At 73.7% G+C, this 47790-nt stretch carries 37 protein-coding genes and 1 pseudogene; 33 read left to right on the forward strand and 5 right to left on the reverse strand.

Annotated elements, in window-relative coordinates; all coding sequences use genetic code 11:
- Nucleotides 1–36: 36 nt before the first annotated feature.
- From I6A81_RS35560 to I6A81_RS35575, 4 genes are all read right to left on the reverse strand, one after another.
- Nucleotides 37–477, reverse strand: coding sequence for a hypothetical protein (locus I6A81_RS35560; RefSeq protein WP_203010430.1), 441 nt, complete (start codon nt 475–477; stop codon nt 37–39).
- A gap of 163 nt (nt 478–640) precedes the next feature.
- Nucleotides 641–2413 carry an ABC transporter ATP-binding protein gene (locus tag I6A81_RS35565; protein WP_307875142.1) on the reverse strand — a complete coding sequence of 591 codons (1773 nt, stop codon included), beginning with the start codon at nt 2411–2413 and terminating at the stop codon, nt 641–643.
- A gap of 21 nt (nt 2414–2434) precedes the next feature.
- The gene (locus I6A81_RS35570; protein WP_203005287.1) at nt 2435–3655 is read right to left on the reverse strand and encodes a phytanoyl-CoA dioxygenase family protein; all 1221 of its coding nucleotides are present in this window, start codon (nt 3653–3655) and stop codon (nt 2435–2437) included.
- A gap of 290 nt (nt 3656–3945) precedes the next feature.
- Nucleotides 3946–4533, reverse strand: coding sequence for a TetR/AcrR family transcriptional regulator (locus I6A81_RS35575; RefSeq protein WP_203005288.1), 588 nt, complete (start codon nt 4531–4533; stop codon nt 3946–3948).
- A gap of 204 nt (nt 4534–4737) precedes the next feature.
- Between I6A81_RS35575 and I6A81_RS35580 the strand changes: the two genes are divergently transcribed.
- The 33 genes and pseudogenes from I6A81_RS35580 (at nt 4738) to I6A81_RS35740 (ending at nt 47261) form a co-directional block, all read left to right on the forward strand.
- The gene (locus tag I6A81_RS35580; protein WP_203005289.1) at nt 4738–5736 is read left to right on the forward strand and encodes an LLM class flavin-dependent oxidoreductase; all 999 of its coding nucleotides are present in this window, start codon (nt 4738–4740) and stop codon (nt 5734–5736) included.
- A gap of 169 nt (nt 5737–5905) precedes the next feature.
- Nucleotides 5906–7171: an aromatic ring-hydroxylating oxygenase subunit alpha gene (locus I6A81_RS35585; protein ID WP_203005290.1), complete on the forward strand. Its 1266-nt coding sequence runs from the start codon at nt 5906–5908 to the stop codon at nt 7169–7171.
- The gene (locus I6A81_RS35590; protein ID WP_203005291.1) at nt 7155–7478 is read left to right on the forward strand and encodes a hypothetical protein; all 324 of its coding nucleotides are present in this window, start codon (nt 7155–7157) and stop codon (nt 7476–7478) included. The genes I6A81_RS35585 and I6A81_RS35590 overlap by 17 nt, the downstream gene beginning before the upstream one ends.
- Before the next feature lie 113 nt (nt 7479–7591).
- Entirely contained in the window at nt 7592–8860 is a 1269-nt protein-coding gene (locus I6A81_RS35595; RefSeq protein ID WP_203005292.1) for an aromatic ring-hydroxylating oxygenase subunit alpha, read from the forward strand.
- On the forward strand, nt 8857–9192 hold the full coding sequence (locus tag I6A81_RS35600; protein WP_203005293.1) for a hypothetical protein: 336 nt from the start codon (nt 8857–8859) through the stop codon (nt 9190–9192). Before I6A81_RS35595 ends, I6A81_RS35600 begins: the two co-directional genes overlap by 4 nt.
- 72 nt (nt 9193–9264) lie before the next feature.
- Complete coding sequence (locus tag I6A81_RS35605; protein WP_203005294.1) at nt 9265–9576, forward strand: DUF1330 domain-containing protein; 312 nt, start codon at nt 9265–9267, stop codon at nt 9574–9576.
- Nucleotides 9577–9614: 38 nt separating this feature from the next.
- A complete protein-coding gene (locus tag I6A81_RS35610; protein WP_203005295.1) occupies nt 9615–10676 on the forward strand; it encodes a Gfo/Idh/MocA family protein in 1062 nt (353 codons plus the stop codon).
- A gap of 277 nt (nt 10677–10953) precedes the next feature.
- Nucleotides 10954–12078 (forward strand): CaiB/BaiF CoA transferase family protein, encoded by a 1125-nt coding sequence (locus I6A81_RS35615; RefSeq protein WP_203005296.1) that lies wholly within the window; start codon nt 10954–10956, stop codon nt 12076–12078.
- Nucleotides 12079–12403: 325 nt separating this feature from the next.
- A complete protein-coding gene (locus I6A81_RS35620; RefSeq protein WP_238429854.1) occupies nt 12404–12673 on the forward strand; it encodes a hypothetical protein in 270 nt (89 codons plus the stop codon).
- Between the two features lie 57 nt (nt 12674–12730).
- A complete protein-coding gene (locus I6A81_RS35625) occupies nt 12731–13123 on the forward strand; it encodes an EthD domain-containing protein (RefSeq protein ID WP_203005297.1) in 393 nt (130 codons plus the stop codon).
- A gap of 151 nt (nt 13124–13274) precedes the next feature.
- Nucleotides 13275–13673, forward strand: a pseudogene (locus I6A81_RS35630) (acyl-CoA dehydrogenase family protein); the annotation flags it as partial.
- A gap of 273 nt (nt 13674–13946) precedes the next feature.
- The gene (locus I6A81_RS35635; protein ID WP_203005298.1) at nt 13947–14807 is read left to right on the forward strand and encodes a TIGR03620 family F420-dependent LLM class oxidoreductase; all 861 of its coding nucleotides are present in this window, start codon (nt 13947–13949) and stop codon (nt 14805–14807) included.
- Between the two features lie 1167 nt (nt 14808–15974).
- Nucleotides 15975–16685 (forward strand): LuxR C-terminal-related transcriptional regulator, encoded by a 711-nt coding sequence (locus I6A81_RS35640; protein ID WP_203005299.1) that lies wholly within the window; start codon nt 15975–15977, stop codon nt 16683–16685.
- Between the two features lie 96 nt (nt 16686–16781).
- Nucleotides 16782–17138, forward strand: coding sequence for a hypothetical protein (locus tag I6A81_RS35645; protein WP_203005300.1), 357 nt, complete (start codon nt 16782–16784; stop codon nt 17136–17138).
- Nucleotides 17135–19903: a glycosyltransferase gene (locus I6A81_RS35650; RefSeq protein WP_203005301.1), complete on the forward strand. Its 2769-nt coding sequence runs from the start codon at nt 17135–17137 to the stop codon at nt 19901–19903. The genes I6A81_RS35645 and I6A81_RS35650 overlap by 4 nt, the downstream gene beginning before the upstream one ends.
- A gap of 8 nt (nt 19904–19911) precedes the next feature.
- Complete coding sequence (locus tag I6A81_RS35655) at nt 19912–21549, forward strand: phage tail sheath family protein (RefSeq protein WP_203005302.1); 1638 nt, start codon at nt 19912–19914, stop codon at nt 21547–21549.
- Between the two features lie 27 nt (nt 21550–21576).
- On the forward strand, nt 21577–22092 hold the full coding sequence (locus tag I6A81_RS35660) for a phage tail protein (protein ID WP_203005303.1): 516 nt from the start codon (nt 21577–21579) through the stop codon (nt 22090–22092).
- A gap of 6 nt (nt 22093–22098) precedes the next feature.
- The gene (locus I6A81_RS35665; protein WP_203005304.1) at nt 22099–22887 is read left to right on the forward strand and encodes a hypothetical protein; all 789 of its coding nucleotides are present in this window, start codon (nt 22099–22101) and stop codon (nt 22885–22887) included.
- On the forward strand, nt 22884–23570 hold the full coding sequence (locus I6A81_RS35670) for a hypothetical protein (RefSeq protein WP_203010431.1): 687 nt from the start codon (nt 22884–22886) through the stop codon (nt 23568–23570). The genes I6A81_RS35665 and I6A81_RS35670 overlap by 4 nt, the downstream gene beginning before the upstream one ends.
- On the forward strand, nt 23567–24862 hold the full coding sequence (locus I6A81_RS35675; protein WP_203008217.1) for a DUF4255 domain-containing protein: 1296 nt from the start codon (nt 23567–23569) through the stop codon (nt 24860–24862). The genes I6A81_RS35670 and I6A81_RS35675 overlap by 4 nt, the downstream gene beginning before the upstream one ends.
- The gene (locus I6A81_RS35680; protein WP_203010432.1) at nt 24859–27168 is read left to right on the forward strand and encodes an AAA family ATPase; all 2310 of its coding nucleotides are present in this window, start codon (nt 24859–24861) and stop codon (nt 27166–27168) included. Before I6A81_RS35675 ends, I6A81_RS35680 begins: the two co-directional genes overlap by 4 nt.
- Complete coding sequence (locus I6A81_RS35685) at nt 27165–27449, forward strand: hypothetical protein (RefSeq protein ID WP_203008393.1); 285 nt, start codon at nt 27165–27167, stop codon at nt 27447–27449. Before I6A81_RS35680 ends, I6A81_RS35685 begins: the two co-directional genes overlap by 4 nt.
- Nucleotides 27442–32892 carry a hypothetical protein gene (locus I6A81_RS35690; protein WP_203010433.1) on the forward strand — a complete coding sequence of 1817 codons (5451 nt, stop codon included), beginning with the start codon at nt 27442–27444 and terminating at the stop codon, nt 32890–32892. The genes I6A81_RS35685 and I6A81_RS35690 overlap by 8 nt, the downstream gene beginning before the upstream one ends.
- Entirely contained in the window at nt 32889–33545 is a 657-nt protein-coding gene (locus I6A81_RS35695) for a hypothetical protein (protein WP_203005902.1), read from the forward strand. Before I6A81_RS35690 ends, I6A81_RS35695 begins: the two co-directional genes overlap by 4 nt.
- Nucleotides 33546–33707: 162 nt before the next feature.
- On the forward strand, nt 33708–34085 hold the full coding sequence (locus I6A81_RS35700) for a LysM peptidoglycan-binding domain-containing protein (RefSeq protein WP_203005903.1): 378 nt from the start codon (nt 33708–33710) through the stop codon (nt 34083–34085).
- Nucleotides 34082–35206 (forward strand): hypothetical protein, encoded by a 1125-nt coding sequence (locus tag I6A81_RS35705; protein ID WP_203005904.1) that lies wholly within the window; start codon nt 34082–34084, stop codon nt 35204–35206. The genes I6A81_RS35700 and I6A81_RS35705 overlap by 4 nt, the downstream gene beginning before the upstream one ends.
- A 13-nt stretch (nt 35207–35219) precedes the next feature.
- Complete coding sequence (locus tag I6A81_RS35710; protein ID WP_203005905.1) at nt 35220–35735, forward strand: phage baseplate assembly protein V; 516 nt, start codon at nt 35220–35222, stop codon at nt 35733–35735.
- Nucleotides 35735–36067 carry a hypothetical protein gene (locus I6A81_RS35715; protein ID WP_203005906.1) on the forward strand — a complete coding sequence of 111 codons (333 nt, stop codon included), beginning with the start codon at nt 35735–35737 and terminating at the stop codon, nt 36065–36067. Before I6A81_RS35710 ends, I6A81_RS35715 begins: the two co-directional genes overlap by 1 nt.
- Nucleotides 36064–36453, forward strand: a complete 390-nt coding sequence (locus I6A81_RS35720; RefSeq protein ID WP_203005907.1) for a GPW/gp25 family protein — start codon at nt 36064–36066, stop codon at nt 36451–36453. Before I6A81_RS35715 ends, I6A81_RS35720 begins: the two co-directional genes overlap by 4 nt.
- Entirely contained in the window at nt 36450–38993 is a 2544-nt protein-coding gene (locus tag I6A81_RS45885) for a putative baseplate assembly protein (RefSeq protein WP_203005908.1), read from the forward strand. Before I6A81_RS35720 ends, I6A81_RS45885 begins: the two co-directional genes overlap by 4 nt.
- Entirely contained in the window at nt 38990–41845 is a 2856-nt protein-coding gene (locus tag I6A81_RS35730; protein WP_203010434.1) for a putative baseplate assembly protein, read from the forward strand. The genes I6A81_RS45885 and I6A81_RS35730 overlap by 4 nt, the downstream gene beginning before the upstream one ends.
- Nucleotides 41842–44235 (forward strand): phage tail protein, encoded by a 2394-nt coding sequence (locus I6A81_RS35735; protein WP_203005910.1) that lies wholly within the window; start codon nt 41842–41844, stop codon nt 44233–44235. The genes I6A81_RS35730 and I6A81_RS35735 overlap by 4 nt, the downstream gene beginning before the upstream one ends.
- On the forward strand, nt 44232–47261 hold the full coding sequence (locus I6A81_RS35740) for a DUF6519 domain-containing protein (protein ID WP_203005911.1): 3030 nt from the start codon (nt 44232–44234) through the stop codon (nt 47259–47261). The genes I6A81_RS35735 and I6A81_RS35740 overlap by 4 nt, the downstream gene beginning before the upstream one ends.
- Nucleotides 47262–47560: 299 nt before the next feature.
- Here the strand turns inward: I6A81_RS35740 and I6A81_RS44330 are convergent.
- Nucleotides 47561–47790: hypothetical protein (locus tag I6A81_RS44330; protein WP_238430285.1), on the reverse strand; the 230-nt coding region annotated here is incomplete at its 5' end.

Raw genomic sequence — 47790 nt, forward strand, 5'->3', positions numbered from 1 at the left:
CCACACCCACGTCCGAGCGGGCAAGGGCCACTGGGGTCATTCTGGCGCGCCCATAGTTACGTTCATTTCCGTTCCAGGGTCTGGTGCGTTGTGCGGAGCCGGGGCGTGCGGAGCTGCCGCGCTGGCATCGCGAGCTGGTCCAGCGCCGGTGGACCTATCCACGGCCGCGTCGTGATGGCTGGCTCGAGGAGCCGTCAGCTCCCGCCGTCGCAGCTTGTCGGCCAGCGCCAGCTGGCGGTGGGCCGCGGTGTGGTCACCGGCCATCGTGAAGGCGCGCGCGAGTAGTTCGTGGTTGTGTTCGATGAACGGGTTGCGCGATACGGCGTAGGCGGCGTACCGGACGGCGTCGTCTGCCTGTCCGGCGGCCAGCCGTGCCGCCGCCGCGTCGCGTAGTCGGGCCTCGTGCGCGGCGGCGACCTGATGGCGGGCTACCAGCAGCCAGGAGTCGAATCCGGGCGCGGCCGCGGGTTCCACCACGCGATCCGCACCGGCACCCTCTGCCGCTACGATCCGTGAGACCCGCCGACCGCCGGGGCCAGCGACCCGATCCGGTTCGTACTCGTGCGGGGCGCCACCGACCGCGCGTCGCCGGTGGGAGACGAGTTTCATCTGCCCGGCGGGCATCTCCGCGAAGGTGAGGTCATGCCACCGCCTGCTCGCGGTAGTAGGAGCGGTACGTCGCCGACGACTGGAGCAGCGAGGCGTGGGTGCCGATGTCGCCGACCCGTCCCCGCTCGACGACGACGATCTGGTCGGCGTCGCGGATGGTGGTGACGCGGTGGGCGATGACGAGGGACGTCCTGCCGGCGAGGAGCCGGTCGAGGGCGCCGAGCACGAGGCGTTCGCTGGCGGCGTCGAGCGCGCTCGTCGCCTCGTCGAGGACGACGATCGCGGGGTCCTTCAGCATTACCCGGGCGATGGCGAGGCGTTGTCGCTGGCCGCCGGAGAGCGTGACGCCGCGTTCGCCGAGCTCGGTGTGGATCCCGTCGTCCCAGGTTCGCACGAACTCCCAGGCGTTCGCCTCGTGGAGCGCGTGTTCGATCTCCTCGTCGGTGGCGGTCGGTCTGGCGAGTCGCAGGTTGCGGGCCAGTGAGCCGCTGAGCAGGACGGAGTCCTGGAAGACGACGCCGACTGCGGCGCGTACCGAGGCCTGTGTGACGTCGCGCAGGTCGTGGCCGTCGATCGTCACGCGGCCGTCGACCGGGTCGAAGAATCGGAGCAGCAGCTGGGCGACGGTGGACTTCCCCGCGCCGGAGGGGCCGACGAGCGCGGTCGTCTGGCCGGGCCGGATCGTCAGGTCGAAGCCGTCGAGGACCGGGCGCGAGGCGCGGCCCGGATAGGCGAACGAGACGTGTTCGAACGCGACGCGACCGTCGGTGACGGCGAGGGCGGGGGCGTGGGGACCGTCGGCCACGGCGGGCCGTTCCTCGAGCAGCTCGGCGGCGCGTTCACTGGCGGCCAGCCCGGTGATGACCTCTGGCAGGGTGGTGATGACCTGCGTGAGCGCGCTCGACCCGCGCAGCCAGAACCCCCAGATGGCGACGACGTCGCCGATGCTGAGCGTTCCTGACGCCGTGCGCCAGGAACCGATGAACAGGAGCAGGAACGGCGCGACGAACGCGAGGTGGAAGCCGAGGGGGTCGGCGTAGCGGTGCTGGAGCCGCGCGAGGGCCTCGGAGCCGGCCCGGACCCGTTCGGTGCCGCGGCGGACCTGGCCGAGAGCGTCGTCCTCGGCGTTGAACGCCTTGAGAAGGGCGTTCACGCCGAGCATTTCGGCGAGCGTCCCGGAGGTCCTGCCGAGCTCGTCTCTGATGTCGCGGCCGCGGCGGCGAAGCCGCGGGAGGACCAGCAGCGTCCACACCACGGCCACGGCGAGCAGCCCGAGCGCGAGCAGCGCCATCCACAGGTCCACCCACGCGATGAGCCCCACCGAGATGACCAGCAGCGCCACCGCCCACCACAGCACCATGCCCTGCCAGACCGCGAGTTCCAGGCGCTCGATGTCCTGGTTGATCAGGGCGGCGATGTCGCCGACGCGCGAGCGGTGGAAGAAGTCCATCGACAGGCGCTGCACGTGCTCGTACAGGGTGCGCCGCAGGTTGGTGGCCCAGCGCGCCGCGCCGCGGCGCGTCCAGGTGTGCGCGAGGTACGCCGCGGTGAGGAAGGTCGCCGCCATGGCGGCCGCGGCCACCACCGGTCCCTGCCAACCGGAGCGGACGAACTGGTGCGGGTCGTGCTGGATGCGGTTGAGCGCGACCCGGAAGACGGCCGGCGTGAGACTCTGCGCGACGGCGTCGACGAGGATGAGCGCGTAGCCGCCGACGAGTAGCCGCCCACCGTCGCCGGCGTGCGCGAACAACGTGCGCAGCGCGCGTGGCGAGTGCCGCGCCAGCACGCGGGGGTTACCTGTCACCGGCTTGTTCGCGGCCAGTCCTCATGCGCGGGCGCCTTGATCGAGCAGAATCCTGGATACCCGCTCGCGCAGCTCGGCGAGAGCCTGGCCGCCCGTGGCACCCGCGTCGCGTGGAGCGAGACCGAATCCCGTGTACATGACGCGGCGTTCCTGGACGAGCGGCGGAGTCGACTCGTGCAGGGTGCAGCTCAGGTGCACGGTGAGGTCGCCCGGTTCGGTCGGGACGGCGACGACCGGCAGGTAGGGCCGGGATTTGGCGATCTCCACCGGCATGAGAACCCGGTGGGAGCCTGCGACGACGCGCAGCTGCCCGTTCGCGGCGCCGCTCGCCGTGACCGCGATCCCCACGACCGTGCCCGAACACTGATACGCGTGCCGGCCGAAGTGGCAGTCGCGGTGGAAACTGACGTCCGACGCGCCGCTCACGACCCCCTTGGGCTTGATGAGCGCTTCCAGACCCTTGCCCCCGACGGGGCGCTGAACGAGATCGTCGTTTCCGGCCAGGGTTTGACGTAGTCGGTCCCAGAGATCGCTGCCCACGATGGCCGCGGTCCGCGGAGACCGGGCGACGAAGTCCTGGAGCCGGACGCACCGGCGGGTTCCGTCGGCCAGGGTCGCCCACCAGGACCGGCCATCGCCCTCGTGATAGTCCGGGAGCGCGCGGTCGATGTCCTGCGAGACCTCCCGCATGGCGACCGGGTCCACCCAGCCCCGCAGGTGGAGGAAGCCGGCCTCGCGCAGGAAGTGCGCGACGTCCGCGGGATCGTCGTCTGGGGTGAGAACGCGGCCGAGGTCGAGCGGCGCCCCATGGCGGTCGAGGAACTCGATCCCGTCGTCCACGACCGGCCAGCCTTCGAGCAGTGTCAGCCATAACGAGTCCCAGACAGAGACGTCTCGCTCGTCGCCGCCCCGGTACCGCAGCTCGCGCACGGTGATCATGGCGTTGAACGACCGCTGGTTCTGCACCCAGTCGGAGAACTGGTCCGCGTCGAACGTCACGACGAGCGCGCCGTCGGCGACGCCCGGCGAGACGGCTAGGCCGCCGTCGGCGGCCGAGAAGGACCAGGAACGGTCACCGATCTCGATCGCCAGCGGCGCCGCGCCGAGCCGCTCGACCCCCTGCGCGACGAGCGCGCCGTGACGGGCGGCGAGATCAGGGAACGCGCTCGCCAGGAAGTCCTCCATCGTGACCTTGCGCAGGTCGGCGTCGAGACGGGTACGGCGGTCCAGGGCGACGGGCATACGTTTCCCTCTCGCGATGTCCAGCCCGGCCACCAACGAGGCGAGGCGGTCGGGAATCGTGGTCGTGAGCGGAGCACGGGAGCGAGGAGGAGCGGCCCGACACCGGGATCAGCGTTCGCTCCGTGGCAGGGTCCGCCCGGTCACTAGCGCGCGTTAGTCCGGTGGCAAACTATCATCGCGCTACTAGCGCGGGCAAGCTGTCACCGGTGCCGCGACGACTGCTGATCACCGAAGCGCCACGTCGCCGCCTCGCCGTGGTTGTGATCAGCCGCGAGCCCTTCGGGGCCGGGTCAGGCGATGGCCGGGTGTTCGGCGAGGGCTGGCATGGCGAGGGCGTGCAGGCCGGCGCGGATTCGGTCGAGTGACATGCCGCGGGCGGTGTGAAGGTAGTCGACCGCGTCGGCGCGTACGGCGGTGTAAAGGATGTGGCCGAGGTAGTCGGCGTCCACGCCGGGGCGTGCGGCGCTGATCCGCCGGGTGAGCTCGGCGATCCAGTGCTGGCTGGCGGGGCTGGTGTAGTAGCCGTTCGGGCCGCTGTGGTCGAGCGCTCGGATGAGTGAGCGGTTCGCCCAGACGAAGTCGAGCAGATCGTCGAGGTAGGACAGCAGCGCGGGGACGGGTTCGGTCGGACCGGCGTCCGACCCCGGGTCCTTCTCGCTGCGCAGCAGTGCGGTGGCGCGGCGGGCGAGGACGGCCTCGATCAGGGCGCCGCGGTCGCTGAACCTGCGGAAGAGGGTGCCCTTGCCGACTCCGGCGGCCTCGGCGATGTCGTTCATCGAGACCGTCCCGGCGTCGGTGCGGTCGAACAGCTCGGCTGCCGCGGCCAGGATCGCCTCCCGGTTGCGCGCCGCGTCGGCTCGTTCCCGCTGGGCGGTCATCAGCGCTTCTCCTCCTCAGTCGCGACTGGTTGGCCGCGACGGTTGCCCTGCGGACCGTCGGTCCGTATCGTAACCCGTAAGCGGACCGCCGGTCCGGTGGTGCGACCCCTCGGACCCCGATTGTTACTGGCGCCGAGGCCCGGTCAGCGTGCCGCCGCGGTGACTCGTGCCGCTGTCCGCTGTCGTGTGGGAGGAGTGGAGTTAATGGGCTTCGAGAAGCCTGGCATCGCGTTGTCCTGTGGCTTACCGCCGGGGCCGGACTTCGCGGACCTCGCGGTGCTGGCCGAGCAGTTGGGCTATGCCCGGGTGTGGATCTATGACTCGGCGCCGCTGTGGGAGGACCCGTTCGTCCACCTGGCGCTGGCGGCGACGCGGACGACCCGGATCGGGCTCGGCACCGCGGTTCTGATCCCTCAGCAGCGGTCGGTGATGGCGATGGCGAGCGCGGTGGCCACCCTCGCCCGGATCTCCGAGGGCAGGTTCCTGGCCTGTTTCGGCACCGGGTTCACCGCCCGGCTGACAGTCGGGCAGCGCCCGATGACCCTGGACGCGCTGGCCGCCTACGTCACCGCGCTGCGCGGCCTGCTCGCGGGTCAGACCACCGTCGTCGACGGGAAGCCAGTCCGGATGCTGCACGCGGACGGGCTCGCGGCGGCGCGTCCGGTCGAGGTTCCGTTGTGGCTGAGCGTCTTCGGCCCGCGCGGCTCGGCGATGGCCGCCGACCTGGCCGACGGCGTGATCGGCCCGCCGCATCCGACTCTCCCGGCGGCGACGATCATGTCCGGCACGGTGCTCGACCCGGGGGAGGAGCCGGGGTCGGCTCGGGTCCGGGAGGCGGTCGGGCCGTGGCGGGTCGTCGACTGGCACAACGCCTATGCCCGCGGCGGCGCCGAGGCGGTCGACGCGATGCCGGGCGGCCGAGTCTGGCGCGAGGCGCTGGAGGCGCTGGCTCCCGAGGGCGAGCGGCATCTGCTCACGTTCGAAGGTCACGTCACCCACCTGCCGGACCGCGACCGCGGGCTGCTCGACCACATCGATACCAGGATGATGATCGGTGACGCCGCGCGTGTCGCCAAGACCCTCGCGCGTCTCGGATCGGCCGGGTTCTCGGAGGTCGTCTACACCCCATCCGGGCCGGATGTCGCCCGTGAGCTGACCGCGTTCATGGCCGCCCGGCCCGCGCGGCTCACGCCGGCGGTCTGACTCGGCCAGGTCTGGATCGTCAGTCCCGTACCTGAGTCTCCGCGGACCGGTGTCGTTCGCCCACGGCCTTCGCTGTGGCCGACGGCCTGAGCGTTCCTGGCTCCGGCCCAGCCCGTCCCGCTCGCGCGTTAGCGAATACCGCCTCGACCTCGTAGAGGAGAGAAGCCCCGTGCCCCATTTCGCCAAGCCCCCGGCGGGGAGCTGGACCCAGCACTACCCCGAGCTGGGCACGGCCCCCGTGGACTACACCGACTCCGTCGACCCGGCGTTCTACGAGCTGGAGAAGGTGGCCATCTTCCGTCGCTCGTGGCTGAACGTCGGCCGGGTCGAGAAGCTCCCGCGCACCGGCAGCTACTTCACCAGGGAACTGGCCGTCCTCGACACGTCGCTGATCATCGTGAAGGGCGCGGACGGGAAGATCCGCGCCTTCCACAACGTGTGTCGTCACCGGGGGAACAAGCTGGTCTGGAACGACTTTCCCGGTGAGGAGTCGGCCGGTGTCTGCCGGCAGTTCACCTGCAAGTACCACGCGTGGCGCTATGACCTCACCGGGAAGCTGACGTTCATCCAGCAGGAGGGGGAGTTCTTCGGCGTCGACAAGGACCAGTACGGCCTCAAGGAGGTCGCCTGCGACGTCTGGGAAGGGTTCATCTTCATCAACCTGGAGCCGGCGGAGAGTCTGACCGAGTATCTCGGCGACCTGGCCAAGGGCATCGAGGGGTACCCGTTCCACGAGATGACCTCGGTCTACACCTATCGGGCCGAGGTGGGCAGCAACTGGAAACTGTTCATCGACGCGTTCGCGGAGTTCTACCACGCCCCCGTGCTGCACCACAAGCAGGCGGTGAAGAACGAGGCGGAGAAGCTCGTCGGCTATGGCTTCGAGGCGCTGCACTACGAGCTGAGCAGCCCGCACTCGATGGTGTCCTCGTGGGGCGGTATGGCTCCGCCGAAGGACCCGTCCATGGTCAAGCCGATCGAGCGGGCACTGCGCAGCGGCCTGTTCGGCCCGTGGGACCGGCCCGCGATCGAGGGCCTGGACCCGTTGCCTCCGTCGATCAACCCGTCCCGGTCGCCGTCGTGGGGTACTGACTCGTTCGAGTTCTTCCCGAACTTCACGCTGCTGTTCTGGGCGCCCGGCTGGTATCTGACCTACAACTACTGGCCGACGGCGGTCGACAGGCATCTCTTCGAGGCGAACCTGTACTTCGTCCCCGCGAGGAGCGCCCGTGAGCGGCTGGCCCAGGAACTTGCGACCGTCACGTTCAAGGAGTACGCGCTCCAGGACGGAAACACCCTGGAGGCGACCCAGTCGATGCTCGCCTCCCGGGTCGTCTCGGAGTTTCCGCTCAATGACCAGGAAATCCTGCTCCGGCACCTGCACAAGGTCGTCGCCGACCGCGTCAAGGAGTACACCGATGCCGCTGCCCGCTGAGTTCGCCGACCTCGAGCCGTACCTGGCCTGGGCGCTGCCCACCGAGTCCGAGCGGTACGCGCGTCGGCTGGACTCGTCGCTGGTGGAGATGCAGACGTTCTACGACGCGGCCTTTCCTCGTCTCGAGGAGGCCATCGTCTACTGCGACGAACACCCGTACGACGATCTGCCCGAGGACGCCCGCACCCTGCTGCGGCTCATGCAATCGCTGGTCATGGTGTCCTTCCCGGTCGAGGTCTGGAAGCAGGCGCGGGTGCCCGACAGCGGCGCCGCGTACCTGACCGTCACAGCCGAGCCGGTGGTCTGACCGCGCTCGTTCGCATCTGCGCCGGGCGCCGGGTCCGACGCGCGCGAAGCGCGTCCCCGGCGTCCGGCGGGGACCACCGTCTGTCGTAAGCCGAGATGGAGAGGACGTACGCGATGGCTCTTTATCCCAAGCCCGCCGAGGGGAGCTGGACCGAACACTTCCCCGGAGTCGGGACGGGGGTGCTGTCCTATGAGGACTGCATCTCGCCGGAGTTCTACGAGGCAGAGCGTGAGGCGATCTTCAAGCGGGCCTGGCTGAATGTCGGGCGGGTCGAGGACGTGCCCCGCGTGGGCAGTTACTTCACGAAGGAGATCGAGGTCGCGGCGACCTCGCTCGTCGTGGTACGTGACCTGACCGGCCAGGTGCGGGCGTTCCACAACATCTGCCGCCACCGCGGTAACAAGCTGATGTGGAACGACTACCCCCGTGCGGAGACGGCGGGCTCCTGCCGGGCGTTCACCTGCAAGTACCACGGCTGGCGGTACGACCTGACCGGGAAGCTCACCTTCGTCCAGCAGGAGGGGGAGTTCTTCGACCTCGACAAGGCCGACTACGGCCTGGTTCCGGTGCACTGCGAGGTGTGGGCCGGCTTCATCTTCATCAACCTGGCGGAGAGTCCCGAACCGCTCCAGGTCTTCCTGGGCGCGATGGTCACTGATCTCGGCGGGTACCCGTTCGACGCGCTCACCGAACGGTACGACTTCACCGCCGACATCCGGTGCAACTGGAAGATCTTCCTGGACGCCTTCCAGGAGTACTACCACGTGCCGGTCCTGCACTCCCAGGAGGCGACCCCGGCGGCCCGGCCGAAAATGCCCGGGTTCGAGGCGCCGTACTACAACCTGGACGGACCGCACCGGATGGTCGCCACCTCGGGACCGCCGCGCCGGCTGTGGCCCACCGACTACCAGTACCCGATCGAGATCGCGACCCGCAGCGGCCTGTTCGGCCCCTGGAACGAGCCCGACCTCGGTGACGACCTGCCCGGAGTGAATCCCGGCGGGATCAAGGCCTGGCAGATGAGCAACTTCCAGATCTTCCCGAACATGGAGATCCTGATCTGGCAGACCGGCTGGTACATGCTCTACCGCTACTGGCCCACGTCGCACAACACCCACCGCTTCGAGGGGTCGCTGTTCTTCCCGCCGGCCAGGACCGCCAGCGACCGCGCGGCCCAGGAGTGCGCCGTCGTCATGTTCAAGGAGTTCGCGCTCCAGGACGCCGGGATGCTGGTCGGAACCCAGCAGGGCCTGGAATCACGGGCCGTCCGCGACGACTTCCCCCTCAACGACCAGGAACTGCTGGTACGCCACTTCCACAACTCGGTCGCGTCCTGGGTCGACGACTACCAGCGTGCGCATCCGGTGAGTGTGACGCGATGACCGAGGCTGTACTTCCCGCGGACTTCTCCGATCTGGAGCCCTTCGCCGCCACGTGGTGCCTGGCGACCGAGGCGGAACGCTACGCGCGACGCATGGCGAGCACCATGGCCGAACTGGAGGCCTTCTACCAGGCGGGTTTCCCCCGGATTGGGGAGGCGCTCGGGTACTGCGACAAGTTCCCGCTCGACGGCCTGCCCGACGACGCCCACCACCTGCTCCAGCTCGTGCACTCGCTGATCATGGTCGCGATGTGTGTGGAGATCTGGCATCAGCCGAACGTCATCGACGGCGCCGACGCCGTGCTCGATCGCGTGGCCGAACCGCTGCCCTGACAGCGGGCCGCGCTTGTTGCCACACAGGCAGACCACACAACCATCAGATACCAGGACACCGGAGGAACACGGATGGCCAAGGGATACGTCATCGTCACGGAAGCCATCAAGGACCCGGCCGGGATGGAAGCCTACAGCCGGGCCTCCGCGCCATCGATGATCGAGAGTGGGGCCAAGGTCCTCTCCGTCGACACACAGCCTCAGCTTCTCGAGGGGACCTGGCACGGAAACCGGACCGTGCTCGTCGAGTTCGAGTCGGTGGAAGCCGCCCGAGCCTGGTACGAGTCGGCTGGGTACGAGAAGGCGAAACCGCTGCGGTGGGCTGCCGCCGACAGCAACGCCGTCATCCTCACCGGCTTCGAGATGCCAGCTCGACGCGGCTGACCCGGCACCGGCGTCTCGATAGTTAGTGAGGATCTGGCATGTCGTTCCGGTGGGCCATCGCCGGCACCGGTGAGATCGCTCGTGGATTCGCCGTGGCCCTGAACCGGTTGCCCGACGCCGAGCTGGTGGCCGTCGGGTCCCACGACCCGGCGGCAGCCGAGGACTTCGGTGAGTGGTGCGGCGTACCGCGAGGGCGAAGGCACGGCTCCTACGGCGAACTCGCGGCCGACGACGGCGTCGACATCGTGTACGTCGCCACGCCTTCGTCCCACCATCACCGTCACACATCGATGTTCCTGCGCGCCGGGCGAGGCGTGTTGTGCGAGAAACCGTTCGGCCTCGACGCGGCCCAGGCCAGCGAGATGGTGGCCGCGGCCCGCGCGCAGGGCCGGTTCCTGATGGAGGCGATGTCGAGCCGCTTCCTGCCCACCTATGTGCATCTTCGGGAACTGGTCGCCGCCGGCTCGATCGGCACCGTGCTCGGAGTGGACGGCGAGCTCGGCCTGCGGTTCCCCTCCTTGGTGGGCCACCGTCTGTTCGATCATGCGCAGGGCGACGGCGCTCTGCTCGACCTTGGCGTCTACCCGGTCTCGCTGGCCAGCATGCTGCTGGGCGAACCTGACCGGGTAAGCGCGCTCGGCCAGCAGGGACCCACCGGCGCCGACGAGCATGTCGCCGTCCTGATGAACTATCGACACGGCGCGATGGCGCTTACTCGCGCGTCGCTGCGCGTCAGCCTCGGCTGTATCGCCAGGATCTTCGGCACCGACGGGAGCATCGAGCTGCCCGCGTTCATGCACTGCCCGGACGAGCTCCTGCTGCGGGGGCGGCCCGGCACCCAACGACTACACCTGCCCGCGGCCAGCGACAACGCGCACCGCGGTCACCTGGGCAGCAGCGGACCCGGCGGCGGTCTGCACCACCAGATCCGCCACGTGCACGAGCGGCTACGGGCCGGCCAACTGGACAGCGACGTCATGCCACTCGCGGAGTCCGTATCGGTGATGCGAACCCTCGACGTCGCGCGCGCCCACATCGCGCTTCGCTACCTCGACGCCGACCTCAGGCCGCCACACACCGGGGCGGCCGCGGGCATGTGACACCCATGGCACCAAGGTCGCGATCATCACCGGGGATGCGCCGGAGGCGACCCCCGAGAACACGACGGTATACGAGCAGGGTCCGTGGGCCGCGGGAGTCAGCGACGTCGAGGCGTTTGCTTCAGTACCGGCGCTGGCGGCCCCGCCCAGACCGCTAGCAAGGTGGCCGCCGTCGGATGAAGGCAGCCGGCGCGTGGCATCCCGGAGTAGGCCCGTCGGCTCCGACCTCCGGTGGCGACGTTCGGAGCCTCGTTCTCACGGTGAAGGGATGGCCCTAATGACGGATTCGGCCAGAGGGCCGTTGCGTGGCATAAGCGTCCTTGAACTGGCAGGCATCGGTCCCGGCCCCTATGCGGCCATGCTGCTGGCGGACCTTGGCGCGGAGGTCGTGCGCGTGGAGCGGCCCGGCCAAGCGCGCGACGTCGCCGAGCCCGTCATCCTCCGCGGCCGCCGGCGCGTCGTCCTCGACCTCAAAGTGGCCGCGGACCGCGATGCGTTCCTTGCTCTGTGCGAGCGCGCCGACGTTCTCATCGAGCCGTACCGACCAGGAGTGGCCGAGCGACTCGGCGTCGGGCCAGACATCTGCAGGCAACGCAATCCGCGGCTCGTCTACGCGCGAATGACCGGCTGGGGGCAGGAGGGTCCGTGGGCGCAGGCCGCAGGACACGACATCACCTACATCGCCGTCACCGGCGCACTACACGGTATCGGCCGCGCCGACGGCCCGCCGCAGCCGCCGATCAACCTGCTCGGTGACTTCGCCGGCGGGTCACTGTTCCTCGTGGTCGGCGTGCTCGCCGCCCTTCTCGAGCGCGAAAGCTCCGGGCAGGGAGACGTCATCGACGCGGCAATTGTCGACGGGACGGCCCACCTGACGACGTACGTTCTTGGCCAACTGGCACATGGGCTCTGGAACGAGAGGCGCGGACGCAACCGCCTCGACACAGGTCAGCCGAACTACGACGTCTACGCCACCGCGGACGGGCACTGGATGGCAGTCGGGGCGCTCGAGCCGCGGTTCTACGCAGAGTTGTTGCGGGTGCTGGAGATCGACGCGGCCGCCCTGCCCCCGCCGAACGATCCCGCGGGTATGGCGCAGGTGCGCGCAGTCCTGAGCACGCGGTTCGCCGAGCGCACGCGAGACGAATGGGCAGCGGCGTTCGCGGGCACCGATGCCTGCGTGTCACCCGTGCTCACCTGGAACGAGGCACGCGCGAACCCTCAGCTTGCCGCGCGCGGGACCCTCGTCGAGCGCGACGGCGTGTGGCAGCCGGCGCCGGCGCCCCGGTTCACGCGCAACCCACTCGAACTCCCTGACGCGCCGCCCGCCGATCCAGAAGGCGCACTCGCGGTGCTCTCGGATTGGGTCATGGGCGCGGCAGCCAGGCCCTCGGGACCGTGATCGTTCGGGCGTATGCCAGCCGCGATGCTGCCCCTCGCGACGGACATCAGAGGCGACGGTACGTCCGACGGCAGTCGGCCAGTCGGTTGGGCGCGCAGGGTGCCGCGCGTTCCCGGCCTTGGGCGCCCGCGGGTCGAGGCGGGCGTCATTGGCCGGCACGACGCCGCCGATGACAGGTACCGGTCGTGCGGGGCCTCTGTGGACCGACTGCCCGTCGCGGCCCGTCGCTCCCCGTTACCGGACCGCTGGTACGGTTAGAGTGCTACGATCCGGACCGGCGGTCCGATCCGCGGGAAGGGCCTGCGACTGGGCGGGATGCGTGCTGGTGACCGTCGGGACGGAACGGGACGATGCCGCCCGCGACCGGAAGGTGATCCTCGCGGCGGCGACCGGGCTCACTCCGCTGGTTGCCGCCGCGCGCCCCGGTGAGAACACGGACTACCTCGCACACATCCTCTACACCACGGTGCGGGCCGACGCTGTCGACTGTCTCCACACCGCTCGCGGCATGTGGCTCGACCGGATTCGCGCTGGGCTGCGCGCCCTTGCCGCGCCGTCGACCATGGTCGCCGCCTCCGCGCCGGCGTTCGGCTGACCACTCCTCCACAGGTCGCCGCCCGGTGACCGACTCCACCCGAAGGACGGAACCGCCATGATCAAAGTGATCATGCTGTTGAAGCGCAAGCCAGGGCTGTCACTGGCCGAGTTCGTCGAGCACTACGAGAACGTTCACGTCCCGCTCGTCGAGAAGCTCGCGACCAGGGCCAGGCGGTACGAGCGGCACTTCCTGCACCCGATGGGGAATGTTGTCGCCGGTGGGGACCCCCTGGAGCCGGAGTACGACGTCGTCACGGAGATCTGGTACGACGACCTGGCGGCGTTCACCGACGAGAAGCGGGACGCGCGCCAGCACCCCGAACTGGTCGCCGCCGTCATCGCGGACGAGAAGGTCCTGTTCGACCGGGCGAAGACCCGCTTCGCGTTCGCCGAGGACCGAGTCTCCACTCTTGGAGTCGGCAGTCAGCGCGCAACGGACGCCCTGTAGATCCTTCCCGGGATGGAGGCCGCGCGTGCGGCAGGTGAACAACTGGTTGGCCGGACGGCTGCTTGGCGGTGCGTTCGCATGATCGCGGATATCGATCCGTATGAACGGGCCATCGTCGACCTCGTCCGTGAGTTCGTCGACGAGGAGGTCCGGGCGCGCCGCGTTCGATGACGCGCCGCGTTACGCGCAGCAGCGCGAGTCGTTCGGCCGGCCGATCTGGCGGCACCAGTCCGTCGGCAACCATCTGGCGGACATGGCGACCAAGCTGACCGCGGCCCGCCAGCTGCTGCTGCACGCGGCCCGGTGCTACGACACCGGCGGGCGCGCTGATCTTGAGGCCGGTATGGCGAAGTACTTCTGTTCGGAGGTCGCCATGGAGGTGGCGCTCGGGGCCGTCAGGGTTCACGGCGGCTACGGCTACTCGACCGAGTTCGACGTCGAGCGGTATTTCCGGGACGCGCCTTTGATGATTGTCGGCGAGGGCACCAACGAGATCCAGCGCACCATCATCGCCGAGCGGCTCGTCGCCCGGGGAGGACTGCCGCGATGAAGCTCCGTGTCTCGCGGAACGAGAGCGCGGAAATTTCGCCCGGAGGGCGACACGCGCCAACCGGAACCGAAATACCGCGTGAGTTGACGGCTTCCGCCGACACCACCCGGCCCGCCTGACGGGAACGCGATCCCAAGCGGAGCCGTCAGTGCCGAATGAGACACGGCCGCAAAACACGTCCAGAGGCAGATGAGAGAGGCATGCCAGCAGCGCCTGGTCTCGACGCGGGACCAGGCATCGACGTAGTCATTCGACTCTCAGCATAGGGATGTTATGGATCTTTCTGGTGTAGGTGTATGGAGCGTCCATCTGCGTTACGGCGACCAGGCTGAGGCCGCTGACGCCGCTGCCGAACTTGAGGATCTGGGGTTCGCCGCGGTGTGGATTCCCGATGGCGGAGGCCCGCTGTTCGACTCGGTTGGCCACCTGTTGGCGGCGACTCGCCGGATCGTCGTCGGTACCGGGGTGATGAACCTGTGGATGCACACCCCCGTGGAGACAGCGGCCTCTCACGCGTCACTGTCCGCCGCCCACGGTGATCGATTCCTGCTGGGTGTCGGCGTCGGTCACGCCCCAGCGGCCGATGCCGTGGAGCCCGGCCGTCCCCAGCGGCCGCTGGCAGCGATGAGAGGCTTTCTCGACGCCCTCGACACGGCCGCGCGGCCGGTCCCACGCACGGGGCGGGTTCTTGCCGCGCTGGGGCCGAAGATGCTTCAGCTCGCGGGCGAGCGCGCTCGCGGCATCCATCCCTACCTCGTCACGCCGGACCACACCCAGCGGGCCCGCGAGCTCCTCGGCGAGGGGCCACTCGTCCTGCCCGAGCAGACGGTCATCCTCTGTGAGAGCGCGGAAGAGGCACGGGCGATCGGAACTGACTGGCTCCGCGGGTATCTCGCACGCCCCAACTACGCCGGTAACCTGCTCCGGATGGGGTTCGCCCCCGAAGAGGTAGCGTCTGTGAGCGACCGCCTCTTCGACGCCCTCATCGCCTGGGGGGACGAGGAAGCCATCCGGCGCCGGGTCGGAGAGCACTACGCGGCCGGTGCCAATCACGTCGCGGTGCAGGTCCTCACGGCCGATCCCCGAGCGTTTCCGCGCGAGCAGTGGCGCCGGCTCGCCGCCGCCCTGAAGTAGTACTGGCGCCCGCCGGAAGCCGCAACCGGGCAGATGCGAACGGGCTGCCGGATGTCGCTTGTCAACGGTCCGAATCTGAGTTCTGACCTGGTGCGGGACCCGCCTGGGTGTTGAGAGCTTGATGAGGGAGGGGTTACGCCCGCAGGACGGTGGCGGTGCGGCCGGTGGGGGCGGGATCGCGTAGCGATCTCGGGGGAATGGCAGTCTCGGACGTCGCGGAGGCCGCACAGCGCGATCGAGGCTGGGAAGCTGGTCGGGCGGGCCCGGTAGCCGTCCCGGAGTTGGCTGAGGACGCTGATCAGGCTCTGCCCGCTCAGCGCGTCGATCTCGTCGAAGAACAGTGCCAGCGGCCGGGGGCAGACCTGGGCCCAGGCCGCGAGGCCCGCCGCGAGAAGGGTGCCTTCCGACGCCTCCGGCCACGGCGGCGGGCGCAGGTCCGCGGGCAGCGCCGTGCTGGCCGCGGCGCGGATCCGGGAGAGAATGTCGCGAGTCGCGGCGCCGTGGTTGTCGCCGGCGGCGCGCCCCGCCTCGCAGGAGAACAGCAGCGCTGCGTAGCGGCCTTTGGCTGTCAGTTCCTCGGCGAGCGCGGTCAGCGTCGTCGTTTCGCGGTCTGCCGCGGGGCGTGTACGACGAAGTACCCTTCCTGTTCCACCAGGTCGGGAACCTCCGGCAACCGTGACACCGCCGGGACCATGTAGTCGATTCCAGGCCGGCACGGACCAGCCGGCTGGAACCGGCCAGCCATCGATCGTCACACTCCCCAGGCCAGGCGGCACGGATCACGCTGCGCCCACCACCCTACGCACCATGACCGATCGGCGATCTCCCTGACCACGCCGCAGCCGTTCCCCCGAAACGAGTGCTCTGGATCTAGGACTGGCTGGTGGGCTTGCGTCGGTCGCTGGTCGGGTCGGTGGGAAGGCTGGTTGCGCCAGTGGGGCACCCGCCACGGCCGCACCCGGACCACGCGGCACAACTCAACATCACCAGGGGTGGCAGACCAGCATGCGCCCACACCTGGCCAAGACGCGAAAGATCTGGACTAGTTCGGTAAACAAGCCGATCCCTTCCGGGAATGGAACTAAAATCGCGGAGGTTCAACGCGGCGGTAACGCGTGGCTGCTTGGCACGGGGGTAAAGATGCCTGACCAGCCCTGGCATGGAAAAATGACCGGGGGCGGGGCGGCCAAGGGCTTGTCCGTCCTCGTCGTCGACGACTCTCGCCTCTACCGTGACGGGCTCGCCGCCATAGTCGGGCGGGAGCCGGACGTCGCCGACGTCCGCTGCGCCGAGGACGGGCCGTCGGTCGACGCCGCCCTCGCCCGCGGCGCGCCGGATGTCGTCCTGCTGAACCTGGCCACCCTGGAAAGCCGTGCCCTGATGGCCCGGCTGCGCCGGGCGGCGCCGTCCGCGCGGGTCATCGGGATCGGCGTCGGCGACTCCGAGGAGGAGATGATCGCGTGTGTGGAGGCCGGGATCTCCGGCTTCCTGCTGCGCCACGAGCCGTTCAGCCAGCTCATGCGACTGGTGCGCCGAGTGGTCGTCGGGGAGAGCTTCTGCTCGCCGCGCGTGACGGCCGCGCTGATGCAGCGCCTTGCCCACCTGGCTGCCGAGCGGCAGCGGGTACCGGTACTCACCGAGCGAGAGGACCAGATCCTCGGGCTGCTGGAGTACGGACTTTCGAACCAGCAGATCGCCGACCGGCTCGGCATTGAACTACGCACCGTGAAGAACCACGTCCACCACATTCTCCGTAAGCTCGGCGTTTCTCGCCGTGGCGAGGCCGTGGCGGTGTTCCGGGCGGCGCGGACCGGCTCGGTTCCTTCACAGCCTGTGTATGCCCAGGACGATCAGCGCCCCGTGGCCGCCCCTTCGTGAGTGGCCGCGAAAGGGGACCGGTACCGGTCCTTTCCGGCGCTTCGCTGAACCTTTCGCTCCATTTTTTCGGCGGCCCGGCCGCGTCATCGTGGGCGTGTGACCACGCGTATCGCGCTGCTCGACCTGCCCGGTCTGCTGGTCGACGTCGTGGTCGAGGCCTTCGCCCGTGAACCCGACGTCGTCATCGACGTGCTGCCGTCTGGCAGCCCGCCGGGGCGGATCCTGGCCGGGCGCCCGGACGTGGTCATGGTCGGCGTGGAGGCCCCCTGGAGCTACCCGCCGGCCGAGGGCCTGCTGTGCCAGCACCCGGGCCTCGGCCTGTTCGCGATCTCCCCGGACGCGCGGCAGGTCTGGGCACATGAGCTGCGCCCGAGCGCGCGTGCGCTGGCCGAGGTCTCCGCCTCCGGCCTGCGGGCCGCCGTCTCCGAGGCCGTCTCCAGGCGGCGGCCGTGACGGACCGGACGTGGGCGGCGGCGGGCACCGCGGAGCCGGGCGACCCGGGCCACAGGCTGCCCCGGGTCAGCTGCATCATGCCGACCCGGGACCGCCGCCCGTTCGTCGCGCAGGCGGTCGGCTACTTCCTGCGGCAGGACTACCCGGACACCGAGCTCGTCGTCGTCGACGACGGCAACGACGCGGTCGGCGACCTGATGCCGGACGACCCGCGCGTGCGGTACCTGCGCCTTGACGCGGTCCGGCCGCTGGGCGCGAAGCGCAACCTCGCCTGCCAACACGCGACCGGCGAGCTCATCGCCCACTGGGACGACGACGACTGGTCGTCGCCGCGCCGGCTGCGCCGCCAGGTCGGCGCGCTGCTGGCCGCGGAGGCGGATGCCTGCGGGCTGTCCGAGCTGCTCCACTACCGCGCGCCGCAGGCTGACGCCTGGCTCTACCGCGGCGACGGCGGCCACAACGGCCAAGCAGGCGGGAACGGGCACAACGGCCACGTCGCGGGCTGCTCGCTCGTCTACCGCCGCGCCGCCTGGAGCACCGCGCCCTTTCTCGAGGTGAACAGCGGCGAGGACAGCGCCTTCGTCGCCCGGCTGCCGGGCCACCGGGTGGTCGCTCTGGCGGACCGGTCGCTCATGGTGGCTGTGGTGCACGGGCGCAACACCTCGTCGTTGCAACTCGGCACGCGCCAGTGGGCGCCGGCGTCGCTGGAGGAGGTCGCGGGGCTGCTCGGCGCCGACCGGCCGTTCTACACCGCGCTGCGCACGGGCCGCGCCGCGCCGGCGAGGCGGGCTGAGACACCGGCGATCGCCGTCACGGTCGCCGCCGCGTTCGGGGTTGGCGGCTACGAGACGACCGCGGAGTACCTCGCTCTGGCGCTGAGCCGGGCGGGGGCGGCGGTGCGCGCGCTGCCGCTGGTCGGGTCCACGCCGCTGCGCGACGAGGTACGCGCGCTGACGCGGAAGGCGCCGGCGCCCTTTGCCGGGCAGCCGACGATCCTGCACACCTGGCTCGGCGCCCACGCCGGCGAGATCCTGCGTTCCCGGAACCTGTTCGTCTCGACCATGTGGGAGTCGGACCGGTTCCCGCGGGCGTGGGTCGACATCCTGCGCGACGTCCGGGCGGTGATCGTCCCGTCCACCTTCGTCGCCGACATCTGCCGGGCGGGCGGTGTCACTCGGCCTGTCCACGTCGTCCCGCTCGGCGCGGATCCGGACGTGTACCACTGGCAGCCCCGGGAGAGGCGCGCGGGCCTGGTCAGCCTGATCGTCGGGCCGGTCGCCGACCGCAAGAACACCCCTTTGGCGATCGCCGCCTGGAAGGAGGCCTTCGCCGGTGACCCGGACGCTCGACTGATCATCAAGACGACGTACGGCTACCACAACTACGCCCCGGACGATCCCCGTATCAGCTATGTCGACCAGCGGGAACCCACCGGCGGCATCGGGCACTGGTACCAGCAGGCGGACGTGCTGCTGGCGCTCGGCAACGAGGGCTTCGGACTGCCGCTGGTCGAGGGCATGGGCACGGGGCTGCCCGTGATCGCCCTGGACGCCGAGGGCCAGGCCGACGTCTGCCGGGACGCCGGCGGTCTCGTGCTGCCGGTGCCGGCCGCGGGCCGGGTGCCCTACCCCGCGCCGGACGGAACCCCGGCCGGCCACCGCTCGGTGCCGGACCTCGGCGCGGTCGTCCGCCACCTGCGCTGGGTCGACGGGCACCGCGACGAGGCGCGCGACCTGGGCCGCGCGGCGTCGGCCTGGGTGGCGGGCCACCGCAACATCTGGTCGCTCGGGCCCGGCCTGCTCGACGTCGTCGGGAGCGCCGGCTGGCCGGCCGGGCGCCGGCCGGCGCCCCGCACCCTGTGGGTGACCTCGCTGGGCAGGCACTGCGGCGTCGCCGCGTTCACCACGAGACTGGCCCGCAACGTGCCGGCGGCCGGCCTGACGGCGGCCGAGCCGGCGCTCGCCAACCGGTCGCTGGTGCACGTCCAGCACGAGCCGTCGCTGATGGACCCGCACGCGCTCGAGCGCTTCGCGGCGCGCGCACACGCCGCTGGGACGGCCCTCGTGGTCACCGAGCACGCCGTGCTGCGCACGGCCGAGCCGTGGGAGGGACGCGCCCGGGCGCTCGTCGCGGCGACCAGCGGCGGCGCGGCGCTGCTGCGGGCCCGCCACCCCACGAAGGAGGTCCGCCACATCCCGCTCGGCTGCGAGACCTGGAGCTTCCCGCGCAAGACCCGCCGAGGGCGCACGGTTGGCCTCTTCGGCTTTCCTGACCCGTACAAGGGCCACGGCCGGCTCGCCGAGGCGCTGCGAACCGTCCCCGGCTGCGACGTGGTGGTGTTCAGCCACAATCCCGGCAGGCGGGAGAACTTCGCCGGGTGGCCGGCGGGCGTGCCCGTGCGGTACCACTCGGACTGGCTGCCGCTGGAGCAGGTGGTGGCCGGGCTCGCCGCCGAGGCGGACGTGCTCGTCTTCCACTACGAGGCGTTCGAGCACTTCTCGGCCAGCTCGGCCGTGCTGGTGGGGCTGTCGACGGGCGTCCCGGTGCTCGTGTCCGACACGCCCTGGTTCGACGACCAGTGCGACGCCGTCCACCGCGCGGGGCGCGACGCGGAAGGCCTCGCCGAGGGCCTGGCCCGGCTGCTGGACGACGACGACCTGCGCGAGCGCGTCGTCGCGACGGCGCGCGACTACTGCGTCGCGAACTCGTGGAGCCAGACCGCGGCGCGTCATGTCGATCTGTGGAACTCGCTCGAGAACGCGTAAGGGAGATCATGCCTGTCACACCGCTCCACCCGGGGCTCTACGTCCAGGAGATCCCCAGCGGGGTCCACCCGATCAGCGGGGTGAGCACGTCCGACACCGCGTTCGTTGACTTCTTCCCCCAGGGGCCCATCGGGGTCGCGACCCGGGTCAGCGGATTCGAGGAATTCGTACGCCGCTTCGGGCCGCCCGACCCGCGTAGCCCCGCCAGCTACGGCGTGCTGCAGTTCTTCGTCAACGGCGGCCAGACCGCCTGGATCGTCCGCGTCACCACCGCCGGCGCGGTGCCCTCCCGGCTGGTGCTCCCGGGCGGCTCGACCCCGAGCGACACGCTGGTGATCGAGGCGCGCAGCCCCGGCGCGTGGGGCGACCAGTTGCAGGTGGCCGTCGACTGGAATCCCGCGGCGGCCAACGCGGGCTTCACCCTGGCGATCCGCCGGCTGGGCCAGGTCGGAGGGCGAACGCAGGTGATCGCCTCGGAGGTCCACCGTGACCTCACGATGGGCGTCGGCCCCCGCTACTTCGCCGATGTCGTGAACGCCGAGTCGGCGCTGGTCAGGGCGACCGAGGATGACCATGGCATGGGTCAGCCACCGACACCGACCGTGCCGGCGACGCCGCCAGATCCGACCGCCGCGGCCACTCCGGCAGCCAGGAACGGAATGTCGCCGGCGGCGCTGGCGGACCCGACGGCCGCCGGATTCCTTTCCCTCGCCGGCGGGAACGACGGGTCCCTGCCCGGCGCCCAGGAGCTGAAGGCGGGCCTGCTGGCGCTGGGGCGCATCGAGCCCGCGGTGGTGAACCTGCTGTGCATCCCGGCCGCGGCGACCCTTGACGGCCTCTCGGACGAGGCGACGCCGAACCTGAAGGACGTGGCCGACGCGGCCGCCGCGTTCTGCGAGACGTTCCGCTGCTTCTACCTCGTCGACATCCCCCAGGCCGTCGACAGCACCGACAAGGCCGAGAAGTGGCTGGCGGCCAACAGCCCGCGCGACCGGAACACGGCCGTCTACTTCCCCCGGCTGAAGATCGTCGACCCGGACCCGGCGCGCGGCGGCGCGCTGCTCGACGTGGCCGCGAGCGGCACCCTCGCCGGGCTGTTCGCCCGCACCGACGCCCAGCGTGGGATCTGGAAGGCACCCGCCGGCACGGCGAGCCAGCTGCGCGGCGTGATCCGCCCCGCGGGTGAGCCGCTCAACGACGCCGACAGCGCCGCGCTCAACCCGCTCGGCATGAACGTGATCCGCACGCTGCCCGTGCACGGGACGGTCAGCTGGGGAGCGCGCACCCTGTTCGGCGCGGACGCCCAGGCCAGCGAGTGGAAGTACGTCCCCATCCGGCGCACCGCCCTCTACATCGAGGAAAGCCTCGTCCAAGGGCTGCGCTGGGTGGTCTTCGAGCCGAACGACGAGCCGCTGTGGGCACAGATCCGGCTCAACGTCGGCGCGTTCCTGCAGTCGATGTTCCGCCAGGGCGCCTTCCAGGGCCGCACGCCACGGGAGGCCTACCTCGTCAAGTGCGACAGCCAGACGACCACGCAGGCCGACATCGACCGGGGAATCGTCAACATCCTGGTCGGCTTCGCGCCGCTCAAGCCCGCCGAGTTCGTCGTCATCCAGCTGCAGCAGCTGACCAGGCCCCCGGAGTAGAGCCCCAGAGTCAGGAGGTAGGCCGCCATGGCGCAGTTCAGCGTCAACGCCACGCGTTTCGACCCGTACAAGAACTTCAAGTTCCGGGTGAAGTGGGACGGCCGCTATGTCGCCGGCGTCAGCAAGGTCAGCGGCATGAAGCGGACGACGGAGGTCGTCAAGCACCGCGAGGGCGGTGACCCGAGCAGCAGCCGCAAGTCGCCCGGCCGCACCGAGTACGACGCGATCACCCTGGAACGCGGCATCACCCACGACCTTGAGTTCCAGCAGTGGACGAACAAGGTGTGGAACTACGGCAGCGGGCTTGGCGCGGAGACGTCGCTGAAGGACTTCCGCAAGGACCTGATCATCGAGCTGTACAACGAGGCCGGCCAGCTTGTCGTCGCCTGGAACGTCCACCGCTGCTGGGTCTCCGAGCTTGGGACGCCCGATCTGGACGCCAACGCCAACGCCGTCGCCATCGAGCGAATCAAGATCGAGAACGAGGGGTTCGAGCGCGACGACCAGGTCGTCGAGCCCACCGAGCCCACGCTCGCCGGGTAGGCCGGAATGGGGCAGTCCGCCGCGGGGGTCGTCGGCCCCCCACCACCGGGACCGGACACCAGCGCCGGTCTGGCGGCCGACGCGCTGCTGGCGGCGTGGGAGGCCGCGGCCAGCGCCGCGGGACACGGCCGCGCGCTCGCGCTGCTCGCGCCGCTGCCAGCGCCGCGCGCCGCGGCGCTCCCGCTCGGCCGGCGCGACGCCCTGCTGCTCGACCTCTACCGCGGCGTGCGCGGGCCCTGGCTCGACGCGCTCGCCGAGTGCCCCGGCTGCGCGGCCACGGTCGAGATCCGCCTGGCGGTGGCCGAGCTGGTCGACGGCTACCCGGCGGCGGCCAGCGGCTCGGAGCCGCTCGGCGACCCGGGGCCGCGCGACCTGGACCTGGGCACCGCCCGGGTGCGGGCCCGCTGCCCGGCCACCGCGGACCTCGTGGCCGCCGCCGCCGCGGGCACGGCCGACGGCGCCCGGGACGTGCTCGTCGCCCGGTGCGTCGAGCTGGTGAGCCGCCCGGACGGCTCCGCCCGCCCGCTCGACGACGACGAGCTCGACCGGGTGGGCCGCCACCTCGAGCGGGCAGACCCGTTGGTCGACGTGCGCCTCGACATCCGGTGCGACGAGTGCGGCCACGGCTGGCCGGCGCCGCTGGACGTCCCGGCGCTGGTCTGGGCGCAGGTGCGCGCGGGCGCGCGCCGCCTGCTGACCGAGGTCGACGCGCTCGCCCGCCGCTACGGCTGGTCCCAGGCCGAGATCCTCGGCCTGTCCGAGCGGCGCCGGCGCGCCTATCTGGACCTGACGTGACCGACCTGTTCTCCCGGCTGGCGGCGCGCGCCCTCGAGGGCGCGGCTGTCGCGGTGTGGGCCGAGCCGGACCTCGCGCCGGGCGGCGAACTCGACGCCGAGATCGAGGCGATGGCCGCGCCGGCCTGGCCTGGCCGGGCCGAGCCGGTGGCCGGGCCCGTCGACCGGAGCGCGCGGCCCGCGGCGTTGCCCGAGCAGGAAGGTGCCCCGGCACCCCCCACCGCGCCGCCGACGCCGATGCCAGCGGTCATCGCGCCGCCGGGTGCGCTCGCCGTGCCCTTCGGCGCCGGCCCGCCGGCCCCGGCCGCGGCGACGGCCCGGGCGGTCCTGGCGGGTGTGACCGGACCGGTGGACGTGGCACCGCCGGTCATGGCCGCGCCCTCGCGCGCGCCGGACGAAGACGGCCCACGGCCCGCCCGCCCGCCGGCCGCCCCGGCCCGGCGGCGCCGGCCGCCACCCGTCGGGTCGCTGCTCCCCCCGGCCCGCGACGACGCGCCCGCGGGGTCCGCCGCGCCCGCCGCGCCGCCCGTGGTCCCCGCGCGGACGGTCGAGGTGACGATCGGCCGGGTGGAGGTGCGCGTGCGCCCGCCCGCGCCGGCCCGGCCCGGGCGGGCGGACGGCGCCCGGGTGGCGCCCGCGCTGGAGCTCGACGAGTACCTGCGCCGGCGGGGGGAGCCGTCATGACGACCTCGCTCGGCATCGCGGCCACGACGGCCGTGCTGCGCCAGCTGCTGGTGAACGCGATCCCCGCGGCCGACCTGCAGGCCGCGCTCGGCGTCAGCGCGATCGAGGTCTCCGCGCTGCCGCCGGACCGCATCGACGTCACGGCCGAGACCAGCCGGCTCAACCTGTTCATGTACCAGGTCCGGCCGAACACCGGCTGGTCCACGACCGACCTGCCGTCGCACGACCGGGCGGGCCGGCGGCTGACGAACCCGCCGCTCGCGCTGGACCTCAGCTACCTGCTCAGCGCGTACGGCTCCAAGGACCTGCACGGCGAGATCCTTCTCGGCTACGGCGCGCTCGTCCTGCACCAGACCCGGGTGCTGACTCGCGACGCGATCCGGGCCACCTTCGCCCCGCCGCTGCCGACCGACCTGGCGCTGCTCGCGACCGCCGGCCTGGAGAACCAGGAAGAAGTGGTGTCGCTGTCGATGGAGTCGCTGTCGACCGACGAGCTCTCGCGGCTGTGGTCGGTCTTCGGCGAGAAGTACCGGCCGTCGATCGCCTTCCAGGCCCGGGTCGTGCTGCTGCGCGCCACGGACCCGGCCGCCCCGCCCGGGCCGCCGGTGCGCCGGGCCCGCCTCGCCATGTCCGTCTCCCTCCACCCGACGATCACGGCCGTCGAGCCGACGCCGGTGACCGCCGTGGCCGGGGCGGCGGTCGAGCTGGTCGGGACCGGCCTGCTCGGCGGCGCGACGACGGTCCTGTTCGGCGGCGGCGAGACCGCGACCCCCGCCGGGGGGTCGACGCCGTCGCGGGTGCGGGTGACGCTGCCGGGCACGCTGCGGGCCGGCGTGAACACCGTGCGCCTGCGCCAGTCGGCCAGCTTCGAGGGCGACCTGCGCGCCGGGCCCGAGTCCAACGTCCTGCCGTTCCTGCTGCGGCCGGCGTTCGCGCTCACCGGCACAGCCAAGCCAGACCTCACCGTCTCGGGTCGCGTCGTCGACCCCGGCGACGCGGGGCTGCTCTCGGCGACGGTGACCGCGCGGCTGGTGCCCCCGGTCGGCCGGCGCCAGCGGGTGTCGCTGCTGCTGACCCAGACGGACGCCGCGCCCGGCGCGGTGCCGCGCGGCTACACGATCCCCGCGCCGGCGCGGGACCAGGACCAGGCGGAGACGACGGACACCGTCGCGTTCGCCCTCGAGCGGGTCGCGCGCGCCCGCTACGCCGCCCGGGTCCGCGTCGACGGCGCCGAGACCGAGCTGGGCGCGACGGCCGGCGTCTACGACCAGCCAGAGATCGACCTGCGATGACCACGACCGCCGCGCGTCCCGACCCGGCCAGGCCCCCGGAGCCGGCCGGGCTGGCGGGGCCGGTCGAGGCGGCGGCGCCGGCTGAGTCGGTGCCGCTGGCCGGGCTGGTGGAGCCGCCTGAGCCGGCCGACCTGCCTGGGCGGTTGCGCGCGGTGCGTGCCCACCTGCGCATGTATGCCGTTCCAGGGCCCGACCGCGCCGACAGCACCGATCTTCCTGGCGCTCACGGCACCCCCCACTCCGCTGGCTCGTCTGACATCACCGATGTCCACGAGGCCTTCGAGGCGGACGCGAGGCCGCGGGGTGGGACGCCGCCGGAGCCGGACTGGCTCGCCGTGCTGGCCCGCCGGTGCGGGCTGAGCCCGTTCGAACGCGACGTGCTGGCCCTGGCCGCGGGCTGCGCGCTCGACCCGTCGCTGGCCGAGCTGTGCGCGCGGGCGCACGGCGACCCGGCGCGGCCCTTCGCGACGTTCGGCCTGGCGCTCGCCGCGCTGCCCGGCCCGCACTGGGACGCCGTCGCGCCCGACGGGCCGTTGCGAGCCCTGGCCCTGGTGGAGCTCGACACCCACGCGGGCGGGCTCGTCGGCGCCCGGCTGGGCGTCGACGAGCGGGTGCTGCTGGCGCTGGTCGGTCTCGACGTCGCGGACCCGCGGCTGGCCGAGCTGGCCGAGACCGTCGCTCCCGCCGGCGACGCGCTGCCCGCCCGGCACGGCCTGCTCCTGGAACGGGCCGCGGCGTGCTGGGCCGCGGACGAGACCGCGCCCCTGGTGCTGTGGGGCAGGGCCGGCGACCGGCGCTGCTTCGAGCGGGCGCTCGCCCACCGGCTCGGCGCGCCCCGGCTGTGGCGCCTGGAGGCGGCGGCGCTGCCGGCCGACCCGGCCGAGGCCGCCGGCCTGGTGGCCCGGTTCGCCCGAGAGGCGCGGCTCACCGGCTCCCCGGTCGTGCTCGACCTCGACGACGCCGACCCGGCCCAGCTGGCCGCCGCCCGCCGGTGGGCGCGCAGGCTCGGCGCGTCGGCGCGGCGCGTCGTCCTGTCCAGCGCCGAGCCCGTCACCGGGCTGCCCGCGGGCACGTTCGCCCTCGAACTGCCCGACGTGACGCTCGCCGAGAACGTCGGCCTGTGGAACGCGGCCCTCGGCCCGGCCGCGGCCCTGCTCGACGGCCAGGTCGAGCGGTTCGCCGGCCAGTTCCGGCTGCCCGCCGACCAGCTGCGCGCGGCGGCCACCGACCTGGCCGTCGCGGCCGGCCTCGGCCTGGCCGCCGACCTGGATGGTGACCTTGGCCAAGCCGGCGACTCCGGCCCGGTCGCGGACGAGTCGGCGGCCGTCGGCGGCCAGGCCGCGGGCGGCCCTGGCGTGGCCGGCGGTCCCGGCTTGGCGGACGGCGCCGGGCGGGCCGCCCAGGAAGCCGCGGCCGGCGGCGGGGCCGCCGGCGTCCCGGTGGCCCTCGGCCGTGAGCTGTGGCGGGCCTGCCGCGTCCGGGCGCGGGCCGACCTGGAGGGCCTGGCCGAGCGGGTCGCGCCGGCCGCCCGGTGGGGCGACCTGGTCCTGCCCGAACGGGAGCTGGCCGGCCTGCGCGACCTGCTGCGGCACAGCCGCCACCGGGCGCGGGTGTACGAGGACTGGGGGGCGGGCGGGCCCGGCAGGCGCGGCGCCGGGGTGACCGCGCTGTTCGCCGGCCCGAGCGGCACCGGCAAGTCGCTCGCGGCCGAGGTCGTCGCGGCCGAGCTCGACGTCGACCTGTACCGCGTCGACCTGAGCCAGGTTGTCAGCAAGTACATCGGCGAGACGGAGAAGAACCTGCGCCGGGTCTTCGACGCCGCCGAGCGCGGCGGCGCGGTGCTGCTGATCGACGAGGCCGACGCGGTGTTCGGGCAGCGCACCCAGGTCCGCGACAGCCACGACCGGTACGCGAACCTCGAGGTCAGCTACCTGCTGGCGCGGATGGAGACCTACCGCGGTCTGGCGGTCCTGACGACGAACCTGCGCGCGAACATCGACGACGCCTTCGTGCGCCGGCTCGGCTTCATCCTCACCTTCCCCTTTCCGGACGCCGCCGGGCGCCGAGCCCTGTGGGAACGGGCCTTCGGCCCACGGGTCCCGGTGGCCGGGCTCGACCCGCGGCGGCTGGCGCAGCTCAACCTGGCCGGCGGCAACATCCGCAACGTCGCCGTGCACGCCGCGTTCCTCGCCGCCGAGCGCGGCGGGCCGGTGACCATGGCCGACGTCCTGCGTGGCGCGCGGGCCGAGTACACCAAGCTCGAACGGCCCCTGACGCCGGCCGAGCTCGTGGGGTGGCCGTCGTGACGGCCACGGCCGGTTCCGTGGCCGGCGCCTCGGACGGTGCCCCGACGCGCGTGCGGGTCCGCGTCGAGCGGCTCGTCGTCGACGGGGCCCCTGGGGTGCCCGCCGACCTGCTGGCGGGCGCTGTCGCCGACGAGTTGCGGCGCCTCGCCAGCCGCGGCGCCCCGCCCGCCCCCGTCGCGGCGGAGCTGCCGGTGGATCCGGTGGGCGATCCGGTCGGCGCGGGCCGGGCCATCGCCGCGGCCCTGCACGCGAGGCTGCTGGCGGAGGTGGCGGATGGCTGAGCGCCCGCCGCCGTCGCCCAGGCCCGCCCCGCCCGCGCGCCGCGCCGCCGCGTCCCGCCGCGCGCGCTCGTCCGACACCCGACCTGGCCAGGCCGCCGACCAGGCCACGGGCGCCGGCGCGACCGGCCGCGGGACCGAACCGGCTGGCGGGCGTGGGCCGGCGCGCCCCTTCGGCCGGGACCTCAGCCGGATCCGGCCCCGGCGCGACAGCCTTGGGGAAGGCCCGCTCGACGACCGGGGAGAGCGGGCCGCGGCGCCGGACGCCGTCACGGCCGGCGAGGCGCTCGCGCGGCTGGTCGACCGGCTGCTCGGCCGCGACCCCGCCGGCCAGACCGGCGGGCTGACCGCGGTGCTCGGCCGTCTCGACGGTTCGCTGCGCGAGGCTGTCGTGGCGACGGTCGCCCAGCGTGGCGGCGGCCATGTGGCGACGGACCTGGCCGCGCTCACCGAGACCACGCCGCCCGAGCAGACGGCGCCGGCCAGGGAACCGGCGCCAGAGCCCGGTACCTCCGGCAAGGACCCGGCCGCCGAGGAGGCGACCGGCAAGGACGCTGGTGCTGGCGAATCCGGCCCGCTGGAGGAGCCGGGCAGGCAGCCCCTCGACCGGCTGGACGGCGACGCGGCGGGCGACTTCGCGACGTCGGCGGAGGGTTCGGCGGCCCAGGAGCCGGTGGCTGGGACCGGCGAGGACGCGGCGCGGCGGACAACCGGAACCGGACAGGCAGCCGAGACCGAGCAGACGGGCGAGACCGAGCGCCGGCCGGACGAGCAGGCCCCCGCGCCGGCGGCCCTGACGGTGCCGCTCGACGAACAGTCGGACCAGGCCGGGGGCTCGGCGCGGGAGGCCGCGGCGTCGGCCGGCCCAGCGGAGGCGGCCACGGGCGGCAAGGAGCTTCCCGCGGCCGGCGCGGCCCCGGCCGCCGGCGAGGGCGCCGAGCCGGCGCCGCTCGCCCCCGAGGAGGGAGCCCAGACCGCGGCCGGGCCGCGCGAGGCGGCCGGTTCGGGCGAGGCGGCGGACCCAGAGGCCGTCGTCGGTGCGGACGAGGCGACCGGCCTGGACGCGCCGGCCGCTCTGGCGACGTCTGGAGAGGCCGACACCGAACCCGCCACCGAGCAGGCGGGTGGCCCCTCGGCGCGCGCGGAGGCCGCCGCCAGGCCCGGACCGGCCGCCGAGGATGCCTCGTCCGCAGAGGAAGTCTCGTCTGGTGAGGACGCCCCGGCTGGCGCCGTCGAGGCCGACCGGGAGCCCGAAGGCCTGCCGGAGCACGTCGACGCGTCCCCTTCGGGCGTGGCGGCGCCGGATGACACCGACGCCCCGCCGCCGGAGCCCGCACCGCCAGCGGAGCCCGCCCCGGTGACAGAGGCGGCCACGCCCGCGGAGCCGACCCCGCCGCCGGAGCCCGCCCCGGTGACAGAGGCCGCCCCGGCAGCCGAGCCGGTCGGAGCGGGCGCCGCCGGGCCGTCCGGCGAACCGGACGCCGAGGGCGTCGCGGGAGGCGCGGTGCCCGACGGCGAGGCGTCGGCCGGTGTCGAGGAGTTCGACGCGGACGAGGCGGAGCCCGCCGAAGCGCCGCGAGCCGCGGAGGCGGGGCCGGCGCCGGGCGGTGACGGCGGTCCGGAAACGGAGCTGCCCGACCCGCCGAACCCGGCCGGCGGCGGGTCGGGTGGCACCCCCATCCCGGAACCACCCGAGCCGGCGGCTCCCCAGGTCGAGGGCCTGACGCCGGACGCCGCGCTCGGGGCCGTGGCGGGACTGCCCGCCACCAGGCTGGCCGGTGCCCTGGGCGGCGTCGCGGCGTCGGCGCGGCGCGTGGTCGGGGAGGCCAGGGCGGACCTCGCCGCGAACCCGCCGACGCTGGAACGGCCGTCCGGCGTGCCGGAGGACCGGGACGCGTCGCTTCCGCCCGCGCCGCTGCCGCCGCTGCCGGCCAGCCTCGAGCGGGCTGTCGAGCCTCCGGCGGGCGGGCCGGGGGCGCCCGCGCCGGAGCCGGCGGCGCCACCTCCGGCGCCGGCTCCCGTCACCGTCCGGGTGCCCGAGCCGATAGCGGGCGGCGACACGAAGATCACAGCCGACGACGCGGCCAAGGCAACGGCGGCGGTCGAGTCGCTGCCCACGACCGACCCCGCGCTGCACGTCGACGCGGGCCCCGTGCCGACGCTGGAGCTGGCGGGCGGCGAGGACCCTGCTCAGGTCGCCGACGCGGCCGAGTCCGTCCAGGACACGGCCGGCGGGACGCTCGAGGACGGCCGGGCCGACGCCCGGGCCGACCTGGGCGAGAACGACGTCTTCCCCCAGGTGCCCAAGGAGACGCTGACCGCGAGCCTGGGTGAGGGCGAGGAAGCCCCGGCGGGCGGGCCGGAAGCCGAGGGCCTGGCCGCGCAGCCGGCCGCCGCCGGCGCGCCGGGCGGCAAGGAGGGCGCCGCCGCGCCGGGCGGTGGCGCGGCGGGCCGCGGTGGGGGCGAGGCGCCCGCCGGCGCGGTCGACGCGATCGCCCAGGAGAAGAGCGGCGGCGAGATCCAGGCCGCGACAGCGACCCAGGGCGCCGGCCTGGCGCGGGCCTCCCAGGACCGCCACGCGGCCGAGCGGCTGGCCCAGGAGGAGACCGACCGCCTGATCGACGAGGAGGTCGCCGCCAGCGGCAAGGAGCAGACCGAGATCCGCCGCGAGGTACGCAAGGACGTCGCCACCGACCGCGCGGACTGGGCCCGGGAGCAGGACGCGCTCGTCGACCGGACGCGCACCGCCGCCAGCGCCGCCCGGGCGCGGGCCGACACGACCATCGGCGCGGCACGCGACAAGGCCCGCAAGGATTCCGCCAAGGAGGTGGCGCGCGGCAACACCGACATCGCCCGGGAACGTGGCGACGCCGAGGGCGAGGCGCGGTCCCAGCGGGAGAAGGCCCGTAAGGAAAGCGAGGGGGGCGGCTTCTTCAGCTGGCTCGGCTCGAAGTTCAAGTCCTTCTTCAACGGGATCAAGGGCGCGATCCGCAAGGCGTTCGACGCGGCCCGCGCGGCGGTGAACCGGGCCATCAGCGCGGCGCAGAAGCTGGCCGTCGCCGCGATCGAGGTGGGCCGGCGCGCCGTCGTCGGCGCCATAGAGCTCGGCGGAAAGGCGCTGGTCGCCGCCGGGGACATCTGCCTGGCCGGCTTCCCCGCCGCGCGCGAGAAGTTCCGCAAGAAGATCAAGAACGGTGTGGCGGCGGCCACGAAGAAGGTCAACGAGGCCGCGGACAAGCTGAAGGAGGGCGCGAAGAAGCTGCTCGACGCGCTCGGGAAGGCGCTTACCGACGCGCTCAACGTGCTCGAGAAGGCCTACACCGCTGCGGTGGACGCCGTCGCCGGCGTCGTCGACCGCGCCATCAAGGCGGCCAAGGCCGTCGTCGACGCCCTGGTCGACTTCGCTGTCCTGGCCAAGCACATTGCCACCAGCCCGCGCCGGTGGCTGAGCAATCTCGGAGCCGCGCTGTCCGACGGCGCTCGCAACCACGTCTGGCCCGCGACGAAGGGAGCGGTGAAGGGCTGGTTCAAGGCGAAGGCCGAGGAGGTCGTCGGCGTCGGGAAGGCGATCCTCGACGTCCTGCGCCGGGGTGGTATCACCTTCGCCAAGATCGTCAAGATGGCCTGGGCGGCCGTCAAGGCGGCGCTGCCGGGCATGCTGGTCCAGCTGCTCCTCGAGAAGCTCGTCGCGATGCTGATCCCGGCCGCCGGCGCGATCATGCTGATCATCGACGGGCTGAAGGCGGCCTGGGCCGCCGCGGAGCGGATCCTGGCCGCCTTCAAGAAGTTCATGGAGTTCCTCAAGGCGGTCAGGGGCGGCAATGCCGGCCCGAAGTTCGGCGAGTTGGTAGCGGCGGTCGTCGTCGCGGTTCTCGAGTTCCTGGCGAGCTTCCTGCTGAGCAAGCTCAAGGGCGCGAGCAAGAACGTCGGCGGCACGCTGCGCGCGATGGCCGGCCGCTTCGCGAACGCCGCCAAGAAGGCCGGCCGCGCCGTCGGCGGCGCCGCGAAGGCCGGCGCCCGGGCGGCGAAGGCCGGCCTCGCGGCGGCCGGCCGCGCGGTGGGCAGGGGCGCCGAGGCGGTCGGCCGGGTGCTGCGCCGCGCCCTTCCCGGGCGCGTTCTCAAACTGGGCGCGAAGGCACTCGCCAAGGCGCGCGCCGGGTACCGCGCCCTCAAGAAGAAGATCTTCGCCCGGCGCCGTAAGGAGACCCCGACGCAGAAGCTGGAACGCGTCGTGGGGATCCTGCGGCCCAAAATAGGCCGCTGGCTCGCCCGCGGCATTCCCGGGATCGCCCTGCGGCTGGCGCTCGCCGCCAACCGGCTCAGATACAGGCTCTCGGAGCTCAGCGCCAGGCGGGAAAGCTCGGGGACGGTGCGTGTCTGGGCCCGGGTGAACCCGGGACAAGAGGCCGCCAAGGGCTGGCGGCCGGAGGGAGAGCCGCTGCGCCTGCTCATCCGCGAGGTCAGCCAGGAGTTGGTGAACGAGGTCGTGTCCAGCGAGCGCGGCCAGGCACGGCTGGCGGAGATGGAATCCGGACGCCCGGAGACGCGGGCGGAGTACGAGCACCTCACCAAGCAGGGCCTTGTGTCCGGTGCCGATATCCACAGCGGTGAGGACTGGCTGATCGCCGGTGAGGCGATGCGTCGGTCCACCAACCGCGAGTCCCTCGAGGTGACCGGCGAGTCGTTGCCTTGGGACCGTCGGATCGTCCCATGGGGCGGACGCCAGGGATGGCGGGTAGGGGAGGCCGGGACCGAGGTCTTCGAGATGAACAAGTCGGGTCTTGGGCCGAGGACAGGCGTCAACTGGGAGGTCATGGGGGTGACGGACTATTTGGCGGATAAGAAGGGAGACGCGGGCAGCGCGACGGTTTCCAAGATTCTGGCTGAGCTGGGGGCGAAGTCCGGCGGCGATGCCGCGACGGCGGAGCACCTCACCCATTTCCTGCAGACCGGGCGCGTGCCGAAGGCGCTGGCCGGCGAAGAGCAGAAACTGGCGACGGTGAGCCTTCTCATCTTCGGCAGGGAATCAGGGCGTAGCCCGGCCCATCCCGCCCAGGCGATGCTCACTCTCGACCTCATGAAAGCGAAGAATGACCATCTGAAAGCGGACGATGTCTTGGAGCTTATGCCGATGTCGATGAAGGGCGCCCAGGATGCGTCGCGCGCGCTTCAGCTCCAGGAGGTGCAGAAATCCCCCAAGGAGCAGGCCCTGCGGGCCAAACTCGGGCTTCGCGACAGAGCCGTGGGCAAGAAAGGGAAAGAACTTGCGAAGAGGGAGATCAGACAAGCCGAGGCGTGGCTGAAGGTCCAGAGCGAAACGGTGAAGGCGGTCTTCGCGACCAGGGAAGGGGCGAAGAAGTACCTGCTTGAACGGCTGCGGGAGTTCTACCGGGTCGGGCAGGCCAAGGCTTCTTCCGGTCCGACGGCGACGGGGGAGGACCAGTGACGACGTTTCCGGGGTCGCCGCGGACGGTGCGGGGTGGGCTGGTGATGCTCGACCCGCGCGGTGGGCAGGTGCAGCGGGTCGTCGTGCTGCGCTACACGCCGGACACGCTCAGCCGCACCCTGCAGGCGCAGGCCGTGACCGGCGACGCCGGTGACCGGCTCGACGCGCTGCGGCTGCGCGCCGCGCCGATCGAGACGATCAAACTCGAGGCGGAGATCGACGCCACCGACCAGCTCGAGCTGCCCGACGCGCACCCGGGCACCGTCCGGCTCGGCATCACCCCGGAACTCGCCGCGCTGGAGACGGCGATCTACCCGCGCGCCGACGACGTGGCGGCCAACCTGGCCCGCGCGGCCGAGGGCGCGCTGGAGATCGTGTCCACCGAGGCACCGCTGACGCTGTTCGTCTGGGGCGAGAACCGGATCGTGCCGGTGAGGATCACCGACTTCGCCGTCACCGAGGAGGCGTTCGACCCGTCGCTCAACCCGATCCGTGCCCGGGTCAGCCTCGGGCTGAGGGTGCTCGGCGTGCACGACCTGCGCCTCGGCCACCGCGGCGCCGGGATCTTCATGGCTTATCACCGTTCCCGCGAACGGCTCGCCGCCACGGTCCCGGGCGCGCTCACCCAGCTCGGTGTCCGGAGGATCCCGTGACCGTCGTCTGCCCGTCCCTGGGAGCACAGGCCGGCCCGCCCCCAGCGGCAGCCGCCGCCGGCGACCGCTTCCCTCCCCACAGCCGGTGCGCCGCCACCGAGGTCGCGGCGGCGGCCGGCGCCGGCGGCGCCGCGCTCACCCACGTGATGCCCGGAGGATCCGATGACCGTTGACCCCTCGCTCGGCTCGTCCGTGCCGCTTACGGCCGGCGCCGCCGCCGGCGACCGCTTCCCTCCCCACAGCCGGTACGCCGCCACCGAGGTCGCGACGACCACCGGCGCCGACGGCACCGAGTGGCGCTACCTGCGCCGCCGCTTCATCGCCGGCTCCGACGACGCGGCCGCGGCCATCGAGCACCTGGTCGTCGCGGGCGAGCGCCTCGACCTGCTCGCCGCGCGCTACTACGGCAACCCGCTGCTCGGCTGGCGGATCGCCGACGCCAACGGCGCCCTCGACCCGGCCGAGCTGACCGCCGAGCCCGGCCGTGTCCTGCGCGTCCCCGCGCCGGAGGCCACCGGCGGTGCCGGAGGCCTCGGATGATCAGCCGGATCCAGCTCAACCTGCTCGCCGGGCCGACCCTGCCCGTCCCGGTGCCCGCCGCCGTCATCCAGGCGGTCCGAAGCGTGCAGGTCACCGTCGCCGCCGGGCAGCGCAGCGGCTTCCAGGTGGTGCTCGCGACCAGCCGGAACTCGCCACTGACGACGACCTACCTGCCGGCCGGGCTGCTGGACCCGGGGATCCGGGTGGTCATCGTCGTCACCGTCAACGGCCTGCCCAACGTCCTCATGGACGGCGTCATCACCCGCCAGGAGGCCGGGTTCTCCAACGACCTCGGCCAGTCGGCGATCACGCTGACCGGCGAGGACCTGACCGTGCTCATGGACCTGGAGAAGCGCCAGGGCGTGCCGTTCCCGCCGCTGCCCGCCTCCGGGCAGGTGGCGTGGCTCCTGCGGAACTACCTGCTCTACGGCGTCATCCCCGTCGTGATCCCCGAGCTGTTCGCCGACGTGCCCGTCCCGACCGACCGGATCCAGAGCCAGGACGGCACCGACTTCGAGTTCATCCAGAAGCTGGCCAAGGACAACGGTCACGTCTTCTACCTCGACCCGGGCCCGGTGCCGGGGACGAGCCGGGCCTACTGGGGCCCGCAGATCCGCGCCGGGGTCCCGCAGCCGGCGCTGTCGGTCGACTCGGACGCGGCGACCAACGTCGAGTCGCTCAGCTTCGCCGTCGACGGGCTGTCGGGAAAGCAGGTGGTCGTGCGCGTCCTGGAACCGACCAGCAAGATCTCGGTCGACGTCCCGCTGCCCTCGGTCAGCCTGCTCGCGCCGCCGCTGGCGCTGCGGCCGGCGCCGCGGCTGAAGACCGAGCCGCTGGCGGGCGCGGCGAAGGAGAACCCGGTCGCGGCGCTGGCCCGCGGCCTGGCCAAGGTCTCCGAGTCCGCCGACGCGGTGACCGGCAGCGGCCAGCTCAACGTGTTGCGCTACGGCCGGGTGCTGGCCTCGCGCGCCCTGGTCGGCGTGCGCGGCGCGGGCCTCGCCTACGACGGCCTGTACTACGTCAAGAGCGTGACGCACAACCTCAAGGTCGGCGAGTACACGCAGAGCTTCTCGCTCGCCCGTGACGGCCTGCTCTCCAACACCCCCAGGGTCCCGGTCTGAGCGGAGGACGGCGATGACAATCGAGCGTGGCAGATATCTCGGCAAGTACCGCGGCACGGTGTCCAACAACATCGACCCCATGCAGCAGGGACGGCTGCAGGCGACGGTTCCCGACGTGCTCGGATCGGTGCCGTCGAGCTGGGCGATGGCCTGCGTGCCGTTCGCCGGCCAGCAGGCCGGGCTGTGGGCGGTGCCGCCGGTCGGGGCCGGCGTCTGGATCGAGTTCGAGCAGGGCGACCCGCAGCGGCCGATCTGGTCCGGCGGCTGGTGGGGGAGCGCGGGCGACCCGCCGCCGCTGGCCCTGTCCGCCCCGCCGGCGGTCGCGCAGGTCGCGATCCAGACCACCGGCCAGAACCTGCTGCTGATCAGCGACGTGGCCGGCCCGGCCGGCGGAATCATGATCAAACATCGGTCTGGCGCGATGATAACGATCAACGAGACCGGGATCACCCTCACCAACGGCCAGGCCACGATCCAGCTCGCCGGGCCGACCGTGACCGTCAACAACGGCGCGCTGGCGGTGACCTGATGGCCGGGCCCGTCGTCACCGCGCAGGCCAGCGCGACCTGCCCGCACGGCGGCCAGGTCCAGGCGGTCACGTCGAACACCCGGGTGCTGCTCGCCGGCGCGCCGGCGGTGACGGTGGCCGACACCTACCCGGTCGCCGGGTGCGTGTTCATGGTCGTGAACAAGCCGCAGCCCTGCCTGTCCGTGCGCTGGCTCGTCGTCGCGACCAGGGTGCGGGTCGCCGGCCAGCCGGTCGTGATCCAGGGCGGCAGCGGCCTGTGCCTGAGCGCCGAGCAGGCCCCCCAGGGCCCACCGACCATCGTCACGACCCAGCTGAAGGTCGTGGCGCAATGAGCGCGGGAGGACCAGGGCCCGGGCCGGTGGCCTACCCGCTGCGCGTCGACGGCCATGGGGCCACGGCCCGCACCGACGAGGCCGGCTACCTGCGCGGCCTCGTCGAGCAGGTGCTGTTCACCGCGCCGGGCGAGCGGGTGAACCGGCCGGACTTCGGCGCCGGCCTCGGCCAGCTGCTGTTCGCCCCGACGGGCCCGGAGGTCGCGGCCACGACCCAGCTGCTCGTGCACGGCGCCCTGACGCAGTGGCTGGGCGACCTGATAGAGGTCGACGAGGTGCGGGTGAGCGTCGACGACGCGGCGCTCGTCGTCGAGGTGAGCTACCGCGCCCAGCGCAGCCAGCGGCCCGCGACCGAGCGGTTCACCGTCGCGGGCGGTGCCCCGTGAGCGGGCCGGCGGCGAAGGACCGGCGCCGTCAGCTCCTGCGGGCGCACCCGGAGCTCAACGGCCTGGACCACGTCGAACTCGCCGCGGCCGCGCCCAGCGCGGCGCCCGCGCTGCGGGCCACGTTCGTCAACCCGCTTGGCCCCCTGCCCACCCCGGCACAGCTGCGCGTCGACGGCGGCGACCGGATCCCCACCGTCGCCGTCACGGCGGTGGAGCCGACCACCGACCCGCGCACCGCGCTGGTCACGCTCGCCTCCCGCGGCGACCGGTCGCGCTACACCCTGCGCCTCGTCACCGGGGCGGGCCAGACCTACCCGCCCGACTGGGTAGACCCGGTGCTCGCCAGCGCCTGCTTCTCGTTCCAGGTGGCCCGCGACGACGGCCTGCCCTGTGACGGGCCACCCGCCCCAGGGCCGGCCGCCGCCGCCGAGCCCCGCCTGGACTACCTGGCGCGCGACTGGGAGAGCCTGCGGGCGGTGCTGTTCGACCGGCTGTCCGTGCTCCAGCCGACCTGGACGCGCCGCGACGCCGCCGACCAGCGGGTCATGCTCGTCGAGCTGCTCGCCGAGCTGGGTGACCGGCTTTCCTACCGGCAGGACGCCATCGCCACCGAGGCGTACCTGGCCACGGCCCGCCGGCGCGTCTCGGCCCGCCGGCACGCCCGGCTCGTCGACTACGCGATGAGCGACGGCACCAACGCCCGCACCTGGGTCCAGCTCGCGGTCAGCGAGGACGAGCTGCTCACCTCCGGCGGCACCCTGCCCGTCGTGCCGGCGGGCCTTCGGCTGCTGACCGGCGGGTCCGACGCGCCCGCGCTGCTGGCGGCCGGCTCCCCGGCGGCGGCCGCCGCCGTCGCCGCCGGCGCGCTGGAGTTCCAGACCCTGAGCACGCTCGACGTCCTCGCCGGCGCGCACAACGCGATGCGTTTCCACACCTGGTCCGGCGAACGGCCGGCGCTCGCCGCGGGGGCGACGTCGGCGACGCTCGCCGGGCACCTCCCGCACCTGGCCGTCGGGCAGGTGCTTGTCCTCGTCGAGCACCGCGACCCGGTCGGGCCCGCCAGGGACCCGCGCGACGCGGACCCGGACCGCCGCCAGGCCGTCCGGCTGACCGCGGCGCGGGCGACCGACGCCGGCGGCCGCCCGCTGCGCGACCGGCTGACCGGCGAGGCCGTCACCGAGATCGCCTGGCACGCGGGCGATGCGCTCGCCTTCCCACTGCTGGTCGCCGGGACCCTCGTGACGGGTGCCGGCGGCGAGCGGGAGTACGACGACGGCGCGCTGGCCCTCGGCAACATCGTGCTCGCCGACCACGGCCAGGCCCAGCCCGCCGAACAGCTCGGGCCGGTGCCCGCCACCGGCCGGATCCGGTTCCGGCTGGCGCGCGGGCCGCTCACCCAGGTGGCGCGCCAGGTCGTCGACGAGCCGCTGCGCGACGGCTCCGGGACCCGGGAGGTCGTCGTGCCCTTCGTGGCCTCCGGATCCGCCGCCTCGGCCGTGGACGCGGCGCCGGACCTCGTACTGCCGGACGTCTCGCTGGCCGAGGACGGCGACGGCCGGCCCTGGGAGATCCGCCGCGACCTGCTGCGCAGCGGCGCGGCCCGGGATTTCGTCGTCGAGGTCGACGACGACGGCTTCGGCTGGCTCCGCTTCGGCGAGCCGGTCGACGGCCGCCCGGCCGACGGCGCCCGGCCGCCCGCCGGCGCGGTGCTGCGCGCGCGGTACCGCACCGGCAACGGGGCGGTCGGCAACGTCGGCGCCGGCGTGATCCGTACCGTGCTCGCCGGCGACGACACCCCGGCGGCGCTGCGCGCGGCGCTGGGGGCACCCGGCGCGCGGGTGGCCAACCCGCTGCCGGCGCGGGGCGGCACCGACCCGGAGACGATCGAGCAGGTCCGCCAGCGCGCGCCGGTGGCCTTCCGCCGCCAGGAACGCGCGCTGACCGCCGACGACTACGCCCGCCGGGCCGAGCGGTTCGGCCACCCGGGCCCGGCCCGGGTCCAGCGGGCCGTGGCCACGGTGCGCTGGGCGGGCAGCTGGCACGCCGTCGTGGTCGCCGTCGACCCGGTAGGCGCCGAGCAGGCCGACGACGCGTTCCTCGCCGAGGTCCGCGACTACCTGGACACCTACCGGATGGCCGGCCACGACCTGCGGGTCGTCGCCGCCCGGTACGCGCCACTGGAGATCGGCCTCGCGGTCCACGTCGCGCCGGGGCGGCGCCGCGACCTCGTCCGCGCCGAGCTGGGAGAGCTGTTGTCCAACCGGCGCCTGCCTGACGGCCGGCTCGGCCTGTTCCACCCCGACCGGCTGACCTTCGGCACCCACGTCTACCTCGGCCCGATCGTCGCCGCCGCGCAGGTCATACCGGGCGTCGCCCGGGTGGGCGTCACCCGGTTCGCGCGCTACCGCCAGCCGGCGACGGACGCCCGCGCGCGCGGCCGGATCGACATCGGCCCGCGCGAGATCGCCCGGCTCGACGACGACCCCAACCGGCCCGACCGCGGCCGGTTCTTCCTCGACGCCCTGGAGGGAGGCAGATGAGCTGCCCCGACGGCCAGGCGCCCGCCGAGTCAGGGCGCCCGGCGCCGACCCCGCTGCCGGTGACGAACCCGCCGGGCCGCCCGGCGATCCGCCGGCGGGTGGCCACCCACGCCACGGCGAGGGCGACGATGACCCGCGCGCTGTCGCGGCCCGCCCTGGCCGGGGCCGGCGACCTGAGCGCGCGCACCGACGACGACTTCGCGATCGCGCTGCTCGACGCCGCGGCCGTCGTCGTCGACGTGCTCACCTTCTACACGGACCGGCTGGCGGGCGAGCACTACCTGCGCACCGCCACCGAGGCACGCTCCGTCGCCGAGCTCGCCCGTCTGCTCGGCTACCAGCCCGCCCCCGCCCTGGCCGCCACCGCCGACCTGGCCTTCACCCTCGACCCGACGCCCGGCGCGCCGGCTCGCTCGCTGATCGCGACGGGCACCGCCGTGCAGAGCGTCCCCGGGCCCGGCGAGCAGCCGGTCGTCTACGAGACCCTCGCGGACCTGGAGGCCAGCCCCGCCTGGAACGCGCTTCGGCCCCGCCCACGCGGGCCGCACCCGGAGAGCGCGGGCCACACGCTCGCCTTCGCCGGCGCCGTCACCGGCGTGACCGTCGGCGACGGCGTGCTCTTCCGGACGGGCGCGGGCCCGACCGATGAGGACGCCGGCAGGGGCCTGGCGTTCGGCGTGGTCCGCGCGGTGCGCCCCGTCGACGCGGTGCCCGAGCTGCCGGGCCGACCGGGCGCGCCGGCGCGGACCGAGGTCGATCTCGCGACGCTCGACTACGGGGCCGCGCCCGTCGTCGAGCATCGCCCGCCTGACGACCTGCTGCCCGCGACGGCGACCACCCTCACCGCGGCTGGATCCGCCGCCTGGCTCGCCGGCCGGCGGGTGAGCGCCACGGACCTGGACACCGAGGCACTGGCCCACCGGACGACGCTCGACGAGGTCGCGCGGGCGTTCGCCGGCGCCGGCGAACACCCGGCCGAGGCGCTGCTGTTCCGCCAGCGTCACGCCCTGTTCGGCGGCCAGGCCCCGCTCACCGCGTCGCTGGCGGAGATGGTCGCCCTCGAGGTCAGGCGCTCGGCGGGCGCGCCCGCCGAGGTCGTCGCCTGGGCCAGCCAGCTGTCGGCGGCCTGGGACGCGGCCAGCGCCCAGACGTTCCCCAGAACGCGGGCCGCCGGCGAGATCTACCTCGAGGGCGCGGCGCCCGTCCCCGCGGACTCGCTGGTCGTGCTGCGCGACGCCAACCACTGGGGCGGCTACCGGGTGCTGGCGGCCGACGCCGTGTCGCTCACCGTCCTGACGATCAGCGGGCGGGCGACCCGCGTGCGGCTCGACTCGCCGGGCCACCTCGGCGCCTTCTCCATCCACGGCACGACCGCCTACGCGGCTCCCGAGCGCCTCGCGCTCGCGGACGTGGCCGAGCCCGAGGCGCTCGACACCGCGGTCGTCGAGCTCGACGGCCTCGCGCTCGGCCTGCGCGCCGGCCGGCGGGTCGTCGTCACCGGCGAGCCGGTCGGCGATGCCGGCCACACCGTCACCCACCCGACCACGCTGGCCGGGGTCGTCCACGACTTCGGCCCGAGACGGTCGACGACCGTGACGCTGGCCGACCAACTGCCGGTCGCGATGTCCCGGCCCACCACCCGGATCCTCGCCAACGTCGCCACGGCGAGCCACGGCGAGACCCGCCGGGAGGTGCTGGGCAGCGGCGACGCCCGGCAGGTGTTCCAGCGGTTCGGGCTGCGCCAGCCGCCGCTGACCCACCTGAGCGCCGCCACGGCGAGCGGCCTGGCCGACACCCTGACGGTCTGGGTCGGCGACGTCCGCTGGGCCCGGGTGGACTCCTTCCAGGGCGCCGGCCCCGACGACCGGGTCTACGTGCTCCAGGAGCAGGCCGGCATCCCCGTCGTCCAGTTCGGCGACGGGATCACCGGCGCTCGGCTGCCGACCGGCGCAGCCAACGTGCGCGCCGCCTACCGCTCGGGCGCGGGCCTGGCCGGCCGGGTCCGCGCCGGCCAGCTCTCGCAGCCGCGGGCGCGGGCGGGCGGGGTGACCGCCGTCGTCAACCCGGCGCCGGCGGTCGGCGGCGACGACCCGGAGCCGCTCGCGTCGGCCCGCGCCGCCGCGCCGGCTCGGGTCGCCGCGCTCGACCGGGTCGTCTCGATGGCGGACTATGCCCTGTTCGCCCGGGGCTTCCCCGGCGTCGCGAAGGCCCACGCGGTGCGCGCCCGGGCGGGTGGGCGCGCCGGGGTGGCGCTCACCGTCGCGGGCCGCCACGGCGAGCGGCTCGACCCGCGCCAGGGCACCGGGGCCAACCTGCTCGCGGCCCTGCGGACCTACGGGGACCCGGCGGTGCCCGTCGCGCTGCTGCCCCACGAGCCGGTGCCGTTCCGGCTGGTGGTGGCCGCGCGCACCGCGCCGGACCGCGACCGGGCCGCGGTGCTGGCCGCGGCGTCGTCCCGGCTGACAGCGGCCTTCTCCTTCGACACGCGCGAGCTGGGCCAGCCGGTCGCGGCCAGCGAGGTCGTCGCCGTGCTCCAGGCCACACCCGGCGTCGTCGCCGCCACCGTCACCGGCCTGCGGGTCCCGGGATCCATTGCCGCGACGGTCGGCACCGTGGGGTTCATCCTCACGGGGTTCTCCTTCCCCAGCGCCGAGCGCGCCGGGGCCGCCGAGCGCACCGGGGCCAGTGGGGCCGTGAACCCCGAGGCGACCTCCGGATCCGTCGGCACGCTGGCCGCGCCGACGGAACTGCTCGCGGCCGGGGTGCCGACCCCCGGCGCCGACCTTGCCACCGCCCGGGGCGCCGAGATCCTCGTCCTCGACACCGCGCCGATCGGTTGGGAGGAACTGTGACGGATGTCAGCGTCCGGCGCCGGGCGCTCGAGCTGCTGCCGGCCTTCTACCGCGAGCGCGACGCCCGCCCCGACGGGCGCCCGGGCTTCCTCGAAAGCCTCCTGACGGTGATCCGCGAGCAGTTCGCGCTCGTCGAGGACGACCTGGATGCCCTCTACGACGACCTGTTCGTCGAGACCTGCGCCCCCTGGGTGATCCCGTACCTCGGCGACCTCGTCGGGGTGGCGCCGGGCGCGCCCACGGACGCGGGCGGGGCCCTCACCCGCGCGGCCGTCGCTGACGCGATCGCGCTGCGCCGCCGCAAGGGGACGGTCCCCGCGCTCGAGCAGGTCGCGCGCGACGTCACCGGCTGGCCGGCGCTGGCCGTCGAGATGTTCCAGCGCCTGGCGGTGACTCCGCACCTCGCGTTCGCCCCGCCGGCCCGGCCGGCCACCTTCTCGGCCCGCTCGGCGGCGCGGCTGGAACGCCTCGGCGGCGCGTTCGACCCGGCGGCCCGCACCCTGGACGCGCGCCGGATCGGCTCGGGGCACGGCCGCCACGGCCCGGCGAACGCCGCCGTGCTGGTCTGGCGGGACCTGCCGCTGGCCCGCACCCTGGTCGACGCCCACCCCGCCGACGCCCTCGGCGTCGCCCAGCCGGTCGACGGCGCTGGCGTCGCCCACCCCGATGGCGGCGCTGGCGTCGTCCGGCCGGTCGGTGGCCCCGGGGGCGTCCAGTCGGCGGGCGCGCGCCGGTTCCGGTTCAGCCCGCTTGGCGTCGACACGCGCCTGGCGACCCGGCCGGCCACCGAGATCGCGCTGGGGCACCGGGCGTCGCCGCTCAACGTGCCCGGCCCGATCGGCCGGCGCGGGCTCGCCGCCGCCGTCGGTGACCACTACGGCCCGGGCCGCTCGATCCTCGTGTGGCGCGCCGGCGAGCCGGCGCCCGTCGACGCGGCCGACGTCGTCGCCTGCGACCTGTCCGACGCCACGGCCGACGGCTCGGCCTGGTCGAACGCGGACCGGCTGCGCCCGGCGCAGGTCGGCATCGACCCGGTCCTGGGCCGGCTCGCCTTCGGCGCGCCCCAGCCGGCGCCGCCGCGGGTCAGCTTCGTCACCACCGCGCCGAGCGACACCGGGGGCAGCGAGGAGCGCCAGCGGCCGCCGGTCCCGGCGGGACAGCCGGTCGTCGCGGTGCGCCGGGACGGCGTCGGCGTGGCGGGCACGACCCTGTCCGCCGCGCTCGTCGCCGCCCTGGCGCAGGCCGCCGCGCGGCCCGAGACCGGCGTCACGGTCGAGGTCCGCGACAGCCGGACCTACGCCGAGACCCTCGACGTGACCGTCCCGGCCGGGACGGCGCTGCGCGTCACCGGCGCCGCGGGCGCCCTGCCGCTGGTTGACCTGGCCGCGCCATGGGTGGTGCGGGTGGGGGAGGGGAGCGTGCTCACGCTGGTCGGCCTGGTCGTCGCGGGCGGGCCGCTGGTGGTGCGCGGCCGGCCCGACCGGGTGGAGCTCGTCGACTGCGCGCTGGTGCCCGGCTGGCGCCTCGACGCCGCGGCCCGGCCGGCAGAGCCGGCCGGGCCGTCGCTCGTCCTCGCCGCCGACGCGGGCTGGCCGACCGAGGTCACGCTCACCAACTGCGTCACCGGCCCGCTGCGCGTCCCCGCCGGCGGCCCGGCGCTGCGCGTCGTCGACAGCATCGTCGACGGCCTCGCGGACGAGACGGCGGGCGGGCCAACGGGCACGGCTACCGGAGGGCCGACCGGCACGGCGGACGTTGACACGGCGGACATTGACGCGGCGGACGGTGACGCGGGCGGCACGGCTGGCGGTGGCGGTGTGGCCACCAGCGGCGGTGGCATGGGCGCTGGCGGCGTGGGTGGCGCGGCCGGCAGGGGCCTGGGTGGTGGCGCGGCGTCGCCGCGGCCCGCGATCGCCGGTGACGACGCGGGAGCGCCCGGCGCCGTGCTCACCCTGACCCGGTGCACCGTCTTCGGCGACGTGCGCGCCAGCGCCGTCGACCTGGTGGCCGACTCGATCGTCACCGGACGCCTGGTCTGCCAGCGCGCCCAGGTCGGCTGCGCGCAGTACTCGTGGGTCTGGCCCGGCGACGCGACGCCACGCCGCCACCAGTGCCAGCCCGCGACGCCCGCCACCCCGCCGCCGGCGTTCGTCTCCCGCCGTTACGGCACGCCCGGCTACGGCCGGCTGCGCCGGACCGGCGCCACCGCGCTCGTCCGCGGCGCCGCCGACGGCTACGAGATGGGCGCGATGGCGCGGCTGCGTCAGACCCAGCGTGACGACAACCTGCGCCGCGGCGTCGAGGAGTTCCTCCGCTTCGGCCTCGAGGCCGGTGTCCTCGACGGCGACCCGCCGCTTCCTCCCGAGACGACCCCTGGAGGCCGCCGATGAAGGCCGACATCTCCGCCCACACGTTCCGCCCGGACGCGCGCTTCGCGGCCGTCGTCGTTGGGCAGGGCCAGGTCCTGCTCGACAGCGCGCTCAACGAGCAGGAGGAGATCGCCCGCGCCCGGCTCGACGCGACGGCGGCCGACGTGATCGGGCCGGCCGGCGTCCCCAAGGGAACCGGTGGCTTCGAGGTCACGGTGGCGCCGGACGGGCGCGACCTGCTCATCTCGCCTGGGCGCCTCTACGTCGACGGCATCCTGTGCGTCAACGAGCCGCCGGCGGTGCCCGCGACCGTGGGGACGCTCCCGCTGGGCATCGCCGTGCTGCTGCCGACGTCGCTGACGGTGCTGCGCCCGCACGTCGCGGCCCCCGGCGGCGTGCCGTTCGCCGCGGGCCAGTGGGTCGACGTCACCGCCGGAGGCGGCGCCGCGGCGCGCAGCCAGGTGGTGGGCGTCCAGGACGGTCAGCTGCTGCTGTTCCCGCCGCTGCCCGCGGCGCCGGTTGAGGGCGGCCGGGTCGAGGTGCGCCCGGTGACCTCGCTGCGCCACCAGTCCGACCGCCCCGCGTTCGACCCGTTCGACCCCGCCACACCCGACCGGCTGACGCCCGGCGCCTGGCGCGTCGAGGTCGACGCCTGGCACCGGCACGTCACCGCGGTCGAGGACCCGTCGATCCAGGAGGCCGCGCTGGGCGACGCCGAGTCGCCGAGCCGGCTGAAGGCCGTCTGGCAACTGCGGCTCGAGGCCGCCGGGCCGGCCGGCGCCAGCCCACCGCCGGGCCCGGCGACCCCGCCAGGCCGGCTGGCCGCCTCCACCGTCGGGTCGACCGCGGCCGACGAGGCCGGTGTGCTGCCCGACGAGGCCGGCTACCGTGGACTGGAGAACCAGCTCTACCGCGTCGAGGTGCACTCGGCCACGGCCACCGACCTCGTCCTGAAATGGCAGCGGGACAACGCGAGCACCGTCACCCGCGTCGAGTCGCTCGGCAAGGTGCTGGGCCTGGCGGACCTGGGCCGCGACGACGAGCGCGGCTTCGCGACCGCCCCCTATGTCGAGGTCACCGACGACACCCTCGAACTGGAGGGCCGCCCGAGCGACCTGCTGAAGGTGGTCGACGCCGACCCGACGCTGCGCACGGTCACGCTGGCGGCGGCGCCAACGCTGGCCCAGCCGGGCCGGCGCCCCCGGGCGCGGCGCTGGGACGGGCGGATCGCCGTCGACCTCGAGTCACCGGCGTCGGCCGCGCCGGTCACCCTGGAGCGGGGCCTGCATGTCACGCTCCTGCCTGGGGCGCTGCGGCCGGGAGACTACTGGCTCGTCCCGGCCCGCGCGGCGCACGGCGCCCGCGGCGGCACGATCGGCTGGCCGACCGACGACGCGGGCGCGCCGCTCGCCCAGCCGCCGCTGGGGATCACCCACCACCGCGCCACGCTCGCGTTCGTCGACGCCGACGCCAGCCGGTTCGTCGGCGGCGCGGCGGGCACGCGCGACCAGCGCGCCGCGTTCCCCCCGCTGACGGCCATCACCGCGGCCGACGTGTCGACCACCCCTGGATCCGGAGGCCTGGGGGGCGTCACCAACGTGCAGCAGGCCCTCGACGTGCTGGCCGTCGGCGGCCACGGCCTGTGCACTGTGATCGCCACCCCCGGGCCCGGCTGGGAGCGGGTCTTCGACGCCGTGCCCGCCGGGGCCAGCGCGCGCATCGGCTTCCCCGTCGGCCAGTACCCGACCGCCGGCCCGGTCCTGGTGGCGGGCAGGGGCCACCTGGTCCTGGTGGGAGCCGGCCACGGCGCCGCCGTCGTCGCGGCGGCCCGGGCCGCGTTGGTGTTCGACACCTGCGCGTCGGTGCGGGTGGAGTCGCTGTCGGTGATCTCCACTGGCACCTCGCCCGCCGACCGAGGGCTGGCCGGCGCCCTGACCTTCCAAGGCTGTGGGGACGTCTCCGTGAGCCGCTGCCTGCTCGGCACCGCCCCGCGGCCGGGCCGCGAGGCGGCCTGCCTGCGGGTGGCGGGTGGCGGGCGGCTGCGGGTCGAGGACTCGACGTTCGAGGTCGGCGACCGCCAGGTCGGGCTGCTCGCGACCGACGTCGAGGAGGCCGTGGTCACCGGCAACCGGCTCACCGTCAGCGGCCGGGCCGGCGGCGGCGCGAGGGTCCAGGAGACGACCGCGCAGGAGCGGATTCTCCTGCGCCGGCTTCTCGTCTACAACCTGAGCAAGGTCACGTTCGCCAACCCGGTCCGCCACCCGGTCAGGATCGGCGCGACGCCGATGTCGTTCGCCACGGTGGTCGCGCTCCGGCCGGCCTGGAGCGCGGTCCTGCGGCCCTCCTACTCCCACATGCGTGACTTCCGGCGGGATCTCGACAGGGTGCTGCGCGGCGTGTTCGCGGGCCGGCTGGTGGCCGGCGCCGAGCCGATCGTCGAGTACATCGAGAAGCGGGTGTTGGCCCGGCAGGTCCCGGTGATGGCGCAGGGGATCGTCGTCACCCCTCGTGCCGACGGCGCGAACGCTCGGCGCCGCACCGATGCGCGGATCGCGTCGAACGTCATCGAGCCGGCGATACAGGGCGTGCATGTCGGCGGGAGCATGAGCGGGCCGCGCGCGACGAGCCTCGTCCAGGCCGGCCGGGTGGCGGTCACCGACAACAAGATCCATGTGGTGGTGCCGCCGGAAGGAGCCGGAGCCCGGCACGGGATCTTCGTCGGGAGCGCCGACCGGCTGCGCGTCACCAGCAACGACATCAGCTGCGCCATAGCTGCCGACTTCAGCCCGGTCCCGACGAACGGCATCCGCGTCTTCGGATTTTCCGGCTCGGCCATGACGGTTCGCGACAACGTGACCGAGTCGTTCCCTGAAGGTCTGGGGGTGAACCTGCTCCCGTCCGACTTCCCGCCCCCTCCCGGCACGCACCGCATGTGGGCCGTCGAGGACAACCTGTTTCTCGGCGCGAAGGCGCCGGCGAGCGTCACGGCCCCCTATCAGACGCTCGTCAAGTTCCGCGGGAACCGCCCCGGCCCCCCGGACAACTGACGCCTCATCGCCACGGGTCGACAGGCAGGTGCACCGTCGTCGCCTTTGGACCCTCTTTCGCGATGCCGCCGTGGGGCTCCGGCGGCTACATTCAGACGGTCACCAGGAATGGAAATTCTGCTCGAGGTTGATTCGATGGCGGCCTCGGGGTAGTCTGAAAACGCCGCACCGTCCCACGGTCAGGGTGGTGTCGAGGTTCTCCTTCTGGCAGTCCGCTTCGGCGTCTGCGGGCGAGTCTCGTCGCGTTATGGTTCGAGTCCAGGTTCGGCGCATAAGAATGCCGGGATCACCCGGCATTCTTATTTGCGCCCGCCGAGCGGCCGCCGATCCCGGCGGGAGCTCTTACGCCGCTGGTACTGGCAGCCGTGGCCGGGTGTGGCATCTCCTCCTGGTCGGATCACCGGTCGGTGCCGCCGGGTCGGGTTGTCGAGGTTGATGCCGCGGTGGCTCGCCTGCTCGATCATCTGTCTACGTCGACTGAAAAGCTCATTCTGAACCGGCTCTTTAGCGCGCTCTGACTGCTCGCAAC

Origin of the sequence: Frankia nepalensis, from assembly GCF_016786325.1 — a bacterium.
Classification (GTDB): Bacteria; Actinomycetota; Actinomycetes; order Frankiales; family Frankiaceae; genus Pseudofrankia; species Pseudofrankia nepalensis.

What these genes read in the sequence shown, in the direction of transcription:
- I6A81_RS35570 (WP_203005287.1), bottom strand. Translation starts at nt 3,655, where the DNA reads ATGCCCGTCGCCCTGGACCGCCGTACCCGTCTCGACGCCGACCTGCGC.
- I6A81_RS35575 (WP_203005288.1), bottom strand. Translation starts at nt 4,533, where the DNA reads ATGACCGCCCAGCGGGAACGAGCCGACGCGGCGCGCAACCGGGAGGCG.
- I6A81_RS35580 (WP_203005289.1), top strand. Translation starts at nt 4,738, where the DNA reads ATGGGCTTCGAGAAGCCTGGCATCGCGTTGTCCTGTGGCTTACCGCCG.
- I6A81_RS35590 (WP_203005291.1), top strand. Translation starts at nt 7,155, where the DNA reads ATGCCGCTGCCCGCTGAGTTCGCCGACCTCGAGCCGTACCTGGCCTGG.
- I6A81_RS35595 (WP_203005292.1), top strand. Translation starts at nt 7,592, where the DNA reads ATGGCTCTTTATCCCAAGCCCGCCGAGGGGAGCTGGACCGAACACTTC.
- I6A81_RS35600 (WP_203005293.1), top strand. Translation starts at nt 8,857, where the DNA reads ATGACCGAGGCTGTACTTCCCGCGGACTTCTCCGATCTGGAGCCCTTC.
- I6A81_RS35605 (WP_203005294.1), top strand. Translation starts at nt 9,265, where the DNA reads ATGGCCAAGGGATACGTCATCGTCACGGAAGCCATCAAGGACCCGGCC.
- I6A81_RS35610 (WP_203005295.1), top strand. Translation starts at nt 9,615, where the DNA reads ATGTCGTTCCGGTGGGCCATCGCCGGCACCGGTGAGATCGCTCGTGGA.
- I6A81_RS35615 (WP_203005296.1), top strand. Translation starts at nt 10,954, where the DNA reads ATGACGGATTCGGCCAGAGGGCCGTTGCGTGGCATAAGCGTCCTTGAA.
- I6A81_RS35625 (WP_203005297.1), top strand. Translation starts at nt 12,731, where the DNA reads ATGATCAAAGTGATCATGCTGTTGAAGCGCAAGCCAGGGCTGTCACTG.
- I6A81_RS35635 (WP_203005298.1), top strand. Translation starts at nt 13,947, where the DNA reads ATGGATCTTTCTGGTGTAGGTGTATGGAGCGTCCATCTGCGTTACGGC.
- I6A81_RS35640 (WP_203005299.1), top strand. Translation starts at nt 15,975, where the DNA reads ATGACCGGGGGCGGGGCGGCCAAGGGCTTGTCCGTCCTCGTCGTCGAC.
- I6A81_RS35655 (WP_203005302.1), top strand. Translation starts at nt 19,912, where the DNA reads ATGCCTGTCACACCGCTCCACCCGGGGCTCTACGTCCAGGAGATCCCC.
- I6A81_RS35660 (WP_203005303.1), top strand. Translation starts at nt 21,577, where the DNA reads ATGGCGCAGTTCAGCGTCAACGCCACGCGTTTCGACCCGTACAAGAAC.
- I6A81_RS35665 (WP_203005304.1), top strand. Translation starts at nt 22,099, where the DNA reads ATGGGGCAGTCCGCCGCGGGGGTCGTCGGCCCCCCACCACCGGGACCG.
- I6A81_RS35675 (WP_203008217.1), top strand. Translation starts at nt 23,567, where the DNA reads ATGACGACCTCGCTCGGCATCGCGGCCACGACGGCCGTGCTGCGCCAG.
- I6A81_RS35680 (WP_203010432.1), top strand. Translation starts at nt 24,859, where the DNA reads ATGACCACGACCGCCGCGCGTCCCGACCCGGCCAGGCCCCCGGAGCCG.
- I6A81_RS35690 (WP_203010433.1), top strand. Translation starts at nt 27,442, where the DNA reads ATGGCTGAGCGCCCGCCGCCGTCGCCCAGGCCCGCCCCGCCCGCGCGC.
- I6A81_RS35700 (WP_203005903.1), top strand. Translation starts at nt 33,708, where the DNA reads ATGACCGTTGACCCCTCGCTCGGCTCGTCCGTGCCGCTTACGGCCGGC.
- I6A81_RS35705 (WP_203005904.1), top strand. Translation starts at nt 34,082, where the DNA reads ATGATCAGCCGGATCCAGCTCAACCTGCTCGCCGGGCCGACCCTGCCC.
- I6A81_RS35710 (WP_203005905.1), top strand. Translation starts at nt 35,220, where the DNA reads ATGACAATCGAGCGTGGCAGATATCTCGGCAAGTACCGCGGCACGGTG.
- I6A81_RS35715 (WP_203005906.1), top strand. Translation starts at nt 35,735, where the DNA reads ATGGCCGGGCCCGTCGTCACCGCGCAGGCCAGCGCGACCTGCCCGCAC.
- I6A81_RS35720 (WP_203005907.1), top strand. Translation starts at nt 36,064, where the DNA reads ATGAGCGCGGGAGGACCAGGGCCCGGGCCGGTGGCCTACCCGCTGCGC.
- I6A81_RS35730 (WP_203010434.1), top strand. Translation starts at nt 38,990, where the DNA reads ATGAGCTGCCCCGACGGCCAGGCGCCCGCCGAGTCAGGGCGCCCGGCG.
- I6A81_RS35740 (WP_203005911.1), top strand. Translation starts at nt 44,232, where the DNA reads ATGAAGGCCGACATCTCCGCCCACACGTTCCGCCCGGACGCGCGCTTC.